Source organism: Streptomyces sp. XH2, from assembly GCF_049725035.1.
Lineage (GTDB): Bacteria > Actinomycetota > Actinomycetes > Streptomycetales > Streptomycetaceae > Streptomyces > Streptomyces roseoverticillatus.
Genome location: NZ_JBMMMZ010000010.1, coordinates 181576 through 239246, shown reverse-complemented (window position 1 = coordinate 239246; position 57671 = coordinate 181576). Strand labels below are relative to the sequence as shown.

The window sequence follows — 57671 nt, the reverse complement described above, 5'->3', positions numbered from 1 at the left end:
GTCCGCCGGCTCCGAGCGGCTCGGCCAGAGCTACACCCTCGACAAGAAGGACAAGGACGGCAACCCGCTGCCGGACCCGAAGTTCTTCCAGCCGCGCCCGTCGGCCGCCGGCCCGAACGCCGAGAACACGCAGTACAAGCTGATCGTCTCCGGCGCCTCGAACCTCGCCGCCGACAGCAAGACCCTGCTCGACGCCGTCAAGCAGCGGCGGACGGACGTCGCCGAGTTCAACCACGTGGACCCGAAGTCCGTGCCGGTGGACGCGCTGACGGCCTCCGCCTCCGGTCTCGACCCGGACATCTCGCCGGCCTACGCGCGCCTGCAGGCCAAGCGCGTCGCCGAGGCCAACGGCCTGCCTGCCGGCAAGGTCGAGAAGCTGGTCGAGGACCATGTGGACGGCCGCGTCCTCGGCTTCATGGGCGAGGAGCGCGTCAACGTCCTGAAGCTCAACATCGCGCTGCGGGAGCTCGCCGGCGGGAAGTGACACCCGCACGGCAGGCGTGACAGCGGAGGCCGCGGCCCGGTCCCTCGTCAGGAGGGGCCGGGCCGCGGTGCGTCCGCGGCGCCCGCCGCCGGGCAGCGGGGGAGGGGCTGCTTCCGGTGAGCGGCGGCGCGCGTTCCGGCTCCGCCGCGTTGAATGTCCTGGATGTCCATGGCAATTCCGGTGAATGTTCGACCAGCGCAGGGCAGTCTGACAGTGTGGCCACACTGAACCAGCAGCCCCAAGTCACGCCAGCCGCACCGCACATGGTGGTGTGCGGCGACGACGGGCTCGTGCACCGGCTCGCCGCCGAGCTCTCCGGCGTGTACGGCGAGCGCGTCACCGTCGTCCTGCCGCCGGCGCGCGAGGCCAGGCGGCGCCCCGCGCCCATGGTCGGCCGCGCCGCGGCCCTCTTCGGGCGCGTCACCGGGGTCGTCGGCCGCGCCGGCGCCCCCGACCGCAACGGCACCGCGGCGGCCGGCGGCGGACTCGTCCGCGTCGTGGAGGCGACCGAGCCCGACGAGGACGCCTTCACCGAGGCGCAGGTGGCCCGGGCCACGGCCCTCGCCCTCGTCTACGACGACGACGAGACCAACGTCCAGGCGGCCCTCCTCGCCCGCCGCCTCAACCCGCGCGTCCGGCTCGTCATCCGCCTCTACAACCGGCGGCTCGGCCAGCACCTGGAGGAAGTCCTCGACCAGGCCGCCCTGCTGGCCGCCGCCACGCAGGACGCCGAGCCCGTCACCGACGCCACCACCACCGTCCTGTCGGACGCCGACACCGCCGCCCCCGTCCTCGTCACCGCCGCCGTCTCCGGGCACAGCAGGGTCTTCGACGTCGGCGGCAGACTGCTCAGAGCCGCCGAGCGGCCGTCCGCGGCGGAGGCCGCCGCCCGGCCCCAGGAGCTGTGCACCGTCGCCCTCCTCTCCCCGGCCCAGCGGCCCGCCGGCGCCTACGGGCTCGAAGCCGACGGGCCCCTGCTGCTGCCCGGCGCCGTGCCGCCGCCGGGCGCGGAGGGGCGCTCCCGGGTCGTCCTGGAAGCCGTCCCCTTCGACGTGCCCTCCGGGCCGCCCGCCCGGCCCACCGTCCGCGGCCTGCCGCTCGGCTCGTTCTTCTCCCGGCGCCTGCGATGGGCCCTGGCGCTGCTGACCGCCGCCGTGTGCGGGCTGGCCGTCGCGTCCTGGAGCGTCAGCAGCAACAACCCGACGCACGCCGTCTACCTCTCGCTCCTCGACCTCTTCGCGATCAACGAGCCCGCGATCCGCGAGGGCCACGGCCGGCAGATCCTCCAGCTCCTCTCCGGCTTCACCGGCCTGCTGCTGCTCCCCCTGCTCGTGGCCGCCGCCCTGGAAGGGCTCGGGACCTTCCGCTCCGCCTCCGCGCTGCGGCGTCCGCGGCGCGGCCTCTCCGGCCACGTGGTGCTGCTCGGACTCGGCAAGATCGGCACCCGCGTGCTGGCCCGGCTCCGCGAGCTCGGCATCCCCGTCGTCTGCGTCGAGCGCGACCCGCAGGCCCGCGGCGTCGCGCTCGCCCGCGCGCTGCGTGTGCCCACGATCATCGGCGACGTCACCGAGGAAGGCGTGCTGGAGACCGCCAAGATCGGCCAGAGCGGCACGCTCATGGCGCTGACCAGCAGCGACATCACCAACCTGGAGGCCGCGCTGTACGCGCGGGCCGTCAAGCCCGACGTCCGCGTGGTCATGCGGCTCTACGACGACCGCTTCGCCAAGGCCGTCTACCGCACGCTGCGCGACACGTATCCGCAGGCGTGGACCCGCAGCCGCAGCGTGTCGTTCCTCGTCGCCCCGGCCTTCGCCAGCGCGATGGTGGGGCGTCAGATCCTGGGGGCGGTGCCCGTGGAGCGGAGCGTCGTCCTCATCGCGGCCGTCGAGGTCGTCGGCCACGCCGGCCTGGAGGGGCGCGCCGCCGCCGACGCGTTCGCGCCGGGGGCGTGGCGGGTGCTCGGGCTGACGATGGTCCGCCCGGACGCGTCCGGGCGGCAGACCGTCCTGCTGCGGGACCTTCCCGGCGACTACGTGCTGTGCGGCCAGGACCGCGTCCTCGTCGCCGCGACCCGCCAGGGCCTGGCCGACCTCCTGGGCCGCCGCCCGGTTCCGCGTCCTCGTTAATGCACCGGCCGCGCCGACACGCCCTCCGCCGCGGCGGTGCTCGGCCCCTGTGGTGGTGTCCGGCGGTGCCGTACGGCCTGAGGCCGGTCCGGCGCCGCCGGGTCGCGTTCGTGTGGCCGGCCGCCGTTGCGGCGGGGGGAAGGGCCCTGGGCTCCAGTGACTGGCCCTCCGCCGCGGCGGTGCTCAGCCCCCATGGCGATGTTCGGCGGTGCCGTACGGCCTGAGGCCCGTCCGGCGGTGCCGGGGCGCGCTCGTGTGGCCGGCCGCCGTTGCGGCGGGAGAAGGGGCCGGCGCCCCGGCGGCGCGCCCGTCGGCGCGGGACGTGCCGTCTACCACACGTCCCCGGGACGCCAGTCGCACGCCAGCGCGCCGTCCAGGTCCAGCGCCGCGCCGAGCGGGAAGACGTAGATGCAGCCGTCCTCCTCCTCCGTGCGCTGCAAACCCGCCGGTGAGACCACCGACGACGGGCCGCGCCACAGCTGCCAGCCACGGCCCGCGTACAGCGGCACCGCCTCGTCCGCCGCGCCCAGCGCGCCCACCTCGTACCCCCCGTCCCGCAGGATCCGCTCCAGCGCGTCCATGACGGCCGAGGCCACGCCCCGCCGGCGCCGGTCCGCGCGGACGGCGACCGCCTCCACGTAGCCGGCCCGCAGCGCCCGCCCGCCGTGCAGGAGCCGCCGCTGCACGAGCGAGCCGTGGCCTATGAGCTCGCCGTCCTCCCACGCGAGGGCGTGCATGCCGCCGATGGTGTGGTCCCAGTCGTCGTCGGAGAAGTCCCCTTCGAACGCGTCGTCCATGAGGGCGCGGACCGCGGCGAGTTCCGCGCCGGTCAGATCCGAGGTGTGGGCGGTGCGCATGTCGGTCATGCAGGCCATCATGCCGCCGTACAGGGCCTGCGAAGGACACGGCGTGCAGCGTCAGAGCTGCGTCAATACCGCGGCCCGCACCCCCGCGCGCCCCATATGTCCGAAAGTTTGGTCGTAAGGTCGGCCGTACGCGGCAGTGCGGGCACATCGGCACTGCCGGCCGTCACGGACCGGCCGGACACCACCGCGTGGCGTGAAAGACAATAGGGGCCATGGGACGCGGCAAGCTTCGGATCTACCTCGGCGCGGCACCGGGCGTCGGCAAGACGTACGCGATGCTCTCGGAGGCCCACCGCCGCGTGGAGCGCGGCACGGACGCCGTGGTCGGCTTCGTCGAGCACCACAACCGGCCGCGCACCGAGGTGATGCTGCACGGCCTGGAGGAGGTGCCCCGCAGGGAGATCGCCTACCGCGGGACGACCTTCACCGAGATGGACATCGACGCCGTCCTCGCCCGCCGCCCCGCCGTCGTCCTCGTCGACGAGCTCGCCCACACCAACGTGCCGGGCTCGCGCAACACCAAGCGCTGGCAGGACGTCGAGGAGCTGCTCCAGGCGGGCATCGACGTCGTCTCCACGGTCAACATCCAGCACCTGGAGTCGCTCGGCGACGTCGTCGAGTCGATCACCGGCGTCCGGCAGCAGGAGACCGTGCCCGACGAGGTGGTGCGCCGCGCCGACCAGATAGAGCTGGTCGACATGTCGCCGCAGGCGCTGCGCCGCCGCATGGCCCACGGGAACATCTACAAGCCCGACAAGGTCGACGCGGCCCTCTCCAACTACTTCCGGCCCGGCAACCTGACCGCGCTGCGCGAGCTCGCGCTGCTGTGGACGGCCGACCGCGTCGACGAGTACCTGCGCCAGTACCGCACCGAGCACAGCGTCTCCACCATCTGGCACGCCCGCGAGCGCATCGTCGTGGGCCTCACCGGCGGCCCCGAGGGCCGCACGCTGATCCGCCGCGCGGCGCGCATGGCGGCCAAGGGCTCCGGCAGCGAGATCCTCGCCGTCTACATCGCCCGCAGCGACGGGCTGACCTCGGCGTCGCCGAAGGAGCTGGCCGTCCAGCGCACCCTGGTCGAGGACCTCGGCGGCACCTTCCACCACGTGATCGGGGACGACGTGCCCGCTTCGCTGCTGGAGTTCGCCCGCGGAGTCAACGCCACCCAGATCGTGCTCGGCTCCAGCCGGCGCAAGACCTGGCAGTACATCTTCGGCCCGGGCGTGGGCCAGACCGTGGCCCGCGACTCCGGGCCCGACCTCGACGTGCACATCGTCACCCACGAGGAGGTCGCCAAGGGCCGCGGCCTGCCGGTCTCGCGCGGCGCCCGCCTGGGCCGCGGCCGCATCGCGGCGGGCTGGCTCGTGGGCGTCGTCGGCCCCGCCCTGCTGAGCCTGCTGCTCACGCAGATCGGCCCGGACCTCGGCCTCGCCAACGACATGCTGCTGTTCCTGTGCATGACGGTGGCCGCGGCCCTCCTCGGCGGCCTGCTGCCCGCCCTCGCCTCGGCGGCCTTCGGCTCGCTGCTGCTGAACTACTACTTCGTCGAGCCCCTCCACCAGTGGACGATCACCGACCCGAAGAACATCGTCGCCATCGCGATCTTCGTCTTCGTCGCGGTCTCCGTGGCGTCCACGGTGGACCTGGCCGCACGCCGCACCCACCAGGCGGCCCGGCTGCGCGCCGAGTCGGAGATCCTGTCCTTCCTGGCCGGCAGCGTCCTGCGCGGTGACACCAGCCTGGAGGCGCTGCTGGAGCGGGTCCGGGAGACCTTCGCCATGGAGTCCGTGGCCCTGCTGGAGCGCGCCAGCGAGGTCGACCCGTGGACCTGCGCGGCCAGCGTCGTGACGAACTCGGGCAAGCCCCTGCTGCGGCCCGAGGACGCCGACGTCGACATGCCCGTCGGCGACAACATGGCGCTCGCCCTCTCCGGCCGCGTCCTGCCCGCCGAGGACCGCCGCGTGCTCGCCGCCTTCGCCGCGCAGGCCGCGGTCGTCCTGGACCGGCAGCGGCTGGTCGGCGAGGCCGAGCGGGCCCGCCGCCTGGACGAGGGCAACCGCATCCGCGTGGCCCTGCTCGCCGCCGTCAGCCACGACCTGCGCACCCCGCTCGCCGCGATCAAGGCCGCGGTGACGTCCTTGCGCTCGGACGACGTCGCCTGGTCCGAGGAGGACGAGGCCGAGCTGCTGGCGAGCATCGAGGACGGCGCGGACCGCCTCGACCACCTCGTCGGCAACCTCCTCGACATGTCGCGGCTGCAGACCGGCACCGTCACCCCGCTGATCCGCGAGATCGACCTGGACGAGGTCGTGCCCATGGCCCTGGGCGGCGTCCCCGAGGGCAGCGTCACGCTCGACATCCCCGAGTCGCTGCCGATGGTCGCCGTCGACCCGGGCCTGCTGGAGCGCAGCGTCGCCAACGTCGTCGAGAACGCCGTCAAGTACAGTCCCGACGGGACGCCGGTCCACGTGGCCGCCAGCGCCCTGGGCGACCGGGTGGAGGTCCGGGTGGCCGACCGCGGCCCCGGCGTCCCCGACAGCGCCAAGGACCGCATCTTCGAGCCCTTCCAGCGCTACGGGGACGCGCCGCGCGGGGCCGGCGTGGGCCTCGGCCTGGCCGTCGCCCGGGGCTTCGCCGAGGCCATGGGCGGCACCCTCGCCGCCGAGGACACGCCCGGCGGCGGCATGACGATGGTGCTCACCCTGCGGGCCGCCGCGGGGGTCGCCCCCGTCCGAGCGGACCTCCCGGCGCAGGCCACCTCGTGAGGCGTTCCCCGCGCACCGACCGACCAGCAGTCCCCGACCCCGGGCCCCGCGGAGGGGCCCGCACGACCAGCAGAGGTGGTTACCGATGAACCGGGTGCTCGTGGTGGATGACGAGCCGCAGATCGTCCGCGCCCTCGTGATCAACCTCAAGGCGCGGAAGTACGAGGTCGACGCCGCGCCCGACGGCGCGACCGCGCTCCAGCTCGCCGCCGCCCGCCACCCCGACGTGGTCATCCTCGACCTCGGCCTGCCCGACATGGACGGCGTCGAGGTGATCAAGGGCCTGCGGGGCTGGACCCGGGTCCCGATCCTGGTCCTCTCCGCCCGCCACACCTCCGACGAGAAGGTCGAGGCGCTGGACGCCGGCGCCGACGACTACGTCACCAAGCCGTTCGGCATGGACGAGCTGCTGGCCCGGCTGCGGGCCGCGGTGCGGCGCGCCGAGCCGACGGGGCCCGCGGCCGCGGGCGACGACGCGATCGTCGAGACGGAGGTCTTCACCGTCGACCTCGCGGCGAAGAAGGTCAACCGCGAGGGGCGGGACGTCCGGCTGACGCCGACGGAGTGGCACCTGCTGGAGGTCCTGGTCCGCAATACGGGACGTCTCGTGAGCCAGAAGCAGCTGCTCCAGGAGGTCTGGGGCCCCTCGTACGGCACGGAGACGAACTACCTGCGGGTGTACATGGCGCAGCTGCGGCGGAAGCTGGAGCGTGACCCGTCGCATCCGAAGCACTTCATTACAGAGCCGGGGATGGGGTACCGGTTCGAGATGTGACGGGCGGTTCCGGGCGGTCGGCCGGGGGTCCGGGGGTTGCCCCCGGGAGTTGCGGCATCACGGAGCCGGGGATGGGGTACCGGTTCGAGATGTAACGCATTGTCCTCAATCGCCGGACGGGCTCAAAAAATTTTGAGCCCGTCCGGCGATTGAGGACAAAGGGGCAGCCCCCTCGTGGGGCAGGAACCCGCCCGGAGGGCTGCCGGTACGCTGGGTTCATGAGTGCCGTACCCCGTTCCGAGAAGCCGACCGGCCGTTTCCGCCGGATGCTCGACCGGCTGTCCACCTCGCAGGAGGAGCTGCACCACGCGGAGCTGCAGCAGGACACGGAGGCCGCGGGCTGCACGCGGATATGCGACTGCGACGACCGCCAGATAGTCAAGGTCACCGGTACGCTGCGGACCGTCACTCTGCGTCCGCGCGCCGGTGTTCCCGCTCTGGAGGCCGAGCTGTTCGACGGCTCGGCCGCGCTCGACGTCGTGTGGCTCGGCCGTCGTTCCATCGTCGGCATAGAGCCCGGCCGTAAGCTGATCGCCTCCGGCCGGATCTCGATGAGCCGCGGCCGCCGGGTGCTGTTCAATCCCAAGTACGAACTCCGACCGCTCGGACAGGAGTAGCGGGTGACGTCTCTCGACAAGCCGATCGTTGACCAGCAGGGGACGGGCGGTGACGCCGACGCGTCGGCAGCCACCAAGGCCGCCCTGTTCGAGGCCTTCGGCGGGGTGCGGGGCATGGTCGAGACGACCGTGCCGGGACTGGTCTTCGTGGCGATCTTCACCGCCCAGCGGGACATCCACACCGCGGCCATCGCCGCGCTGGGCCTCTCGCTGCTGATGGGCGTGGCCCGGCTGCTGCGCAAGGACACCGTCAAGCACGCCTTCAGCGGCGTCTTCGGGGTGGCCATCGGCGCGGTCTTCGCGATGATGACCGGTGACGCCAAGAACTTCCACCTGCCGGGCATGCTCTACACCCTGGGCCTGGCCGTGGCGTACATCGTCACGTCGCTGGCGGGCTATCCGCTGCTCGGGCTGATCCTCGGGCCGGTGTTCAAGGAGAACCTCTCCTGGCGCACCCGCAACCCCGGCCGCAAGGTGGCCTACACCAAGGCGAGCTGGGCCTGGGGCCTGATCCTGCTGGCCAAGTCGGCGATCCTCTTCCCGCTGTACTGGTGGGGCGACGCCACGGAGCTCGGCTGGGTGAAGGTGGCCCTCGGCATTCCGCCGATGCTGCTGTCCGTCTACCTGACCTGGATCTTCCTGGCCAAGGCGCCGCCGCCGATCGACGTGATCGCGGAGATGGAGGAGGCGGAGCGCGCCGAGGAGGCGGAGGGCAGTAAGGCCCTGAGCTGAGCGCCCCCCCCCCCCCACGACCACCGCGGGGCGGCGCGACCGCGCCGCCCGGCGTTCTTCGTGCGTGCGCGTGCCGGCGGGTGCTAGCCGGCGTCCCGCGTGGCCGACAGCAGGTCCTCCAGCTGTTCCTCGCGCGCCGGCGCCGCCACGAACAGGAGTTCGTCGCCGGCCTCCAGCGCGTCCTCGCGGCTGGGCGTGAGCACGCGGTTGCCGCGGATGATCGTGACGAGCGAGGTGTCGTCCGGCCAGTCCACGTCGCCGACCCGCGTGCCGGCCAGCGCCGACTCGGGCGGCAGCGTCAGCTCGACCAGGTTCGCGTCGCCCTGGCTGAAGCGCATCAGCCGCACCAGGTCGCCGACGCTCACGGCCTCCTCGACGAGCGCCGACATCAGGCGCGGCGTGGACACGGCCACGTCGACGCCCCAGGACTCGTTGAACAGCCACTCGTTCTTGGGGTTGTTCACCCGGGCCACGACCCGGGGCACCCCGTACTCGGTCTTGGCCAGCAGGGAGACGACCAGGTTGACCTTGTCGTCACCCGTGGCCGCGATGACCACGTTGCAGCGCTGCAGCGCCGCCTCGTCCAGCGAGGTGATCTCGCACGCGTCGGCCAGCAGCCACTCCGCGAGCGGCACCCGCTCGACCGAGATGGCGGTCGGGGCCTTGTCGACGAGCAGCACCTCGTGGCCGTTCTCCAGCAGCTCGCCCGCGATGGAGCGGCCGACGGCACCGGCACCGGCAATGGCGACCCTCATCAGTGCGCCTCCTCGGGGCCGTGCGCGAACGACGCCTCGACCTTCTCGACCTCGTCGGTGCGCATCATCACGTGCACCAGATCGCCTTCCTGCAACACCGTCGAGGACGTCGGCAGCATCGCCTCACCCAGCCGGGTGAGGAACGCCACCCGCACGCCGGTCTCCTCCTGGAGCTTGCTGATCTTGTGGCCGACCCAGGTGTCGGAGGCCGGCACCTCGGCCAGCTGCACGCCGCCGCTCGGGTCGCGCCACAGCGGCTCCGCGCCGGACGGCAGCAGCCGCCGCAGCATCTGGTCGGCCGTCCACCGGACGGTGGCGACGGTCGGGATGCCGAGCCGCTGGTAGACCTCGGCGCGCCGCGGGTCGTAGATCCGCGCGGCCACGTTCTCGACGCCGAACATCTCGCGGGCCACCCGGGCCGCGATGATGTTGGAGTTGTCGCCGCTGCTGACGGCCGCGAAGGCGCCCGCCTCCTCGATGCCCGCCTCGCGCAGGGTGTCCTGGTCGAAGCCGACACCGGTGACGCGGCGGCCGCCGAAACCGGAGCCCAGGCGGCGGAAGGCCGTCGGGTCCTGGTCGATCACGGCCACCGTGTGACCCTGCTGCTCAAGGGTCTGGGCGAGGGCCGAGCCCACGCGCCCGCAGCCCATGATCACAATGTGCACGACGCTTACCCCACGCTCCGGACTACCGCGCTGACCTGCACCAACAACCTGCTCACGTGTTCCCTTCCGGTGTGCTGCGCCCGCGTGGCCGAATGCTGCCCGCGGTATCGGCGCGGAACCTCCCCCGAGGGGACGTCCGCGCCGGTGCATGGGACCACCGTATCCGCAACGCCCCGCGCGGCTTCGACCCCGTCCTCCGAGTGGCCCCCCGCGCCGCTGCCGGGGTGGTGGTCCGGGCACACCCCACGGGCCCTCCGGGGTGCCGTCCGGCGCCTCACGGACCGCCGGGTGGTGGTGGGGCCACCATCGCGAGGGGCACGCGGGTGGCCTTGACACCTGGGCGCCGGGGGGTGCGCGGCAGCACCGTGGAGAGAGCCACCCAGCTGCCGAGATGGGGGATTGACGATGAGTGGTGCTGCTCTCTACCCGCGGACCGTACGGCCCGCCGTTCCCGCCCCGGCCCGCCCCGAGCCCCAGGGCCCCGGATCCCAGGACGACGTGCTGGCCGAGCTGTGCGCCGCCCTCTTCGCCTCCCTGCCGCGCAGCGACCAGCGGCGCCGGGGCGAGGCCTACGTGCGCGGCCTGCTGGGCACCCAGGGCCGCAAGTCCATCCGCAACATCGCGGCGCTCATCGGCGGCCAGGCCGCCGAACAGAGCCTGCACCACTTCATCTCCAGCTCCACCTGGGACTGGATCCCCGTGCGCCGCGCGCTCGCCCATTACCTCGCCCGGGTCTCGCCCCCGCACGCGTGGGTCGTGCGCCCGATGGTCATCCCGAAGGCCGGCGACAACTCGGTGGGCGTCGACCGGCGCTTCTGCCCCGCCGTCGGCCAGGTGCTCAACGCGCAGGAGGCCGTCGGGGTCTGGGCCGCCTCCGCCGAGCACAGCACCCCCGTCAACTGGCGGCTGCACCTCTCCGACGCCTGGCTGCAGGACGGGCTCCGGCGTAGCCAGGCCTCCATCCCCGACTCGGTCCGCCCGGAGACGCTGGGGGAGTGCACCGTCGAGGCGTACACGGGGATGATGCGGGACTGGGGGCTGCCGCTGCGCCCCCTGGTGCTGGACGCCCGCGACATGGACGCTCCCGCGGCCCTGCTGCGGCTGCGCGCCTGCGGCGTGCCGGCCATGGCCCGCATCAGCCACTCGCTGCGGCTCACCGTTTCCGGCCCGGCCGTGCCGGGCCGCGGCGCGGAGGCGCTGCCGGCCCACCAGATCCTCGGGGCGGCCCGCGACCTGCGGCGCCCGGTGATGTGGCGCGACCACGGCCCCGCGCGGGTCGTCCGGACCGCGCTCACCGCGGCCGTGCGCGTGGGGCTGCCGGCGCTGCGGACGGCGGCCGTGCCGGGGCCGGCGCGGCGCCGGGAGTTACTCCTGCTGGGCGTGGGGGAGAACGGCCGGCGCTGGCCGGCCGAGCTGTGGCTGACGGACATGGTCAACGTCCCGCCCGCCGCCCTCGTCCGGCTGGGCAAGCTCCTGGACCGGGTCGACCGGGACTTCACCGAGATCTCCGACGAGGTCGGCCTCCGGGACTTCGCGGGCCGCTCGTTCAGCGGCTGGCACCGGCACGTCACGCTCGCCTCCGCCGCCCACGCCGTGGCCGCGCTGACCGGCCGCCCGGAGGAGGGCCTGCGGCTCGGCTACGTCTCCTGAGCCTCCGGGGGGCCGCCGCCCTCGCCGGGCGCGGCCCGCTCGCCCAGCCGCAGGCTGTGCCGCACCCGGAAGACCCGCAGGGCCAGCTGCACCTCCAGGGCGCGCTCGGGCTGCTGCCACTGCGGCCCCAGCAGCTCACTGATCCGCTCCAGGCGCCGGGCCACCGTATTGGGGTGCACATGAAGCTTCTTGGCCGCGTTCGTCGGGCTGCCGCCCGCCTCGAAGTACGTCTCCAGCGTGCGCGTCAGGTCCGTGAACCGCTGCTGGTCGTAGTCGATGACCGGTCCGATGGCCGAGTCGACGAACCCCTCGACGTCGTGGTTGTCGGAGAGCAGCACCCCGAGGAAGCCCAGCTCGCGCACCGACGCCGAGCGGCCGATCACCCCGAGCGAGGTCATCGCGTCCAGGCAGCGCAGCGCCTCCTGGAAGGAGTGGTGGACGGAGGCCGGCCCCGCGACCGGGCCGGCCGAGCTCACCGTCACCGGATGGCCGAGCAGCGGGGACAGCTCCGCGGAGACGGCGCGGCCCGCGCCGCCCGCGTCCGATCCGGGCAGCAGCAGCACCGCGCAGCCGTTGTGCATGCTCTTGAGCCCGCTGAGCCGGTGCGCGTACGACGACGCCCAGATCGCCGTCTTGCCGCGGGCGTCGCCCTCGGGGCGCGCCACGACCACGACGTGCGGCTTGCTCAGGTCGATGCCGAGCCGCCGCGCGTGCGCCTCCAGCTGGTGGGGCGGGCGCTGCGGGCTCGCCAGCAGGTCGGCGAGGAAGTCGTCGCGGACCTGCCCCTCGGCGATCGCCGTGCGGCTGCTCTCCACCAGCAGCTGTACGGCCATGACCTGCGCGACCAGCCGCAGCAGCCGCTCGTCCTGCACCGCGCCGGGGCGGTCGGGGCGCAGCAGCAGGGTGCCGAGGTTGCTGCCGGTGCCCGCGGAGATCGGCACGGCCCACAGCCCGTCGTCGAGGGCGACGGGCTCGCGCGCGGCGTGGGCGTCCATGGCGGCGGGCACGAGCAGCGACTCGGGGTCCGCGCCCTCGTCCCGCACGTGCCCGGAGGAGCAGAGGACGGTGCCGTTGGCGGCACACACCTGGACGGCGGCCGCGCCCAGCTCGGCGGCCGACGCCCGGGCCAGGGCGTCCAGATCGCAGTCGCCCAGCACCAGCTGGATCAGCCGGTGCTGGGTGTCGCTGAGCTCCTGCGCGCTGCGCAGCCCCGCCTCGACCCGCGTGGAGTGCTGTTCCAGCTCGGCCACCAGGGCGGTGGTCCGGTCCAGCAGCTCGGCCTTCTCTATGGCCACGCCCGCGAGGTCGCCCAGCGAGCTGAGCAGTGCTATCTCGTCCGTGGTGAACTGCCGGACCTTGCGCTCGGCCACGTACAGGGTGCCGAAGGGGCGCGCCCCGCGGTTCAGCGGGACGGCGAGGACGGCCTGCAGCCCCTCGGCCTTCACCACGTAGTCGATGTCGCCGCTGTGCTGGATGCGCTCGTCGGCGAGGTAGTCCGGCGTCCAGAACGGGGAGGGGTTGGACATGACGGCGGAGCCCAGCCCGCTGCCGCCGGGCAGCCGCAGGCCCACGTTGAACGCGGTCGTGTGGCCGTCGGAGGCGCGGATGGTGACGTACCGCTCCCCCTCGTCGTACATTCCGATGTACGACATGTCGACGGCGAGCAGCAGCCGGGCGCGCCGCAGGATGACCTTCAGCAGCGTGTCGAGGTCGTGCGGGGTGGCCAGGTCGCGCGCGGTGTCGACGAGGGCGGACAGCCCGGCCTCCCGCTGTTGCTGACGCTCCGTCCAGGTCCGTATGGTCAGACCGAGCTGGACCGCGCGGTCGAGCCGGGCGACGGCCGCGGCGCTCGCACCGGAAGCGCGGATCCGTTCGGCGAGGGCATCGTATTCCTGGGCCGGCGCCCCGGCGGCCAATAGCTCCAGCACGGCGAATATGCCGTCCTCGGACATGCCTTGCGACACGATGCCCCCCGGGTCCGGTGCGCTCTGCCGCACGGATAGAGCCGCGGCACGGTATGCGGGGAAGCTATGCACACCGGCAGTGGCGCGTCAACCGCTGCCGATCAAGCGGGGGCAGTGGCGGGCGGCGGGCCCCGCGCGGTGGTGTCCGGACCACCGCCGAAACTCGCGGGTGTGTTACTGGATCACCTTCCTCTTTAGCGTCCCTATAGGTGAAGGTTGATGAACACCCGGCGCGCGGCCGGGAGTTGTCGCCGATTCAGGGGGCTCGGTATGACGGGGGTACGCGACTACAGACTCTCTCTCGAACGCAGCCGCCGGGCGCTCGTGCGCGAGGACCGGCCGGCCGTTTTCACGATGTGCGGCCGCGAGTGGGACCTCTTACCGGAAGTATTTGCTCCGATTTACTCGCCGGCGACGGAAATCACGCTGGACTTCCTGGACCTGACGGAAAAGGCCGCCGAATCCGCCGTCCTCCGCGGGGGGTCACTCCTGGAGATCGGGTGCGGCACCGGCGTCGTGGCGGTGGCGGCCGCCCTGGCGGGCTGCACCCGGGTCCTCGCGACCGACATCAATCCCGCCGCGGTGCTGAACACCGAGCGGAACGCGGCCCGGCACGGAGTGCCGGACAGGGTGTCCGGCCTGCACAGCGACCTCTTCGAAAGCCTCACCGGACAAGAGGGGTTCGACACGGTTTTCTGGCACTCGAATTTCGTCCTGGCGCCGCAGGACTACCGGCCCAGGACCATGCACGAGAGGGCATACGTCGACCCCGGCTACGCCGCGCACCGCCGCTTCCTCCAGGAGGCGCCGGACCGGCTCGCACCGGGCGGCAGGGTCCTGCTGCACTTCAGCACCAGGGGGGACGTGCCCGCCCTGCGCCGGATCGCCGACGCGTGCGGCCGCCGGCTGGACGTGGTCCGCCGCACCGTCGTACGGGAAGGCCGGCACGAGGTCGAGCACATGCTGATGGAAGTGACGCCGGCGGCGGATTCCGTCCGCCGCCCGGAAGTCGTCCGATAACGCCGAAACGGGGGAAACGTGCGTACGTTATTAGTCGACAACTACGACTCCTTCACCTACAACCTGTTCCACTATCTGGCCGAGGTGAACGGCCGCGAACCCGAAGTGGTCGCCAACGACGACCGGTCCTGGCGGATGAAACACCTCGCCGAATTCGGCAACGTCGTCATATCGCCCGGCCCCGGAACCCCGGAGCGGGAAGCGGACTTCGGCATCTGCGCGGAAATCCTGCGCAGCGGCGGGCTGCCGACGCTCGGGGTCTGCCTCGGCCACCAGGGCATCGCCCTGCTGTACGGGGGCGAAGTCGGCCGGGCCCCGGAGCCGTACCACGGCCGGGTCTCGCCCGTCGTCCACGAGGGCACCGGCCTGTTCGAGGGGCTGCCGTCCCCTTTTCCGGCCGTGCGCTACCACTCGCTGGCCGCCCGCGGACTGCCCGCCGGCCTGGAGGTGACGGCCCGGACGCCCGACGGCATCGTGATGGGGCTGCGGCACCGTGTACGCCCCCTGTGGGGCGTGCAGTTCCATCCCGAGTCCATCGGGAGCGAGCACGGGCACCGCATTCTGGACAACTTCCGAAGGCTGAGCGAACGCCACAGGAAGGTGGCCCCCGCGCCCGTGCCGCCCGCACCGCCGCAGAGGAAGAAGGAAGATCCGTCCCGCAGCCTGCGGATCCTGACCGCGGCCCTGCCGACGAGCTGGGACGACGAGGTGGTGTTCGACCGCCTGTTCCGCAGGGGCGCGCACCCGTACTGGCTGGACAGCAGCAGCCGGGACGAGCGGACGGGCAGGTTCTCCATCATGGGGGACGCCTCCGGCCCGCTCGCCCGCACCGCCACCGCCGACGTCCACAGCAGCACGGTGACGGTCCGATCGCGCCGCACCACCGAGGTCGTCACAGGACGGTTCCTCGACTGGCTCGACCGCGACCTGCGGGCCGCCCGCACCGAAGTGCCGCCGCTGCCCTTCGACTTCGCCCTCGGCTGGGTGGGCTACCTCGGCTACGGCCTGAAGGCCGAGTGCGGCGGCGAGCCCGGCCACCGGTCCGGCGAGCCCGACGCCACCATGGTCTTCGCCGACCGGGCCGTCGTCCTCGACCACGCGACCGGCACCACCCACCTCCTCGCCCTCACCGAGGACGGCAACGAGTCCGCGGCCCGCACCTGGCTCGACACCACCGCCCGCAGGCTCGCCGCGCTCACCGGGCTGCGCCCCTTTCCGGCCCGCCGCCCCGGCACCCTCGGCGCCCTGCGGCTGCGCCACGACCGCGACGCGTACCTCCGGCTGATCGACACGTGCCAGGAACAGATCGCGGCGGGGGAGTCGTACGAGATCTGCCTGACCAACATGGCCGAGGCCGCGGGCACGCTCGACCCCTGGGACGGCTACCGCTACCTGCGCCGCACCAGCCCCGCCCCCTTCGGCGCCCTGCTCTCCTTCGGCGGGCTGTCGGTGCTGAGCACCTCGCCCGAACGGTTCCTGCGCATCGACCGCGAGGGCCGGGCGGAGTCCCGCCCGATCAAGGGCACGCGCCCGCGCGGCGCGACGCCCCAGGAGGACGCCCGGCTCGCCGAGGACCTCGCGACCGACGAGAAGGACCGCGCGGAGAACCTGATGATCGTGGACCTGGTCCGCAACGACCTGGGCCGCTGCGCGCGGATCGGCTCGGTCGAGGCGAAGGACGTCTTCCGCGTGGAGAGCTACGCGAAGGCCCACCAGCTGGTCAGCACGGTGCGGGCGACGCTGCGCGAGGACCGCTCCGCGGTCGACTGCGTGAGGGCGGCCTTCCCGCCGGGCTCGATGACGGGGGCGCCCAAGGTCCGCACGATGCAGATCATCGACGCCCTCGAAGAGGGCCCCCGGGGCGTGTACTCGGGAGCGATCGGCTACTTCTCCCTCACGGGAGCAGCGGACTTGAGCGTGGTGATCCGCACCGCCGTGGTCACGCCGGACCGGGTCCGCTACGGGGTGGGGGGCGCGATCATCGCCCTCTCCGACCCGGAGGAGGAGTACGAGGAAACGGCGGTGAAGGCGGCACCGCTCACCGCGCTGACGGGCAAGGAATTCCCGGACCGCAGGCCGGCGCGGGACGCGGTGGGAATCTGACGAGGACCGCCTGCCGGCGGTCAGTGGAGGACGAGACGGGAGGGGCCGGGGCCGCGACACCCCCGGCCCCGCACCCTCACGCACCCGGACCGCCCCGCAGCCGCTCCGCCACCGCCCCCCGCAACGCCCGCCAGGAGGACACCCCGTGCGCCACGCTGTCCGCCTCCAGTTTCTTGGCGACCTCGCCGAACGACAGCCCGCACCGTTCCAGCCGCGCCACCGCCGCCCGGGCCGCCCCGTCCTGCCCGGTCAGGGTGTCGCCCCGCAACCGGCCCCGCTCCACGACGGCCTCCAGCGCGGCCGGGGACATGGCGCTGACGGTGCCCCAGGCGACGAGCGATTCCACGTACGGGACACCGGAGCCGACGGCCCACATGAGCCGCTGCGGCCGGGCCCCGGCCGAGGCCAGGACCCGCCACCGCGCACTCCCGAGCCCTTCCTCGTACCGCTGGTACACGAGCCGGGCGACGGCGAGGGCGGCCGTCCCGCGCAGCTCGGGGGCGCCTTGCGCCCCGCGCAACCGCCCGTCGACCTCGGCGTCGAGCCGGGCGACGGGCAGGCCGGCGACCGAGGGGATGACGGACAGGTCCAGGCCGGCGTCCCGGGCCCGCTCCAGCCCCGCGAACCACACCTCCACGACCTGCTCGTACCGCTGGACGGAGAAGATCCCGGTGACGTGCACGCCGATGCCCCGGGCGAGGCATTCGCCGGCCGCGGCGAGCCCTTCGTCCGTGGCGGGGAGCTTCACCAGGGCATTGGGCCGGCAGGCGGCCCGGTGCAGGGCGACCGCGGAGTCGGCGAGGGCCCCGGCACACCCGCCGGGGTAGCAGACCGGGTCCATGGAGACGTGCCCGTCGAGCCCTTGCGTCGCGGTGAAAACCGGCCGCAGCTCGTCGCACGCGGTCCGCAGGTCGTACGCGCACAGCGCCTGCACGGCCGTCGTCAAAGGGACGGACCGGCAGGCCAGATGGCACAGCTGCTGGGCGTAGGGCGTGCCTCCGGAGACCTCGGCCGCGAGCGCCGCGGGATCGGCCGTGGCCCCCCGCACGCGGCCGGCGGCGACGAGCCGGGTCAGCGTGCCGGAGGTGAGGAGCGACCGGCGGAGGCCGTCGAGCCAGGGGGAGACGCCTTCGGCGAGCAGTTCCCGCAGGACCTCGCCTCCCGACGTCACCGTGCGCTCTCCCATGACAGGGTCGCCCCCTCTCCGGACGGTCCGCGGAAAACACCTAGGGCAGAGGGCACGACAGTAAATCCGAAGGAGGGCCGGGCAGAACAGCCCGCTCGTACTCCGTCAACTTGGCAAGAACGGGGACTTGACAGCCATGTGAGGGAGCCGTGGCCCATCTGACGGAGTGAGCGGAGGGGCGTTGGCGGAACGGGGACGACGCCGGACGATCGAGTTCGCGCGCAGGAGAACACCCCGCCCAGGAAGGGAGCCGCTCCTGGCAAACCCCCGCACCACCTTGCTTGCTTTGCCTCAAGAGCAGTCACTTAAGCGTTTTTGGAGAAACCCATGACCGACGCTCTGCTCGACGTCCAGCACAAGCCCGCCCTCCAGCAGCCGGACTGGGGCGACGCCCCCCAGGTGCGCCGGGTCCGTGAGGAACTCTCCCAGCGGCCGGCACTCGTCCGCGCCGACGACGTGCGGACGCTGCGCCACCACCTCGCCGAGGTGGCGCGCGGCGCGGCCCAGGTGGTCCAGGCGGGTGACTGCGCGGAGGACCCCGCGGAGTGCACCTCGGGCTACGTGGCCCGCAAGGCCGGCCTGCTGGACGTGCTGGCCGGCGTGATGAAGATGGTCGCCCACAAGCCCGTGATCCGGGCGGGCCGCATGGCGGGCCAGTTCGCGAAGCCCCGCTCCAGCGCCACGGAGCGCGTCGCCGAGGGCCTCGAACTGCCCGTCTACCGCGGTCACATGGTGAACAACCCGGAGCCGCACCCGGAGCGCCGACGCCCCGATCCGCAGCGCATGCTGTCCGGCTACCTCGCGGCCGGCGAGGCCATGACCCACCTCGGCTGGCGGGACCCGGCGCGCCGCTCGGGCGTCTGCCCGCCCGTGTGGACGAGCCACGAGGCGCTCCTGCTGGACTACGAACTGCCCATGGTCCGCACCGGCGAGGACGGCCGCCCCCTGCTGACGTCCACGCACTGGCCGTGGATCGGCGAGCGCACGCGGCAGGCGGACGGCGCCCACGTGGCGCTGCTCGCGGCCGTGGCGAACCCGGTCGCGTGCAAGGTCGGCCCGAAGACGACGACGGACGAACTCCTCGCCCTGTGCGAGCTCCTCGACCCGGACCGGGAGCACGGCCGGCTCACGCTGATCGCCCGCATGGGCGCGGACGCGGTGTCCGGGAAGCTGCCGCCGCTCGTGGCGGCGGTCCGCGACGCCGGGCACCCCGTGATCTGGCTCAGCGACCCGATGCACGGCAACACGGTCACCGCGCCGGACGGGCTGAAGACGCGGCTGCTGGACACGGTGATCCGCGAGGTCCACGGCTTCCAGTGCTCGGTGCGGACGGCCGGCGGCATCGCGGGCGGCCTGCACCTGGAGACGACGCCCGAGAACGTCACCGAGTGCGTGCGCAACGAGGCGGGGCTCGCGCACGTGGGCGACAAGTACACGAGCTTCTGCGACCCGCGCCTCAACCCGCAGCAGGCCATCTCCGTAGTCTCCGCCTGGGAGGGCTGATCCGTCATGGCAGTCACTGCAGGAATCCCCCGCATAGAGCCCTACCCCATGCCCACCCCGGACGACCTCCCGGAGAACACCGCCCGCTGGGACGCCGACCCGGCCCGCGCCGTGCTGCTCGTCCACGACATGCAGCGCTACTTCCTCGGGCCCCTGCCGCAGGGCCTGCGCGACGAGCTCGTCGCCAACGCGGCGCTGCTGCGCCGGGCCGCGGCGGCGCTCGGCATCCCCGTGGCCTACACGGCCCAGCCGGGCGGCATGAGCGACGAACAGCGCGGCCTGCTCAAGGACTTCTGGGGGCCGGGCATGCGGGTCGACCCCGCGGACCGGCGCGTCGTCGAGCCGCTCGCGCCGGCGCCGGGGGACTGGGTCTTCACCAAGTGGCGCTACAGCGCCTTCTTCCGCTCCGACCTGCTGGGGCGGATGCGGGCCAACGGCCGCGACCAGCTGATCGTCTGCGGGGTGTACGCGCACGTCGGCGTGCTGATGAGCGCCGTCGACGCGTTCACCAACGACATCCGCCCGTTCCTGGTCGCGGACGCCGTCGCGGACTTCTCGCCCGCGCACCACCGGCTGGCCGTGGAGTACGCGGCGGCGCGGTGCGCGGTCGTCACGACGACGAAGGACATGCTGTGCCGCCTGCAGGGCCCGGCCCGCCGGGCGGAGACGCTCACGGTCGAGGGAGCGGCGCTGTGACCGGGAACACCGGAGCCCGCGGAGAGGAACCGGAGATGACCGATGACCTGCTGGCGCGGATCCTCTCGCCCGAGCCGCCGGCCTTCGCGCTCCTCCACCGCCCCGAGACCACGGGACCGGGCGCGGTGGAGCTGCTCCTGGGGGAGGTGTCGGCACCGAGGACGCTGGGGGAGATCCGGCTGAGGGAGTCCCCGGGCGCACCGGGCGCCGCACCAGGAGTACCAGACGCCGCCCCCGGTACCGACCCGGCCGATGTCCTGGCGATCGTCCCCTACCGCCAGATCGCCGAGCGGGGCTTCCGCGGCGCGGACGACGGCGCGCCGCTGCTCGCCATGACCGTCACCCACCAGGCCGTCCTGCCGCTGGCCGAGGTGCTGGCCCGCATCCCCGAGACGCCGATCGCCCTCTCCGGCGGGCACTTCGACATGGACGACGCCACGTACGCGGACACCGTCCGCCGCGTCGTCGCCGACGAGATCGGCGAGGGCGAGGGCGCGAACTTCGTCATCAAGCGCTCCTTCCGCGCAGGGATCGACGGCTACACGCCCGCCCACGCGCTCACGTTCTTCCGCCGGCTCCTGGAGCGCGAGTCCGGCGCGTACTGGACGTTCGCCGTGCACACCGGCGAGCGCACGTTCGTCGGGGCCACGCCGGAGCGGCACATCAGCGTCCGCGGCGGCACCGCCGTGATGAACCCCATCAGCGGCACCTACCGCTATCCGGCCGCGGGCCCGAGCCTGCCCGAGGTGATGGACTTCCTCGCCGACCGCAAGGAGGCCGACGAGCTGTACATGGTCGTCGACGAGGAGCTGAAGATGATGGCCCGCATCTGCGCGGGCGGCGGGCGCGTGGTCGGCCCGTACCTGAAGGAGATGGCGCGCCTCGCCCACACCGAGTACTTCATCGAGGGCACGACCGACCGCGACCCGCGCGAGATCCTGCGCGAGACGATGTTCGCGCCGACCGTCACCGGCAGCCCGCTGGAGAGCGCCTGCCGGGTCATCGACCGCTACGAGCCCCAGGGCCGCGGCTACTACAGCGGCGTCCTCGCCCTCATCGGCCGCGACGCCGGCGGCGAGCGCACCCTGGACTCCTCCATCCTCATCCGCACCGCGGACATCGACCGCACGGGGCAGGTGCGCATCGGGGTGGGCGCGACCCTCGTGCGCCACTCCGACCCCGCCTCCGAGGTCGCCGAGACCCGTGCCAAGGCCGCCGGGCTGATCTCCGCCCTGGAGTCCGGCGGCGCGGCCCGCTTCGGCGGTCACCCGCGCGTACGGGCCGCCCTGGAGCAGCGCAACGACACCATCGCGGGCTTCTGGCTCGCCCAGGAGGCGGAACGGGCCCACCCCGCGCCCGGGCTGGCCGGGCGGCGCGTCCTGGTCGTGGACGCCGAGGACACCTTCACCTCGATGATCGGCCACCAGCTGCGCGCCATGGGGCTGACGGTGACCGTCCGGCGCTTCGACGAGCCGTACGCCTTCGACGGGCACGACCTCGTCGTGATGGGGCCCGGCCCCGGCGACCCCCGCGACGGCCGCCACCCCAAGATCGCCCACCTGCGGGGCGCCGTCCGCGCGCTCCTGGACGAGCGGCGGCCCTTCCTCGCCGTCTGCCTCAGCCACCAGGTGCTGTCCCTCGCCCTCGGCTTCGAACTCGTCCGCCGGGAGGTCCCCAACCAGGGCGTCCAGCGCGAGATCGACCTGTTCGGCGTACGGGAACGCGTGGGCTTCTACAACACGTTCGCCGCCCGCAGCGGCCGCGACAGCGTGGACGTCGACGGGATCGGCCCGGTCGGCGTCAGCCGCGACCCGTACACCGGGGAGGTGCACGCCCTGCGCGGGCCGCACTTCGCCTCCATGCAGTTCCACGCGGAATCGGTCCTCACGCAAGGGGGGCCGCGCATCGTGGGCAACCTGCTCGCCGCGCTCGCTCCGGAGGTGCCGGTCGCATGAACCTCGCAGGACTGTGCGCACCTCCCGCCGCCGCGGCGGGCGACGGGGCCGCGCGGGGCGGCTACATCCTCGCCGAGGCCCTGGACGCCGACCCCGGCGCCGCGGCCCCCGACGTCGTCCTCGTCGCCGCCGGCGGCGAGGTGCCCGCGGCCCTGGACGCCCGCCGCATCCTGCAGCGCGAGGGCATCGCCACGCGCGTGGTGTCGATGCCCTGCGCCACGTGGTTCCGGCAGCAGAGCCGCGCCTACCGTGACGCCGTCCTGCCGCCCGGCGCGCCCGCCACGGTCTCGGTCGGCGCGGGTGCCGAAGTGGGCCGGTACCAGCTCCTGGGCGAGGCCTGCGGGACCGCCGGTACGGGCGGGACCGCGGAGAACACCGTGCTCGCCCCCTGCGGCTACGGCTTGTCCGGCTCGCTCGACCACGACGGCCTCACTGCGGAACGCGTGGCGGCCACGGCCCGTGCCACCCTGGCCCGCGGCACGGGGGCCGCGCGCGCGGGGGAACGGGGATGGCCGTGAGGCGCGACGGCGGGGGAGCGGGAGCAGGGCCCGGGGCTGCGGAGGCGGGCGGTGGCCGGGTACCGGAGAACCCCGTCGCCGGCACCAGCAGGCACGGCCCCGGAGCGGGGTCCGCGCCCATGAGACCGGCCGGGCCCGGGCCGGCGTGGCAGGCCCGTGGCCCGGACGGAGCCGGCGGCCCGGGGAGCCCGGGCACCGTCGGCGGCCGGCGGGGCCGGGGGACGGGATCCGGCCTTGTCGGACCCGCCGGGATGCCGGCACCGGGCGGGCCGGCGGGCCCCACAGGGCCCGCGGGGCGGCCGTTCACCCCGGCCGCGTCGGCCGCGGCTCCCCATCCGCGGGTCACGGCCGGCGTATCCGTCTGGCTCGACGGCCTCAGCCGGCAGCGGCTCGCGAGCGGCAGGCTCGCGGCCCTGGCCCGTCAAGGCCGCATCACCGGCGTCGTCTCCGACCCGGCCTTCCTCGCCCGCTCACTGGCCGACGGCCCCTGCTACACCGGCCGGCTCGGCGACCTCGCCGAGAGCGGCGTCCCCGCCGAACGGGCCCTGAAGGCCCTCGCGGTCCACGACATCCGGTGGGCCTGCGACATCCTGCGGCCCGTCCACGAAGCGACCGCCGGCGTCGACGGGCTCGTCTGCGTGACCCTCGACCCGCGGCTCGCCCACGACGCCGGGGCCACCCTCGCCGAGGCCCGCGCGCTGTGGCGGGCCGTCGACCGCCGCAACGCCGTGCTCGGCATCCCGGCCACGGCGGCCGGCCTCACGGCCCTCAGCGCGTGCCTGGCCGAGGGCATCAACGTGAGCGCGACGCTCGTCCTGTCCGCGGCGCGCCACCGCCAGGCCTGGGGCGCCTACGTGGAAGGGCTGGAGCGGGCCCGCGCCGCGGGCCGGCACCTCGCCTCCCTCGCGTCGGTCGCCTCGTTCCCCGTCAGCCGCATCGACACCGCCGTCGACGCCCTCCTCGACCGCGAGGGCACCCTGGAGGCCCGGGCCATGCGGGGCGCCGTCGCCGTCGCCGCCGCCCGGCACGTCCACGAGCAGTACGGGCGGATGCTCGGCGAAGCGCGGTGGCACGCGCTGGCGGCCCGCGGCGCCCGCCCCCAGCGGCTGCTGTGGACCGCGACCACCGTGCCGGAACCCGGCGCCTCCGGGCTCCTGCCCACGCGGTACGCCGCGCCGCTGCTGACCCGGGGCACGGTCACGGCGGTGACGGAGGAGACGCTGGACGAACTGGACGAGACAGAGGGGAGAGGGGAGGCGCCCGCCGGCCCCTGCGCGTACGCCACCGCGCGGCGCCTGCTCGGACACCTGCAGTGGTTCGGCATCGACCACGGCGAACTGGCCTCGCGCCTGGAGACCGAGGCGCTCAAGGAGCTGAACGACGCCTGGCATCAGCTCCTGGACAGGGTGACCCTGGTCCTCGACCAGGGGCCCGCGGCCGGCGGCGGGACCGGCGGGGCCGACGGGACCGGCTGGACCGCCTGAGGCGTCCGGGGCGGCTCGGCCGTCCCGGACGCCGACCGGCGCTGCTCGGCCATGATGGCCACCGCCTCGAACGTGGCGTCCACCAGCTCCCGCAGCGCCGTGACCGCCTCCGGATCGGTCATCTCGCCCGCCCCGTCCAGCCGTTGGTGCGCCCTGCGGATGGCCACGGGCGGGTGTTCCACGGTGATCGCCTCGCAGCTGTCCAGCAGGTCCAGCAGCGCCGGCTGGGCGTCGATCCCGCCCCGGCCGCCCGGCGAGGCGCTCAGGACGGCGGCGACCCGCCCGGTGAGCGGGCTCGCTCCGTCCGGGCGGGAGAGCCAGTCGAGGGCGTTCTTCAGCACGCCGGGCACCGCGCCGTTGTAACAGGGCGTACTGATCACCAGGGCGTCGGCGTCCGCGACGAGGGCGCGGGCGACGGCCACGGCCGGGGTCGTCCCCGCGGACTCGACGTCGCCGTTGTAGAACGGCAGCCGGCCGATCGGCAGGAAGACCGCCGAAGCGGCCGGACGGGTCTGCGCGATGACGCGGCGGACGGCCCTGAGCGCCGCCGAGTTCACCGAGGCGGCGCGCAGGCTGCCCGAGATCAGTACCACCTTGGTCATAATCGGTCCCCGCTTCCGTCGGAGGTCCCGGTACGGGGCGGGGGCCGCGGCGATCGGCGCCGGCCCTCCGGCCCTGCCGGACGGTCCGAGGGTAGATCGGCCCTTGCGCACGCGCCCTGGGTGGAGGGCCGCTGTGTCAGGTACCCGGCCGAACGTGACGGAGCGGCCGGCGGGCTGACGGATTGCCGGGCGGGCGGTGGCTACGGGTGCGCTGGGCGACGCAGCATAGGCCGAAGCCGGAACCTCGCGGTGCGGCGGGTCCGGGCCGGTCGGTCAGGGCGCGTGTGCCGGCCGCGGTGGCCCGGTGCTCAGCCCGCAATCGCCGGGCGGTACCGGGCCGTTGCGGCGAAGCGAATCCATCCGCCGCAACGGCGGGCACCACGATGCCGCTGACCGGCGGTGCCGTACGGCGGGAGCTCACCGGCCGTGGCGGCCGTGCCGCCGTGCAGCGGGCCCGTGCCGTACGACCGGACCGTCACGCGGTGAAGCGTCCGCCGCGTGCGGCGCAGCCGGAGCGCCGTGCCGCGACACCCGCACGTACGACCCGTACGAAAAACGAACGCGTATAGCCCGCACAACCCGCACAACCCGCACAACCCGCACAACCCGCACAACCCGTACGACACGTACGAAAGGAAGGAGCGTACGGCCCATGCCGAACACCGCCGTCGTCCACGGCCTTGCCGGGCCGTCCGCACCAGCGGCAGCCGTAGCCGCGCCCGTATCCGTAGCCGCACCCGGAGCCGTACCCCCGTCCCCCGCCGGAGGCGCCACCGCGTCCGCGTGGGACATCACCCCCCTCGACCTCGACGCCTACCTCGCCCGCGTCCGCCTCCCCGGGCGGCGGCCCCTCCCGCCCACCGCCGCGACCCTGCGCACCCTGCAGCGCGCCCACACCGCAGCCGTCAGCTTCGAGAACCTCGACGTCCTGCTCGGCCGGGACATGCCCCTCGACACCGCCGCGCTCCAGCGGAAGATCGTCCACGCCGGCCGCGGCGGCTACTGCTTCGAGCAGAACCTCCTCTTCGCCGCCGTCCTCGAACGCCTCGGCTTCCCCGTCGTCCGCCACCTCGCCCGCGTCCGCCGCGGCAGCGCCCGCGTCCGCCGCCGCTCGCACACGACCCTGGTCGTCGAGGCGGACGGCCGGCCCTGGCTGTGCGACGCCGGCTTCGGCGACGAAGGCCCCCTCGAACCCGTCCCCCTGGCCCCCGGCGCCACCGTGACCACCGGTGACTGGACCTGGCGCCTGGACCTCGAACCGTCGGCCGGCCCCGCCCCCGAGCAGTGGGCCCTGCGCTCCCTGCACCCGGACGGCTGGTTCGACGTCTACGCCTTCCGCCCGGAGCACCACGCCCCCGACGACTTCGAGTCCGCCCACTACTGGACCTCCCACCACCCCCGGTCGCCCTTCACGGACCGGGTGGTCGTCCAGCGCGGCGACGACCACGTCCGCCACACGCTCACCGACCGCACCCTCACCGCCCGCTACGCCGACGGCCGCCTCCTGCGCACCGAACTCGCCCCCGACGAGGTCGTCCACGTCCTGCGCGGCACGTTCGGCATCAGGCTCGGCGCGCGGGACGCGGTCCTGCTGCAGCAGCGCATCGCGGAGCTCCCGTGAACGCCCGCCCCGGCTCCCGCGACAACGCTCTCCACCTCGGCCTCGTCCCCGAGCGGGCCGCCGCCCGGCACGGCGACGTCACCATCACCCTCGACCACGACCTCGACGCCCTGCCCGGCACCGGCCGCCGCCTGACCTACGCCGGGCTCGCCGCCCACGTGGACGACCTCGCCGCCCGGCTGCGGGCGGCCGGCGTGCGCCCCACCGAGCACCTCGCCGTCCACAAGGCCGCCAACTTCGACACGTACCTGCTGGCCTGCGCGGCCGCCCGCATCGGCGCCGTCCCCGTCCTGCTCTCCCCGGAGCTCGACGGGGTCACGGCCGGCGCGCTCCTGCGCCGCCTGGACCGCCCGCACCTGCTCACCGACGACGACAAACTGCGCACCTGCCTCGCGCCCCTCGCCCTGGCGGACGTCGCCGCCACCGTCCTCACCACCGGCCCCGCCCGCCCCGGCTGCACACCCCTCGCGGCACTGGCCGGGGCGCCGCGCCGCGCCCCCGTGCTCCTGCACCCGGACCGCCCCGCCCTGATGACCCACACCTCCGGCACCACCGGCCTCCCCAAACTGGTGGAGCACACGGCGGCGAGCCTGTACGGGCGCTACGCGCCGCAGCGCAGGCTCGCCGCCCTGATCCGTACGCCCGAGACGTACGCGGCCCACCTCAGCCCCGTCCACTCGCGGATGTACCTGGCGCTCGCCGTCGCCCTGCCCAAGGGCATGCCGCTCGTCATCGTCGGCGACCCGGAACCGGCGCACGTGGCGGACCTCTTCGCCCGTACGCGCCCCGGCTTCGTCGAGACCCACCCCAACTCGTTCATGGCGTGGGAGGAACTGGCGGACGACCCGCGCCGGCCCCTCGCCTCCGTCCGGTACTTCAGCTCCACCTTCGACGCCCTCCACCCGCCGACCATGCGCAGGCTGCTGCTCGCCTCCCGCCGCCGGGCGCCCCTGTTCTTCCAGTTCTACGGGCAGAGCGAGTGCGGCCCCCTGACCGGCCGCTGGTACACGCGGCGCACCGCCCACCGCGCCGACGGCCGCTGCCTGGGCCGCCCGCTGCCCGGCGTCCGCGTGCGCCTCGCCGCGCCCGGCGGGCGGCGCGCGACGCGGGAGCGGCCCGGCGCCATCGAGGTGCGGGCCGCGGGCCGGGCCACCGGCTACCACGCCGAACCCGGGCGCTTCGCACGCCAGCTGAACGACGGGTGGTGGCGCACCGGCGACGTCGGCTACCGCACCCGGTCCGGCTGCCTGCACCTCCTCGACCGCGAGGCCGACGTCATCCCGCAGATCGGCTCCACCCTCGACGTCGAGGACCGGCTGATGGACCGGCTGCCCGAACTCGCCGAGGTCGTCCTCGTGCCGGGCCCGTGCCGGGAGCCCGTTCCCGTGGTCTGCACCCGCGGCGACACCCCTCTCGACCACGCCCGCTGGACGGCCGCCGCCGCCGACTGGCCCCAGCTCGCCCGCCCCGTACAACTGCCGCTGTCCGCGCTGCCCCGCACCGCCACGATGAAGGTCCGCCGCCTCGAACTCGCCCGGAGCCTGGGCAGTGCCGGGGCCTGACGCAGGGCCCCCGGTCCTCGTCACCGGCGCCGGCCCCACCGGGCTCCTGGCCGCCTGCGAACTCCTGCGCCGCGGCGTCCCCGTACGCCTCGTCGACCAGGCCACCGACCCCGCGCCGACCCCGCGGGCCCTGTCCCTCTGGCCCCGCGCCCTCGCCATCCTCGACGACCTCGGCATCGGCGACGACGTCCGGGCCGCGTCCGTACGCATCGACGGCTACCGCTACTTCACCGGCGGGCGGCCGCTCGCGTCCTTCGCCTTCCCGGCGTGGTGCGCGGCACGGAACCTGCCGCAGTACGAGACGGAGGCGCTCCTGACGCGTCGGCTGCACGAGCTCGGCGGAACGGTCGAACGCGGCGTGCGGCTCGTGGACCTCGCACCGGAGGACGGCGGAGTCGCGGTGGCGCTGCGCCACGCCGGCGGGCGCACGGAACGGGCCCGCACGCCGTACCTCCTGGGCGCGGACGGGGCGCGGAGCACGGTGCGGGAACGGCTGGGGACGGGCTTCGCGGGGAGCACGTATCCGATGACGTTCGCGGTGCTGGACACGCGGGTGGGCGGCTCCGGTCTGCCGCCGGGAGAGATCCTCTACTACCAGGCGCCGTCCGGGACACTGGTGATCGTGCCGATGCCGGGAGGCGTCTTCCGGATCCTGACGGCGCTCCCCGAGGGCGAGCCGGTGCCGGGCGCCGCGGGCATGCAGGGACTGCTCGACGCGCGCGGGCCGCGGGGCGTGCGCATCACGGAACCGGTTCACCACGCCGTCTTCCGCGTCCACGCGCGGCGTGCGGCCGTGCTGCGGCGCGGCCGCGTCTTCCTGCTCGGCGACGCCGCCCACGTGCACAGCCCCGCCGGCGGCCAGGGCATGAACAACGGCCTCCAGGACGCGCACAACCTCGCCTGGAAACTCGCCGCGGTCCTCCACGGCGACTCCCCGGCCTCCCTGCTGGACGGCTACGAAGCCGAACGCGAAGAAGCCACGCGGCGGATCGTGCGCGACACGGACCTGCAGACGAGGGCGTGGATGGCGGACGGACGGCTCCGCGTCGCGGCCCGCGACGCCGCCTTCCGGCTCCTGGACCGCACGGGCGCGGTCACCCGCTTCTACGCCCCCGTGATGGCCGGCCACCGCCTCGCCTACCGCTCGCAACGCCGTACGCAGGGGCCGGCCCGGCCGTGCGGCGGGGTGCGGGCGGGGGAGCTGTTCCCGCGGGGCCTGGTGGAGGGGGCGGGGTGGGGGCTGCTCCTGGCCGTACGCCCCGGGGCGGGGGAGGCATGGGCGGATGAGGCGACCGCGATGGCCAAGGGGCGGCGCGGGGTCCACCCCGCACGCGTGGCCCTACCGACTGCCGCCCCCGGTTGCCGCCGCCCCGGCTACTACCTCATCCGCCCGGACGGCCACGTAGCCGCCCACGGCCACGCCCGGGACCTGCCCCGCCTCCACGACGAACTGCGCCACGCCACGACGGCACGTCCCGGCGGCGCCGAACGGGCTTGAGCGCGCGCCGCTCCGGCCGCGGGGGCGGCGCCCGATTCCCTTCCGCCGCGGCGGTGCTCAGCCGCGACGGTGTGGTCCGGCGGTGCCGTACCGGCCCAGGTGCGCGGGGCGCCGCCGGTCTCCGCCGCGGTGGTTCCTCGCCGTGGCGGCGGCTTCAAGGCAGGGGAGCTTCCTTGACCTTCGGGGCCGGGGCCGGCCGGCGCTGCCGGACTGGGGCATGGGCGCCTCGCGCCCTTGAATCCGCCGCGGCGGTGCTCAGCCGCGACGGTGTGGCCGGGCGGTGCCCAGCCGGCCCGAGCGCAGCGCGTGGCGCCGTCCCCGTTCCCCGTTCACCTCAGCCCGTACGGGGTGACCGCCCGCGGCCCCCCGCCCCGGGCCGGGGCTCTGCGGACGTACGCCGCCCAAGTGGCGAACGCACACGCGCCGTAGAAGACCAGGAGCCCCCAGAGCGCGGGCAGGGGGCCCAGCGCGGTGGCGCTCAGCGCGGCCGCCGCGCCGCCGAGCCCCGCAATCCGCGTAACCCCCGTGGAGCGGCCCCGCGCCGTGGCGAAGGCCGTCGCCGCGTCCCGTCCGGCCAGGATGGACGCGCCCGCCCGCGCGGCGAACACCGCCGGGACGAGCACCCCGACGGCACCCGCGCCGAGTCCCGCCAGGACGACCACCGCCGTGAACACGGCAGCGAACACCTCCACCGCACCCCGCGCCGCCGCCGCGGCCAGGACCGCCGTTCCCGCCGCCATGCCCACGAGGCTCACGAGGGTGACCCGCGCCCCGCCCCACCGTCCGGCGAGGAGCCCGCCGCAGGGCCGGGCGGCCGCGCCCAGCAGCGTGGCGAGCAGCGCACACGCGAGGGCCGCCGGCACGGAGGAGCCGAAGCCGCCCCGCAGCACCAGTCCGAAGGCGAGCCCGTACCCCGTGAACGATCCGGCCGTGGCCAGGGACAGCAGCGACAGCCCCCACACGTGCGGGTCCCGGGAGGCCCCGCGCGGCCCACGGGCCGCGCTGCCCCGCGCCACCGGCAGGTTGTCCATCCGCAGCGCCGCGCCGCCCGCGGCCAGTGCCACCAACGGCGCGTGCGCCGCGGCGATCCACACGAACGAAGATCCCCCGGCCGTGGCGGCGGCCACCACTCCGGCCGTCTGGACGACGGCCGCACCGAGATCGGCCGCGGCCGTCGCGGCGGCAGCGGCCCGGTCCTGCGCGCGCCGCGGGAAGAACGCGGCCGCCCCGGCCGACGAGGCCGCGGCGACATCCCCCGCACCGGCGGTCGCAGCGACGGCCACCAGCAGCCACAGCGGCGCGCCGGGCTGCTGCAGCACGTACACCGCGGCGAGCACCGGCAGGGCCAGCGCGGCCGTGGTGACGACCGTACGGTCCCGGCCGCCCAGCCGGCCCAGCGCCCGCTCCGCGACCGGCCGCAGCACGGCCCCCGCGACGAGCGGCGTGACGAGCAGCAGGGAGGTACCGCCCGGGCCGGGCGCGGGCCCGTCACCGGCCGGCAGGAACAGCACCAGTACGGCCCACATGCTGCGGACGGACGTCCCGACGTGCCCGCCGAGCGCCGCCAGCAGAAGGTTCCGGCGGGCGACGTGCCGGCCACCCCGCTCCCAGAAGCCGGGGTCCTCCGCGTCCCACCGCTCGGCCTTCGGCCGTAGCGGCGCCGCCGGGTTCGTCATCCCAGTCCGCCCGGCCCGCCCTGCCCGGCCCGCCCGGCCCCGCGCCCGCTCCCGAGGCCGACGCCGGACTCGACGCCGGGCCCGACGCCGGACTCGATCACGCGCTTGATGCGCGACAGCGACGCGGCCACGTCGTCGGCGAGCTTCTCGTTCCACGCGGCGGTGAACCGCCGCCGCCCGTCCTCCCCCAGCTGCTCGAAGATCTTCGCGAGCCCTTCCGTGGGCCGCCCGAGCCGGTAGTGGTGGACGAGCAGACAGCCTTCGGCGGCGGCTTCGAGCTCGTACGTCCACGTGCTGTCCTGCCGCCGGCCGGCACTGTCGCGCACCACCCACTGGAACAGGCGCCACGGCTCGGCGGCCACGACCTCGGACTCGGTGGTCCAGGGCCCGCGGACGACCGGCGCCCAGGGCACGACGTCCGCCCCGCGGTAGTTCTCGCCGCGGAAGACGGCGCCGACCGTGCGCGGTGTGCCGGACACCCAGCGCCCGCCGGTGCATTCGCGGCTCCACTCGCCGCTGCGGGTGAGGTCGCTGACCGTGTCGTAGACGGTGTCCGGCGGGGCGGCGATCAGAACGCGGGCTCGCACCCGGAGGATCGCGGGGGTGCCGGTGGTCGCTGGGGGAGTCATACGGTCCAGGGTGCGCAGCGGGGGAGGACCGCGGCAACGGGCCCGGCGACGATGCGTCAGATCCGCGGTGCGGCAACCGCGGCGCGCGGCAGCACTGCCGGCCAGGCCCGGCGACCCGGACAGATCCGCGGTCCGGACAGACCCGCCGTCCGGACAGGCCCGGGATCCGGACAGGCCCGGGATCCGGATCCCGTCCCCGGCCTCAGACCCTCAGAACAATCCGCCGCCCCCGCAGCTCCCCCCGCTCCATGCGCCGGTGCGCCTCGGCCGCGTCCGCGAGCGGCATCTCCTCGACGGCCCGCGGCCGGAGCCGCCCCGCGCCGAGCAACTGCCCCACGGCACCGGCCGCTCGCGCGAGCTCGGCGACGGTCGCGCGGGAGATCACGAAGCCGACGAGGGCCCCGTCCTTCTGGTACAGCTGCCCCACCGGCAGGACGGGCCGCGCGGTGGTTCCCGCGAACACCACGATCCGGCCGCGCCGGGCGAGCAGCGGCACGGCGACCTCGAAGTCGTGCCCGCCGTGGGTCGCGACGTGCACGTCGACGCCGTGGGGCGCGGCGTCCGCGAGCTGCCCGGCGAGCCCGGGGGACGCGTAGTCGAGGACCTCGGCGGCGCCGAGGGAGCGCACGTACTCCGCGTCGTGCGCCGCGGCCGTGGCCACGACCCGGGCGCCGGCCCAAACGGCCAGCGTCACGAGGGCGCTGCCCACGTTCCCGGCGGCGCCGGCGACGAGCACGGTCTCGCCGGGCCGCAGCCGGCCGTGGGTGAACAGCGCCAGGTACGCCGTGGCGGCGGGGTGGGCGACGGCGACGGCGTCCTCCGCGCGCACTCCGGCGGGCAGCGGGTAGAGCCGCTCGGCGGGCACGACGGCCCGCTCGGCGGCGGGGCCCTGGCGCCCGCCGTGCCCGAGGCTGTTGCACCACACGGGGTCGCCGGGCGCGAACCCGGGCGCACCGGGCCCGGCCTCGGCGACCGTGCCGACCATGTCCCGGCCGATCACGAAGGGGAAGCGCAGCGGGGTCCGGTAGCTCCCGGAGCGGATGAGCGTGTCGACGGGGTTGACGGTCGTGGCGGCGACGTCGACGAGGACGTCGGTGGGGCCCGGGCGCGGCACGGGGAGCCCGCCGACCACGATCTCCTCCGGCGGGCCGAACCGTTCGATGTAGGCGGCGCGCATGTCACCCGTGTCACCCATGCCACCCACTGTGGCACGGCCGGGCGGCGGGACCGCGAAAGCGCCACTGACGGTATGTCACGTCCGTCCCGGGGACCTGACGGACCCGGCGGCCGCGCGTTGACCCGGCCCTTCCGTCAGCGGCGAGATGGAACGGGTGAGACGGCACAGCGTGCGCAGCGGAAGCCCCCTCAGAACAGCGGCAACTCAGAACAGCGGCAGTCCCCTCAGAGCGGCGGAAGTCCCCTCAGAACGGAGGAGCAGACGCATGAACAGCAGTCGTACAGAGGTCGGCATCGTCGGCGTCGGCCCGCGGGGGCTGTCCGTGCTGGAGCGGCTGTGCGCCAACGAGCGCGCCCGGCCCTCGCACTCCGCGGTGACCGTGCACGTCGTCGACCCGTCCGCCCCGGGCGCGGGCACCGTGTGGCGCACCGACCAGTCGCCGCACCTGCTGATGAACACCGTGGCCTCGCAGATCACCGTGTACACGGACGACAGCGCCCGCATCGAGGGCCCGGTCGAGCCGGGGCCCAGCCTGTACGAGTGGGCGCGGGGCGTCGCGGGCCTCCCGGCAGCGGAGAACGCGGACGCCGGCCAAGGGCACGACGCCGCCACCGTCGCCGAAGCACGGGCGCTCGGCCCGGACGACTATCCCACCCGCGCCTTCTACGGCCGCTACCTCCACGACAGCTTCCGGCGCATCGCCTCCCGCGCCCCCGCGCACATGACCATCGAAGTGCACCGCTCGCGCGCGGTGGCCATGGCCGACACCGAGGGCATCACCGGCGGGCCGCAGGGCATCCGCCTGGAGGACGGCACGCGCCTCAACCAGCTCGACGCGATCGTCATGGCGCTCGGCCACGTGCCCGCGCAGCTGTCCGCCCGGGAAGCCCGTACGGCGTCGCTGGCCCGCATCCACCACCTCGACTACGTCACGCCCGTCAACCCCGCCGACCTCGACCTCGCGCACATCGCGCCCGGCACGCCGGTGCTGCTGCGCGGGCTCGGGCTGAACTTCTTCGACTACATGGCGCTGTTCACCGCCGGGCGCGGCGGCGAGTTCACCCGCGAGGGGGACCGCACCGTCTACCGGCCCTCCGGCGCGGAGCCCCGGCTGTACGCCTTCTCCCGGCGCGGCGTGCCCTACCACGCGCGCGGCGAGAACGAGAAGGGCGCGCACGGCCGCCACCTGCCCCGGCTGCTCACCGCCGGCTACATCGCCGGCCTGCGCGAGCGCGCCGCCCGCGGCGGGCCCGTGCGCTTCGGCACCGACCTGTGGCCCCTGATCTCCGGTGAGGTGGAGAGCGTCTACTACGGCACGCTGCTGGAGCGGCTGGGCCGGGCGGGGGAGCGGGAGGAGTTCACCGGGCGGTTCCTGGCCCTGGAGAAGGACGACGACCGCGCGGACCTCCTCGACGCGTTCGGCATCGCTCCCGCCGACCGCTGGGACTGGCAGCGGCTCGCCAGACCGTACGTCGACCGCGTCTTCGCCGATCGCGCCGAGTTCCGCGGCTGGCTCCTGGACTACCTGCGCGCGGACGTCCGGGCCGCGCGCGCCGGCAACGTCAGCGGACCCCTGAAGGCCGCGCTCGACGTCCTGCGCGACCTGCGCAACGAGATCCGGCTCGCCGTCGACCACGGCGGCCTGGAGGGCGACTCCCACCGCGACGACCTCGAAGGCTGGTACACCCCCCTCAACGCCTTCCTCTCCATCGGCCCGCCCGCCTCCCGCATCGAGGAGATGACCGCCCTCATCGAGGCGGGGGTCCTGGAGGTCACCGGGCCCGGCACCGTCGTCCGCCTGGACGTCGCCGGCCCCGGCGGGCCCTCCTTCGTCGCCGACTGCCGCGCCGTGCCGGGGCCGCCGGTCCGGTCCCGCGTGCTCATCGAGGCACGGCTGCCGGAACCGGATCTGCGGCGCACGGCCGATCCCCTGCTGCGGCACCTCCTGAACACCGATCAGATCACCACGTACCGCATCCCGACGGCCACGGGCACCGGCTACGAGACGGGCGGACTGGCCGTCACCGAGCGCCCGTACCACGTCGTCGACGGCCGCGGCCGCCCCCACCCGCGCCGCTTCGCCTACGGGGTGCCCACGGAGTCCGTCCACTGGGTCACGGCGGCGGGCATCCGCCCGGGCGTGGACTCGGTGACCCTGTCCGACTCGGACGCGATAGCCCGGGCGGTCCTCTCCCTCCCCCCGGTAGCCCACGTTCCCCCGTCCCTCCGCCCGACGACTCCGGACACGGACGAACAGGGCGTGATCGTATGACCACCCCCGAGACCACCCCCGGAACACCCGCCCCCTCGAATCCGCCGCCGCGGCGCGCAACCCCCGGGGCGGGGCCCGGCGGTGCCGTAGGAACTGAGGCCGGTTGGGCACCGCCGGAGGCCGCCGCGATGGCTGATCGCGGTGGCGGCGGTGGGTCGGCGGCCGCCGACGGCCCGCCCGGGGCCGCTGTTCAGGGTCAGGGCGAGGTGGCGGGTGCCGACAGCCCGCCCGGGGCCGCCGGGCCGGGTCAGGGGGCGTCCGCCCCCTCGAATCCGCCGCCGCGGCGCGCAACCCCCGGGGCGGGGCCCGGCGGTGCCGTACGTACTCAGCCCGGTTCGGCGCCGCCGGCCGGCGGGGTGGCGGGCGCCGACGGCCCGTCCGGGGCCGCCGCGCCGAACCCGCAGGCACCCCCCGCCCCGGCCGGCAACGCCCCCGTCGCCGATGTCGGGCTGCTCTCCCCCGTCCGGGTCGGCGCGTGCGCCGAGGCGGCCACCGCCGATGCCGCCTGGCTGCAGGCCATGCTCGATGCCGAGGCCGCGCTCGCCCGGGCGCAGGCCCGGGTCGGGGCCGTGCCGAAGGAGGCCGCGGAGGCCATCACCCGCGCCGCCCGCGCGGAGCGGTTCGACGTGCGGGCGCTCGCGCTGGCCGCGCGGGAGACCGCGAACCCCGTCGTAGGCCTCGTACAGGCGCTCACCGAGGCCGTCGCGGCGGAGGACCCGCAGGCCGCCGAGTACGTGCACCGCGGTTCCACCAGCCAGGACATCCTCGACACGGGCGCGATGCTGGTCGCGGACCGCACGCTGCGCACGGTCCGCGCGGACCTGACCCGTACCGCCGAGGCGCTGGCCGCGCTCGCCGCCCGCCACCGGGACACCCTCATGGCGGGCCGCACGCTCGCCCTGCACGCCGTGCCGACGACCTTCGGGCTGAAGGCGGCGGGCTGGCGGCAGCTCGTCCTCGACGCGGAGCAGCGGCTCGCGCACGTGCACACCGGCCTGCCGGTCTCGCTCGGCGGCGCGGCCGGCACGCTCGCCGGCTACCTGGAGTACGCACGGCTCGCCGGCCTCCAGGGCACGGAGGACGGCGGCTACGCGGCGCGTCTAGCCGAAGCCTTCGCCGCCGAGACGGGCCTGGCCCGCCCGCCGCTGCCCTGGCACGCCCTGCGCACCCCGGTCGCGGACCTGGCCGCGGCGCTCGCGTTCACCGCCGGCGCCCTCGGCAAGATCGCGGCGGACGTGCAGTCGCTGGCGCGCACGGAGGTCGGGGAGGTCGCCGAGCCGGGCGCCGGCCGCGCCGGCCGCGGCGCGTCCTCGGCCATGCCGCACAAGCGCAACCCGGTACTGGCCACCCTGATCCGCAGCGCGGCGCTCCAGGTGCCGGTCCTGGCCGCCGGCCTGACGCAGTGCCTGGCGGCGGAGGACGAGCGCTCGGCCGGCGCGTGGCACGCGGAGTGGCAGCTGCTGCGCGAGTGCCTGCGCCTGGCCGGCGGCGCGGCCCGTACCGCCGCCGAGCTCGCGGAGGGCCTGGAGGTGCGCCCGGACCGGATGCGCGAGAACCTCCGTCTGACGGGCGCCCAGGTCGTCTCGGAGCGGCTCGCGGCCGTCCTGGCGCCCCGCGTCGGCAGGGCGGCCGCCAAGCGGCTGCTCACCGCGGCGTCGGCCGAAGCGGCCGCGGATGGCCGGGAACTGCACATGATCCTCGCCGAGCAGCCGTTACTGGACGGTCACTTCACCGCGGCCGAGCTGGCCGCCCTCTGCGACCCCGCCGACTACACCGGCGCCGCGGGCCCGCTGGTCGACCACGCGCTCCCGCTGGTCGACCGCGCACTGTGGTCCTGACAACACTTCACCCGCACTGCCTGCAACCGCCATCCGCCTTCCGTACCCTCGTCCGAGGCCCTGCGGAAGGCGGATGCGTGTTCGGTCATCCGCAGGCGAAGATCGGCCACGCGGCCACGGCCGTGGTTAGGATGATCCGCGTATTCCGCTTCTGGACGGGACGTCAGGGACAACGGCCTCGTCCAGCCGTCCGCATGCCCCCTGCGTCCACGAGGAATTGATGTCACATCACATACCGGACGTAGTGACCTGGTGCCTGGCTGTCGCGCTGATCGCCGTCGCGGTCCTGCTGGTGCGCCAGCGCGGCATCACCGCGGCCCTGCGGCTGCGCGCGGCGACGCTGGAGGAGGGCCAGCGGGCGCGCGACACCGAGCTCGGCCACCTGACCGCCGTCCGGCTCCCCGCCGTGACGGCCTCCATGAACCATCCCGTGCCCCTGCCGGGCCTGCTCGACGAGCAGCTCGCCGGCACCGTCTTCGCGCACGGCCTGCAGTCCGTGATGGACACCTTCACCCAGGCCGTCGACAAGGCGCAGGCCCGCGCCGACCAGTCCGCCAAGGCCGCCCTCAAGGCCTCCATGCGCGCTCTCCAGGGCCTCGCCCACGAGCAGCAGCTGGCCATCTCCGACATGCAGGACCGGCACGACAACCCCGACGTGCTGCGCGACCTGCTGCAGATCGACCACGCCAACTCCCAGTTCGGCCGCCGCGCCCAGGCCATCGCCGTCCTGTGCGGCTCCTGGCCCGGCCGCCAGCGCGCCGCCTCGCCCCTGACCGACGTCGTACGGGGCGCCACGTCCCGCATCCGCGACTACCGGCGCGTGCAGGTCCACAGCCAGGCCGACCTCGCCGTCGTCAGCCGCGCCGTGGAGCCGGTCGTGCTGGCCGTCGCCGAGCTCCTCGACAACGCCGCGCGCCACTCCCAGCCCAACACCACCGTCGAGGTCGGCCTGCAGCCCGTGCACAACGGCGCCTGCATCGTCATCGACGACGCGGGCGTCGGCATGGACGGCCAGGAGATCCAGCGGGCCGGCGCCCTGCTCACCGGTCGCGCCGCCGTCGACGTCTCCCGCCTCGGCGACCCGCCCCAGTTCGGCTTCCCCGTCATCGGCGTGCTCGCCGCCCGCTACGGGTTCAGTGTCTCGGTCGACACGCGCTCGCCGTACGGCGGCGTCCGGGCCGTGCTGTTCCTCCCCAGCACCCTGCTCACCCAGATCGACATCGACGGGCCCGACACCACACCGCTCCGGCCCCGGGCCGAGCAGGAGCGCGGGCGCGAGCAGGGACACGGGCAAGGGCGCGGGCGGGAGACGGACCGCCCGGCGGCGCGTCCCCCGGGCCGGGCGCCGGTGCCGGACTTCCCGGACTTTCCCGACGCACGGAACTTCCCGGCCGCCCCGGACTTCCCGGCCGCTTCCGATTTCCCGGCCGCATCCGACTTCCCCGCGGCGCAGGCCGGCCCGGCCGCGTCCTCCGGCGGCGCCGCCGCGCCCTCCGGCAGCCCTGGCATCTCCGGAACCGCCGGTCCCGTCCCCGGCTCCGTCGGCTCCACCGCGGGCGGCCTGCCCAAGCGCCGCCGCCGGCAGCCCGCCGCCGGCGGCAGCCACCGGGGCCGGCCCGCACCCCTGCCCGCGGAGACGCCCGCCGCGGGCGCCGCCGGCACCGGCACGGGCACCGGCGAGCGCACCGCCGAGGAGACCGCCCGCCGCATGGGCGCCTTCGCCCGCGGCACCCGCGCGGGCCGCACCCCGGCCGCCGGCACCCCGGTCGGCCCGCTGCCCGGGACACCGGCGCACGGCGCGGCGCCGCATGAGGCACCCCCCTACGGGGCGCCGGCGTTCGGGACCCCCGCGCACGAGGCGCCCGCACACCAGACCCCCGCGCCCGACGCCCCCGCGCACGGGAGCGCGCCGCACGGCGAACCCGCCCCCGCCCCCGTAGACGACGAAGGGAACCCCCACGCGTGAACGACCACCTCAACAACGATCTCGGCTGGATGCTGGACGAGGTCGTCAAGATGCCCGAAGCCCGGCACGCGATCCTCCTCTCCTCCGACGGCATGCTCCGCGCCCGCTCCCAGGGCATCGAGCGCGACGAGGCCGAGCGCCAGGCCGCGGCCCTCTCGGGCCTGCAGTCCATCAGCCGCTCCACCTCCGAGTTCTGCAACCAGACGCAGCAGGAGAACCCCTGGCGGCAGACGCTCGTGGAGTTCGCCCACGGCTACGTCTTCCTCATCGCGGCCGGCCCGGGCGCGTACCTCGCGGTGTCCGCGACCGAGCACGTCGACATGGAGGCGGTCACGTACCGCATGCAGAAGCTCGTCGACCGGCTCGGCAAGGAGCTCACCAGCCCGCCCCGCGCGGGCACCTGGCAGGGCTCGGGCGCCCCGGCATGAACCCGCCCGCGCCGAGGCACGAGAGAGGGTTAGTGCGCCCGTACGTCGTCACCGACGGCCGCGCCCACCCGACCCGCAACACCTTCGACCTGGTCACCCTGGTCCTGGCCCAGTACGACCGGCCGCTCACCGGGCTCAGCCCCGAGAAGCGCCGGCTCATGGAACTCTGCCTCGGCGGCCCCCTGTCGGTCGCCGAGATCGCCGGGCACCTGATGCTGCCCGTGAGCGTCACCAAGGTGCTGCTCGGCGACCTGGTCGACAGCGGCCACCTCATCACCCGGGCCCCCATTCCCTCGGCACAACTCCCCGAGGCCCAGATCCTGCAGGAGGTGCTGGATGGACTTCGCGCTCGCCTCTGAGCCCGCAGGTCCCGTCGAGCCCGTTCCCGGCGCCGGCGGCGAGCAGCTGTACCTGCGGCGCACCGTGCAGACCGCGGCGAAGCTCCTCGTCGTCGGTCACTTCGCCGTCGGCAAGACCACGTTCGTCGGCTCGCTGTCGGAGATCCGGCCGCTGCGCACCGAGGAGACCATGACCCAGGCCGGTGCGGGGGTCGACGACCTCGCCGGCATCGAGGGCAAGACCACCACCACGGTCGCCATGGACTTCGGCCGCCTCACCCTCAGCGACAGCCTGGTGCTCTACCTCTTCGGCGCCCCCGGCCAGCAGCGCTTCACCCGCCTCTGGCAGGACATGACGCAGGGCGCGCTCGGCGCGCTCGTCCTCGCCGACACCCGCCGCCTGGAGCAGTCCTTCGACGTGATGGGCCTGCTGGAGGAGCTCGGCCTGCCCTACGGGGTGGCCGTCAACCACTTCGACGGCGCGCCCGTGCACCCGGAGGAGGAGATCCGCGAGGCGCTCGACCTGCTCCCCGAGACCCCCCTGGTCACCTGCGACGCCCGCGACCGGGTCTCGTCCACCCGCGCGCTCATCGCCCTCGTCGAGTACCTGCAGCGGCGCACCGTACGGGAGCACGCGTGAACCACCCCCGCCCCGACGGGGGCGCCGTGCCACCGCCCGGCTGCCCGGCGCACCAGGACTACCAGGACTACCAGGGGTATCAGGAGTACCAGGAGTACCAGGAGCACGCCGACGGGGCCTGGGCCCCTGGGCCCCCCACCCCCATGTACGGGCCCGACTTCGCCGCCGACCCGCACGCCGTCTACGCCCGGCTGCGCACCCTGGGCCCGGCCGCCCCCGTGGAGCTGGCCCCCGGCGCCCGCGCGACCCTCGTCACCGACTACCGGGCCGCGCTCGAAGTGCTCCGCACCCCCGAGATCTTCGGCAAGGACGCCCGCCGCTGGCGCGCCCTGGCCGACGGCCGCGTCGCCCCGGACAACCCCGTCGTGCCGATGATGGCCTACCGCCCCAACTGCCTCTTCTCCGACGGAGAGGCCCACACGCGGCTGCGCCAGGCCGTCACCGACTCCCTCGCGCGCATCGACCCCAACGCCCTGCGCGGCTACGTCGAGCGCAGCGCCGACACCCTCATCGACCGCTTCGCGGGCCTGGGCGAGGCCGATCTGCTCGGCGCGTACGCCAAGGTGCTGCCGCTGCTGGTCTTCCAGCAGCTCTTCGGCTGCCCGCCGGAGCTCGGCGACCGCCTCGTGGAGGGCTTCTCCGGCATCTTCGACGGCGTCGACGCCGAGCGCGCCGACGCCCTCATCACCAGCAGCCTCGTCGAGCTCATCGCCCTCAAGCGCGAGCAGCCCGGCGCCGACATGACGTCCTGGCTGATGGCCCACCACGCCCGCCTGAGCGACGAGGAGCTGATCCACCAGCACGTCGTCCTCATCGGCGCCGGCACCGAGCCCCAGCAGAACCTCATCGCCAACGCCCTGCGGCTGCTGCTCTCCGACGACCGCTTCGCGGGCGACCTCGCGGGCGGCAGCATGCCGGTCGAGGACGCCCTGGACGAGGTGCTCTGGCTCGACCCGCCGATGGCCAACTACGGCGTCCACTACCCCGTGCAGGACGTCGACTTCGGCGGCGTGCCGCTGGCCGCGGGCGAGCCCGTCGTCGTCAGCTTCGCCGCCGCCAACACCGACCCCGCGCTGCTGACCACCCGGCGCACCGGCAACCGCGCCCACCTCGCCTGGAGCGCCGGCCCCCACCACTGCCCGGCCAAGGACGCGGCCCGCCTGATCGCCGCCGTCGCCGTCGAGAAGCTCCTCGACCGGCTGCCGGACCTCGAACTCGCGGTCCCCGCCGAGCGCCTCGTCTGGCGGCCCGGCCCGTTCCACCGCGCCCTGACGGCGCTGCCCGTACGCTTCCCCCCGGCCCCGCCGGCCGGCCCGCGGCCCGCACCCGTGCACGACCTCTCGGCCGTGCGCCGCCCCGGGCCCGGCCCCGTACCGCCGTACGAGCCGCACGAGCCGTCCCGTGCCCAGTCCGCCCCGTCCCCGCAGCAGGCCGACCTCCCTGGAGACAGCCGATGGAACGCAAGCCCAGCACGGACCGCCGGCCCGGTGCCGTCCCGGTTCAGCCCGCCCCCCTCCGGATCGACGCCACCGGCAGCGACATCCACGGGGAGGCCGCCCGGGTCCGCGCCCGCGGCGCGGCGACGCCCGTGGAGCTTCCTGGGGGAGTGGTGGCGTGGGCAGTGACCACCCAGCCGCTGCTGAAGGAGCTCCTGACCGACCCGCGCGTCTCGAAGGACCCCAACCAGCACTGGCCGGCCTGGATCAACGGCGACATCTCGCCCGAGTGGCCCCTGTTCACCTGGGTCGCGGTGCGGAACATGTTCACCGCCTACGGCACCGACCACAAGCGGCTGCGCTCCCTCGTCGCCAAGGCCTTCACCGCCCGCCGCACCGCCGCCCTGCGCCCCCGCATCGAGGCGCTGACCGCGGACCTCCTCGACGGCCTGGCCGCGACCGCCCCCGGCGAGACCGTCGACCTGCGCGAGCGCTACGCGTACCCGATCCCCATCCAGGTCATCTGCGAGCTGTTCGGCGTGACCGACCCGGAGCTCCGCGAGGGCCTGCGGGACTGCGTCGACAGCATCTTCCACACCTCCGCCGACCCCGCCGAGGTCACCGCCACGTACGCCCGGATCTACGAGCTGCTCGGCGCCCTCGTCGCCGCCAAGCGCACCGCCCCCGGCGACGACATGACCAGCGTGCTGATCTCCGCCCGCGAGGAGGACGGCTCCCGCCTCAGCGAGCAGGAGCTCCTCGACACCCTGCTGCTGGTGATCAGCGCCGGGCACGAGACCACCGTCAACCTCCTCGACAACGCCGTCCACGCCCTGCTCACCCACCCGGACCAGCTCGCCCTGGTCCGCTCGGGCGCGGCGAGCTGGGACGACGTGATCGAGGAGACCCTGCGCCACCGGTCCCCCGTCGCGAGCCTGCCGCTGCGCTACGCCACCGAGGACATCGAAACCAGTGCGGGCATCACCCTGCGCAAGGGCGACGCGATCCTCGCCGCGTACGCCGCCGCCGGCCGCGACCCTGAGCTGCACGGCGCGGACCCGGACCGCTTCGACGTCACCCGGGCCGTCAAGGACCACCTCGCCTTCGGGCACGGCGTCCACTTCTGCCTCGGCGCGCCCCTCGCCCGGCTGGAGGCGGCCGTCGCCCTGCCCGCCCTCTTCGACCGCTTCCCGAGGATGCGGCTCGCGGTCGGGGAGGGGGAGCTGCAGCCGGTCGAGTCGTTCATCTCGAACGGGCACCGGGCGCTGCCGGCCCTGCTGCACTGAGGGGAGCCTTCCCGCCGGGAGGGAGGGTGCGGTGTATGCCACATTTCCCTCCCGGCGGGGAGGGGGATGGGCCTGTTCCATACGGAGCCCTTACGATCCTCTGTTGTGTCCAAACTGACCGACCTGCCGAAACGGATCCTCATCGGCCGGGCGCTGCACAGCAGCAAGCTGGGAGAAACCCTTCTCCCCAAGCGCATCGCCCTGCCCGTCTTCGCCTCCGACCCGCTCTCCTCCGTGGCGTACGCGCCGGGCGAAGTGCTCCTCGTGCTCTCCGCGGCAGGCGTGTCGGCCTACCACTTCAGCCCCTGGATCGCCGTCGCGGTCGTCGTGCTGATGTTCACGGTGGTCGCCTCGTACCGCCAGAACGTCCACGCCTACCCCAGCGGCGGCGGCGACTACGAGGTCGCCAACGTCAACCTCGGCCCGAAGGCCGGCCTGACCGTCGCGAGCGCCCTGCTCGTCGACTACGTCCTGACCGTCGCGGTCTCCATCGCCTCCGGCATCGAGAACCTCGGCTCCGCCATCCCCTTCGTCATCGAGCACAAGACGGCCTGCGCCATCGGCGTGATCGTGCTGCTCACCCTGATGAACCTGCGCGGCGTCAAGGAGTCCGGCAAGCTCTTCGCGATCCCCACGTACGTCTTCGTGGGCGGCGTCTTCGTCATGATCGGCTGGGGCGCCGTCCGCGGCCTCTTCATGGGCGACACCATGAAGGCCCCCACCGCCGACTTCACGATCCACGCCGAGCACCAGGGCCTCGCGGGCGTCGCCCTCGTCTTCCTGCTGCTGCGCGCCTTCTCCTCCGGCTGCGCCGCCCTCACCGGCGTCGAGGCCATCAGCAACGGCGTGCCGGCCTTCCGCAAGCCGAAGAGCAAGAACGCCGCCACGACGCTGGCCCTGATGGGCGGCCTGGCCGTGACGATGTTCTGCGGCATCATCGGCCTGGCCATGGCGACCAACGTCCGGATGGCCGAGAACCCGGCCACCGACCTGCTGAAGAACGGCTCGCCGGTGGGCGAGGGCTACACCCAGAACCCGGTGATCTCCCAGGTCGCCGAGGCGGTCTTCGGCAGCGGCTCGTTCTTCTTCGTCGTGCTCGCCGCCGCCACCGCGCTGGTCCTCTTCCTCGCCGCCAACACCGCGTACAACGGCTTCCCGCTGCTCGGCTCGATCCTCGCCCAGGACCGCTACCTGCCGCGCCAGCTGCACACGCGCGGCGACCGGCTGGCGTTCTCGAACGGCATCGTGCTGCTGGCGGGCGCGGCGGCCGTCCTCACCTACCTCTACGGCGCGGACTCGACGAAGCTGATCCAGCTCTACATCGTCGGCGTCTTCGTCTCCTTCACCCTCAGCCAGACCGGCATGGTCCGGCACTGGAACCGCCACCTGTCCACCGAGACCGACCCGGCCAAGCGCCGCCACATGATCCGCTCCCGCGCGATCAACACCTTCGGCGCCTTCCTCACGGGTCTGGTCCTGGTCGTCGTCCTGCTGACGAAGTTCACCCACGGCGCGTGGGTCGCCCTGCTCGGCATGGTGATCTTCTACGCGACGATGACGGCGATCCGGAAGCACTACGACCGGGTGGCCGAGGAGATCGCCGCCGACGAGGGCCCGGGCGACGAGACCGTCCGCCCGTCCCGCGTCCACTCGATCGTCCTCGTCTCCAAGATCCACAAGCCGACGCTGCGGGCCGTCGCCTACGCCAAGCTCATGCGCTCCGACACCCTCGAAGCGCTCAGCATCAGCGTCGACGCGGCCGAGACCAAGCTGCTGCGCGACGAGTGGCAGCGCCGCGGCCTCGACGTCCCGCTGAAGATCCTCGACTCGCCGTACCGAGAGATCACCCGGCCGGTCATCGACTACGTCAAGAGCCTCCGCAAGGAGAGCCCGCGCGACGTCGTCAGCGTCTACATCCCCGAGTACGTGGTCGGCCACTGGTACGAGCACCTGCTGCACAACCAGAGCGCGCTGCGCCTGAAGGGCCGCCTGCTCTTCACGCCGGGCGTCATGGTCACCTCGGTGCCGTGGCAGCTCGACTCGTCGGAGGCGGCGAAGCTGCGGGCGCGCAAGCGGGCGGAGTGGAACGCGCCGGGGTCGGTGCGCCGCGGCCCGGTGAGCCAGCCGAAGAAGGAAAAGGCGTCGGCGAAGAAGTAGCACCGCTGACCCGGTGAATTCGCAGGTGGGGTGGGACGGCCCGTAGACTGGACGGCTGTCCCGCCCCACTTTTCTCTTTACCTCTCTGGAGCCGACCACCATGCAGAACGCCCCGCAGGAATCGCTGGTCGGCGAGGAGTACGAGGTCGAGGTCGGCCCGGTGGCCCACGGCGGCCACTGCGTCGCCCGTACGGAGTCGGGCCGGGTCCTCTTCGTCCGCCACGCACTGCCGGGCGAGCGCGTCATCGCAAAGATCACGGAGGGCGAGTCGACGTCCCGCTTCCTGCGCGCGGACGCGGTGCAGGTGCTGGAGGCGTCGAAGGACCGCGTGCCGGCCCCGTGCCCCTTCTCGGGGCCGGGCAAGTGCGGCGGCTGCGACTGGCAGCACGCGAAGCCGGGCGCGCAGCGCCGCCTCAAGGGTGAGGTGATCGCGGAGCAGCTGATGCGCCTCGCGGGCCTGACGCCGGAGGAGGCCGGCTGGGACGGCACGGTGATGCCGGCCGAAGGCGACAAGCTCCCGGCGGGTGAGGTCCCGGCCTGGCGCACGCGGGTCCAGTACGCGATCGACGCCGAGGGTCACGCGGGCCTGCGCAAGCACCGCTCGCACGAGGTCCAGGTGATCGACCACTGCATGATCGCCGCGCCGGGCGTGAGCGAGCTGGGCATCGAGAAGCGCGAGTGGCCGCAGATCGCGACGGTGGAGGCCATCGCCGCTTCGGGCTCCGCCGACCGCCAGGTCATCCTCACCCCCAAGCCGGGCGGCCGCCTCCCGATCGTGGAACTGGACAAGCCGGTCTCGGTCCTGCGCATCGGCGAGAAGGACAAGCAGGTCCACCGCGTCCACGGCCGCCCCTTCGTCCGCGAACGCGCCGACGAGCGCACCTACCGCGTCGGCGAGGGCGGCTTCTGGCAGGTCCACCCGCAGGCCGCCGACACCCTGGTCAAGGCCGTCATGCAGGGCCTCATGCCCCGCAAGGGCGACATGGCCCTCGACCTCTACTGCGGCGTCGGCCTCTTCGCCGGCGCCCTCGGCGAGCGCATCGGCGAGAAGGGCGCGGTCCTCGGCATCGAATCCGGCAAGCGCGCCGTGGAGGACGCCCGCCACAACCTCCAGGACCTCGACCGCGTCCGCATCGAACAGGGCAAGGTCGAACAGGTCCTCCCGCGCACGGGCATCAAGGAGGCCGACATCATCGTCCTCGACCCGCCCCGCGCCGGCGCCGGCAAGCAGACGGTCCGCCACCTGGCGTCGCTGGGAGCCCGCCGCATCGCCTACGTGGCCTGCGACCCGGCTGCCCTGGCCCGCGACCTGAAGTACTTCGCGGAGGAGGGCTACAAGCCGGCGACGCTGCGCGCGTTCGACCTCTTCCCGATGACGCACCATGTGGAGTGCGTGGCGATCCTTAAGCCTGCCGCAAAGGACCTCTGACCTGCGGTTTTACCTGGTGTGCATTATGTGCGCTATGGGGGCGTTAGGGGCGAAATTCTGACGCTGAAATGACGCTCTCCTGACGCTCGTCGGGAGGGTGGCCAGAGGGCACAAAACCGCCCGTCGACCGGGCTTTGAGTCCGGTCGGCGGGCGGTTGTGTTGGGCAGGGCGAAGGGCCTGCCCAGGGTGCACGACGCTGTTCCCGAAGTCCTTTGACGTGCGCTCACGCCTCCGGAAACAATCCTGTCCTCGCGGATCGTTGTGACCCGCGAGGGCAAGGGGGACGGGTGTCGAGTCTGAGGTTGTTCAACGTCGCGGGTGGCAGCGCGGCAGAGGTGGTATCGGCCACGGCGGTGCGTGAGCGGCATCTGCAGGAGCTGGTCGAGAGGAACATGGAGGCGCTGTTGGGCGTGCGCTTCCTGCCGTTACCTTGAGGTTGCTCAATGGGGAAGGCCCAGACCTGGGACGATGCGATGTGGACAGTGTCCTCGACGCCGCGAAACGAGAGGCTGTTCCAGGGACAGAGATTGCGTGCCCGGATGCTGCCGTATCGGCTCGCCGTCGTCGACCACGATGTCAGACGTGTAGCCGTGGCGAGGGCAACGCATGCCATACAACTCGGATCAAGGCGCCCGCCGGCCCGCGTAGAACGCTTCAATTGCCGGAGCGATTACGTCGGGGTTCTGATCGCCGGAAAAATCGGGAGCGGGGCCGTGACAGGCATCCAGGACGTGAAGAGCCAGGTGCACGGTGTGCTGGGTGGGCTCGGACTCCTCGTCGCGGCGCCCGTCGTAGGTACCGAAGCCGATGGCGGCTGCGGTCGTGAGCCAAATAGCCGACGGTGATGGTCGTCCGGCGCGCCCCTGGGGGACTGCCGATGAGCAGGGTGAACCAGGCCGCGAGGCCCCATATGACCATGGCTGACTCTGCCCCGCTGGGCCGCAGGGCACTGGCATGGCCGACGATCAGCTGCCTTCGACCCAGGCAGAGTGCGCAGCCAGTGCCGGTGCTGCGGTTGTTGCTGAGGACCGGCAGGCCGCGTGCCTGGTTGCTCAGGTGCCCCATTCCACCCGTACCGGCTCGCGGGCCACGGCGAGGGCACCGTCGAAGTCAGCGAGGCGTTCGGCGAGGGTGGTGGTGGCGATGCGGGGAGGGAGGGCCGCCGAGAACTTCAGGCCGCGGACGGCGCGCGGGTCGACGGTGGGCAGGGTGAGGGAGTCGGGGAGTTCGGCACGGGCCGTCTTCCAGTCGGTGGGGGAGAGATCCTGGCGGAGCCTGATATGGGTGTCGGTCGGGCGCTGCACCGGGTCGGCGAGGTTGCCGAGGGAGGCGGCGAGAGTGGCGTTGGCGCGATAGCCGGCCCAGGTCCACCAGCGGGCGGCGTCCGCGTCGTGGACCAGCAGAGTGCCTGCTGGGTGTACTTCGTGGGGTGCGCGGTCCATGCGGAGTTCGGCGAGGGCCGCGGTGGCGCGGCGGGTGAGGCGGACGTCGGGGTCGGTGCCGAGGAGGACGTCACGCATGGCACGAGTGAGGACGTACGACAGGCCACGGGCTTCGCTGCCCTGCCATTTGGCGATGCCGCCGTCCTCAACGGGCTCGACGAAGGCACGGCGTCGGGCCCAGTCAATGAAGGTGATCTGCCAGCTGCGGCCGGCCAGCAGCAGACGGCGCGGGCCCTGGCGTTCCTCCGTGAGGACGGTGGGATCGGTGGTGCCGATCTCGGTGCGGCCGGCGAGCACGGTGAACTCGGGAGGTGCGGTGAAGGAGGCGGTCAGCTCCATGAAGTGCCGGCGGCCGAAGTGCTTCTCGGCCTCGGGGCCGATGAACAGCATGCCGCCGTCGTTGTCGAGGAAGCCGCCTGCGACCAGGTGGGACAGGATGGGCGCGGCGGACCGGTCGAAGGGTGTGAGGCCGTTCCACTGCTCGGGCCACAGACGGTCTCCGATGCGGTGTTCCTGCAGGGTGACGGCGAGGAGTTGCTGTGCGACGAGGTGGCGGGGTGAGGGTGGCGGGGTGGCGGGTTCCACCCAGCCGCGGGACCACAGGGTGAGCAGGCCGGCGGCTTGGAGCAGGGTGTCGGGCCGGGTGGCGAGGAACAGGCAGTTGCGGGAGGTTCCGGTGCGGCGTCCGGTGCGGCCGATGCGCTGCAGGAAGGAGGCCACGGTGCTGGGTGAGTCGATCTGGATGACGCGGTCGAGGTCACCGACGTCGATGCCGAGTTCGAGAGTGGAGGTGGAGACGATGACGCAGTCGCGCGCTTCGGCGAATGCTTGCTCGGAGCGTGCGCGTTCATCAGTGGAGAGGGAGGCGTGGGAGAGGAACACGGTGACGTCACGGGCGCGTAGTGCCGCACCGAGTTCTTCCACCTGCTTGCGGGAGTCGCAGAAGACGAGCCGTTTCTCGCCCCGGTGCAGGGCGGAGATCACCTTGGCGGCGTTGGCGAGTGATCCGACGTAGTCGATCTCCACCTCTCCTGCGGGACGCGGGGGTTCGGTGCCGCTGGTGGTGCCGTTAGCGGCGGGCAGAGTAACGCCGGGGGCGACGACCCGGCCGAGGCGGTCGGCAGGGCGCGCGCCCTGGAGCCACGTGAGCAGGGCGTCAGGGTTGCCGACCGTGGCGGACAGGCCGATGCGCTGGATGCGATGGCCGGCCAATCGCTCCAGACGCTCGAGTACGGCGAGCAGGTGCCAGCCACGGTCATCCCCGGCGAAGGCGTGCACCTCATCGACGACGACGGCACGCACCCGGCCCAGCATGTGCGCGTGGTCGGTCTTGACGCTGATGAGCATCGCTTCAAGGGACTCGGGTGTGGTGAGCAGGAAATCGGGGGAGTCGATGCGGATGCGACGGCGTACGGACTCGGGGGTGTCGCCGTGCCAGAGAGCAGCTCGGCGCCCCAGCCACTGGGCGTAGCTGTCGACCCGGTGCACCAGGTTGTTCAAGAGCGCCTTGAGCGGGGCCAGATAGAGGACGGAAGTTCCGGTCCAGCGTTTCTCTCGCATGGCGGACAGCAGCGGGAAGGTTGCGGCCTCCGTCTTCCCGCCCGCTGTCGGCGCGAGAAGGACCGCGTCCTCGCCGTCCATCAGTGGATGCACGGCGGCCTTCTGCAGAGGGCGCAGATCGGGCCACCCGAGCGTGTTGACGATGTGGTGCAGGACTACCGGGTCGAGGCGTTCCACCGGGTCGGCGTCGCACCGTTGCTCCTGCACGTCTGTGACTCCTGCGCTGGTCGTCAGAGTTCGGGACTTCGGAAAATGGATCTTCAGAGTTCGAGTTCGAGGTCGTCCGCCGAGGCGGCCGGTGCGGGCGCGGCGAAGTTCCGTTCGGTGGAGGTGAGGTCACCGCTGCCCACGGTCAGCTTGTAGTGAGTGCGCGGGTCGAAGTCGGGGAACTGGTCGATTCGGTCGAGTACGTCTCCTACCAGCTTCTTCAGGTACAGCCGCGGTGCCACTCCGACCTTTCCGCCGAGGGCTCCGCCCACGGCCCGCGCCAGGTCGGTGAGGTACGCGTCGTCGGCGAGCTGCCTGATCCGGTCGGGGGACTGGGAGCCTTCGGCATACAGGTCACGGATGGTGGCGCCCAGGCCGGTCAGTGATGCCTCGGTGAATCCGGGCAGCCGGATCTGGACGGCCCGGGGGTTGTCGAAGCGGGGGTCGGTGGTGAAGTCGGTGGCGAGACGCTGGGCGAGCGGCGCGAGTCGCTGTACTCCCTGCTGTCCGTCGTAGAAGGCGGGCGTGCCGGTGATGACGAGGTACAGGCCGGGGAAGCGGCCGGAGTGGACCTCGTCGATGAGCTGCCGCAGCGCGTTGAGGGCCTTGTCACGGGCGTCGGAGCGGACCCGTTGCAGGGTTTCCACCTCGTCCAGGACGAGGACGAGTCCGGCGTGCCCGGCGTCCCGGAGCACGGTGAGCAGGCCCTGCAGGAAGCCGAATGCGCCGAAGTGGTCGAGGTCGCCTCGGACGCCTGCGCCGCGCCGGGCGGCCGCGGCGACGTGCGGCTGGCCGCCGAGCCAGGACATCACCGCAGCGGCGGTGGCCTCGTCGCCTGAGTCCAGGGACTGCTTGTATCCGCGCAGGGCGGTGGCGAACGCGGGGGCTTGCCGGGACACCTCGGCCAGGCGGGCGGTGAGCAATCTGTCCACGGCCTCCGGCAGCTCGCTCTCGCCCGCGCCGTCGGCGAGCGCGTCCTCCTCCAGCGCATAGAACCAGGCGTCGGCGACCGGGCGCAGGGCGCTGGGCGGGAAGCTCGCGGTGGTCAGGCGCTCGGTGAGCCGCCGGTAGACAGTCTCCAGCTTGTGCAGTGGGGTCTCGGTCTCCGACACCTGCACCTCGGCCACGGCGAAGGTGCGCCTTTTGGCGCGCTCGCCGAGCCAGCGGGTGAAGAAGGTCTTGCCGGAGCCGTACTCGCCGCGCACGGCCTTGAACACCGAGCCGCCGGCGGCGACGGTGTCCAGTTCCTCGTCGACTGCCTGCTCGAAGCGCCCGAGTCCGGTGGCGAGCAGGTCGAGACCGCTCTCGGGGACAGCTCCGCGCCGCAGGGCGTCCACCACGGCCCGTCGTCGCACGGCGCCGACCGGGGCGGCGGTCCCGGATGCTGAAGATCCAAACGCGTTCACCCAAACAGTCTCCCATTCGGCCGCCGCATACGAATCGCAGCGCGAGGACGAACAGGGTCGGCTGCAGCACGCGAGCCACGGCGACGAGTCCGGTCGAGTACGGCTCCGGCCAGGCCACGCCTGACATGGCATCACCTAGGCTTTTCCTCGGCGTGGAACACCCGAGGGGGGACCTTGAGTATCGATTCGAGCACTGCGCGGCCGACCACTCGCCGACCGGCTTCACCGGGGCCGGAGTTCGGGCAGGCCCTGATCCCCGGAACAGAGACAGGTACCGAGGGCATGCGTCAGCGGCTGATGATCCTGCAGGGCAGGCTGGAACGCTGCGCCACGGTGCTGCACGCTCACAAGGAGATCGCCACCCGCGCCCCCCGGACCGATGCCCTTGCTCTCGGCCTGGTTCAGGATGATCAACGCCTCCTGCGCGACGTGCAGCAGTGTGACGACGAAGCTGGCGAAATCGATGACGCGCTCATCGAATTCTTCCAGGAGCTCATGGCGGCTGACCTGAAGTCGGTCCGGCGCCGGAAGGAAGCCGAGCGCCTTTCCGGCCGGATCGGGGTCTCGCCCCCGTACTCGCCCGGTTGGAACTCGACGGACGAGATCTCGGAGACCTTCGCTCACGCCTCGTCGCCGCTGCTGAGGGCGGAGGGTGGGAGCCTCTTCAAGCCGACCGCCTTGTTCGTCAAGCGCTACGCCGATCACGCGACGTTTACCCGCACCATGCGCAAGGACGTCACCTTGTGGTTGGCGGCGCTCTGGGAGGTGGTCATGGAGGCCCTCGACGGCCCCCTTCTCCAGGAGCCCACGTTGATGGACTTGGAGGGGATCGACGAGCTGCACCACAGCCAGTTCGAGCAGCTGATCGCCGACCTCCTAGACCGCGACGGATACCGCATCATCCGCTCGGGTGGGGGTGCCGGCGACATGGGCGCCGATGTCCTCGCGGCCGACCCCCTCGGGCGGTTCGTGATGGTGCAGGCGAAGCACTTCACCGGCGGTGGTGGTTCGGTGGGCCAGCCCGTCGTGCAGCACTTGTACGGTGGGGCCATGGCCACGCACCCCTCGACGTTGCCCGTCGTCGTGACGAATGGAAGGCTCACTGGCGGGGCGAAGGGGTGGGCGGCGGAGCACTTCCGGGCGCGGCTGATCGGCCGCGAGGAGTTGCGGCGGTGGGCGGAGAACGGGGAAGGCTTGGAGTCGGTCCTCAAAGGCACCGGGCCCGCATAGAGATTGCACCCGTCTCAACATGCGGGTGCCCCGCTCCCGATGGCCTCCTGTGTCAAGAAAGCAACGCTCCGATGAGGAGGCCGGCACCGGTGGTGACGACCGATGCGAGGCCCAGGGTCTGCCGGACACCCATGTGAAGACCGGACGGCCGGTGCGCTGACCGGGCGGGGTGGCGAACCGCTCCGCCCGTCGCAGCCGCGGAACTCCGGTTCACAGCCCGAACTGCTCGATCAGCTGGGCCCGGTGCAGGCGCAGGGTGCGGTTGTCGGGGAGGATCTCCAGGATCTGGGCGCCGTCGTAGTTGAGTAGCTGGGCCAGGGTCGCGGCGAAGCCAGGGGCACGGGTGGCGGGGTGGCCGGCGCGCTCGGCGAGGGCGGTCATCGGCAGGGTGCCCACTTCGACGAGCGCGGCCAGAGCCTTCGGGAGGACCGTCTTGTCGCGTGGCTTACGGGCGAGCAGGTCCAGCTGTGCCTGGTACAGCTCGGTGGCCATGAGGCGCTCCACCAGAGCGGCGGCTGGGCCCTTCGTTTGATCGGAGGCAGGCACGGCCACAGGTTCCACTGCAGGCTCCTGCGGCACGGGAGGTGCCACCTCGTCCTCGCCGAAGAGACTGATGGCTCCCGCGGTTGCCGGTGGGGCTACCTTCTTGGTCTGCTTGCGGTTTGGGCGTGCTGGGGCGGCGTCGGGCGTCGGGCCGGCACCGGCTCCGACCTTCGTCCCGGTCTCTGCTCCGGCAGCGGCCTCGTTGTCCTCCTTCCACCAAACGGGCGCTGGGTCGCCCAGTTCCCGCCACCCCGTGGGCGGCTCAGCGCCGAACGGCAGCAGGGCGAGAAGCGGGATGGTGAACTCGGCGAGGGTCGCCCCGCCGTGGTATCCGGCCTTCAGCGCGGTGTACCGGGTGTCATGGTCCCGCAGCGCGACGATCTGTGCCCCGGGCTCCGGCCAGACAACCCGCGGGCCGGACAGCTCGATCTCGGCCGGCGTGACGGGTCCGCCGGGGGTGCGGTGACGGGCTGAGCCGATGGTGGCACCGGTCACGTCGAGTTTGCTGCTGCGTCGCTCGATCACGTGGCCGTGGTCGGAGGTGAGGAGCACCGTCATGTCATTGGCGCGGGCGGCCCGCAGCAGCGGTTCCAGGCCGCCGATCTCCTTCGCTTCCCAGGCGCCGTCGCCGAGCTTCTGCTCCTTGGCGAGCCGGTCGTCCACGGTGTTGAGGACGACCGCGACATGGCTGTGCCCGTCGGCGAGCGCCTCGGTGAGAGGGGTGGAGAAGGGCGAACCGGTGTCGGGGCTGCGCAGGTCGTCCTTGTGGAAGACGGCTGCCGGGGCCCCGTTCCAGCAGGGGTGCTGGGGGAAGAGCCGCTTCTCATCGCTCTGGTCGCCCTTCATGAGGGTGCCTGCGAACAGCGAGGTGCGGGAGACGGCGGTCAGGGTGGGCAGCGCAGCGGCCACGGCACGCCGGGCCGGTGCACCGGCCGCGTCCTGCAGCGGATCGAACTCGGACCAGTGTCCGTGCAGTTCCTCACCCAGTTCGGCTGCGATCGCTGCGCTCATCCCGTCGACGAGGAGGAGCAGGACGCGTCGGCCGGGGCAGGCCACGACGGGCGCGACGACTCGGTCCAGGAAGCTTTCCACGGTGAGCATGGCCCGGGGGTCGGTGCCGTCCGCGGTCCACACTGCGAGCCGCTCGGAGAACGCGCGGTCCAGCTCACGGCGCTTGGCCTGCACCTGCGCGCCGATCTGGCTGTAGGCGTCGGCGAGTGCTTTGTCCGCGTCACCACCCGCGTCCAGGTGTTCCAATGCCCTGTCCACCCAGCCGAGTTCACGGATCTGGCGGGCGGTACCGTCGGCCACCGAGGCGATGTCGGAGTCAGGCTGGGACGCGAGCCACCGCCGCAGCCGCCCTGCCATGCGTACCCGTTCGATACGGGCGCGGGTGGCTCCGTCGGAGGCCAGGGCGTGCTCGGCCAGCGTGGTGACGGCGGCCGTGATCGTTTCGGTACTGCCCTCGGCGAGGGCGCGTCCCGCGGCGGTGAAGCGGGCGTCGAGCCCGGCCGCTAGCAGTGGACTGGCCGCGGCGGCGGTCTGCGCCCCGAACTGGGCGACGAGCTGTGCGGCCCTGCTCAGGACCGGGTCGGCGAGCCGGTGCTCGCCCCGGTCGACGAGGCCGCGGACGTATGCCTCGCCGTTGCGCCCGAAGGAAGTCAGGAGTCTGTCGAGTTCGTCGCCCTGGGCGGGCGGCTGGTCGCCGAGCCACCGCTCGGCGCGACCGCGTGCCCGGTACAGGTCGTGGTCGGCCTCCGCGTGCCCCCACAGGGCCGCGCAGACGACCGCGTAGGCGACCGCGTCCGCCCCGTGCTCGGCGTGCACCAGGGCGGTGACGATCCTGCCGGTGGAGCCTCCCTGCTCGGGTTCGGCGAGGAAGCGGGCCAGGCCGGCCCGTTCCGGTCCGCGCAGGTCACGCAGGAGGTCGGGGCCGCCGGAGGTGAGGGTCCACCGGAACAGTGCGACCGGGTCGATGCGGTCTCCGTCGTCGTGTGCGGCCGGCTCGCCCAACGCGTCCGTGTTGTGGCGGTCGAGCCTCAGCCGTCGCCTGGCCAGCCGCGTGAGGGCCTCGTCGCGGGAGAGCAGTCCCTTGCCGAGCGAGGGCCAGCCGCGGGTTGCCGCTGCGTCGAGGAGCGCTTCGGCCACCCAGGTCTCGCTGCGCAGCCGCCCGTCGAGACCGCGCGCGTCGAACGCCTCCTGTACGACCTCCCAGTTGTCGACGGACCGTATCCTTCCGCCGTAGACGCGGGCGAGCAGTCCCGGGTCGAGGTCGGTGTCCTCGCGGTCGGTGAGGACGACCAGGACCTTGGGGTCGGGAGGAGCCGCCGCATCGAGATGGCCCAGGATCTGCTCGTGCACGGCCAGCACCGACGGCGCGACGGCCACCCGCGCCTGCAGCCCGCCCGCCGTCCGCTGCACGGCGGGTCCGTCCCAGTTGGGAGCGGCCCGCAGCAGTAGTACGCGAACCGCACCGTCGCCGAGCCGGCTGCGGGCTGCGAGGTACTGGCGGACGGTTCCCGCGGACAGCCGGGCGGGGCCGGCGGTCGCGGAAGCAGTGGTGACGGTGTCGGACATCAGTCGACGACCTTCCAGATGACCTCGACGGTGGCATTCGGCTGCTCCGCCGCCAGCGCCGCGATCTCCGCCTGCAGTTCGGCGGCGGCCTGTGCGGCGGTGGTCCGCCCGCCGCCGGAGCGGGCCGCGGTCCGCGACGATGCGCGCGGGCCCGGACGCTGCGTCGACTCCGGCAGCACCAGCGGGTGGGCGGAACCGCCGTTCAAGTCCACGCTGTCGGAGCTTGGCGGCGGGGTGGGCGACGGCTGGGGGCGCTCGTCTGTGGTTTGGCGAGACCTCAGCAAAGACAGCACCTCCCGGCTGCTGGCGTTCAACACGCCAGGCAGGTCGGGGTAGTCACCCGGGTCGCCGGTGGCGGCATCCCGCACCCGCTCAAGGACGACTGAGCCGTCCACGCCGAGGGTGTCGGCCAGGCCCAGCTGGTCCCAGCTGGTGCTCTGCAGCGCGCCGGCAACCTTCCCGGCGCTCTTCAACGACATGCCGCACCGGTGGGCGGTGAAATCGCCGAGGTCGAAGCGGGCGAGCCGCTCCACGACGGTCTTCGCCTCGATGCCCGCTTCCGTCACCTCCTTGACCAGCTCCTGCGCCCGCCGAGCGAGGACGAGCCGGGGTGAACCGTCATTCAGCTGGAGGAAGTCGCGATGCTTCTCCAGCTCCCCGACGAGCCGTCCGGCGTCCTGGGCGAGCGCGGCGGCGGCCCGCTTGATCTGCCCGGCGAACTGGTTGACGATCCGCCCGCGCCGCAGCTGCGGCGCCCGTTCGCCGAGCACGGTCTCGAAGCGCTTGCGCGCCTCCGCCCAGTCGCTCTCGTCGGGCAGTTGCTGCTCGCGCAGGGCGTAGTCCGGCTTCAGCTCGTGCGGTGCCGGCGCGGGTTCGACGGGCACGCCGCCGCGCACCCACACCCGGTCGGTCATCTCCGCGTACGCAGCGGCGAGCAGCCGGCGCAGGGGCTCGGGCAGTCCGCGCGGCTCGGGAAGATCGCTCCAGTCGGAGAGCTTGACCAGGGTCGGCTCGGCGGTGCTGTTCCGGCGCGCCTGGGTGCTGAAGTGGTCGGGCCAGGCGGTGGACTGCCGGTAGTACGCCTCCCGCATGGCGCCGAGCCCGAGACCGCCCGCGATCCGCGCCATGGTCTTGCGGTCCTTGGAGTCGACCTCGACCTGTCCGTCGCGGTCCTCGGCGGCCTTGCGCACGTACTCGAAGACGGCCCTGACCTCGGCAGACTTGACAGGTTTGCCCGTGCCGTCGGGGTCCAGGTCGGGGTGGGCGGGGTACTGGTGGGCGAGCAGTTTGCCGGCCAAGTCGCGGGCGGCGGCATCCAGGGCTGCGCCGAGCGGAAGCCGCAGCTCGGGGACATCCTGCTGGGCGACCAGATGGGTATCGAAGCTGAGGTCGACGACCCCTTCCTGCTTCTGCGCGAGCCCGTACGCCTGCCGCAGTGCCTGGGTGACGCGCTCGGTAAGGATGGCCAGCTGAGACTGAAGCATGCCCTTGGCGCGTGCCTTGTCGTCGGCGTTGAGACTGCGCGCGAAGTCGGAGTCGAAGCGGACCTCGTCGGCGAGGGCCTTATCGATGACGACGAGGCGCTCGAAGTCGCCGCGGGAGGCATCGGTCAGATGGGTGGGCAGCCAGGCCAGGGTGCGGGAGTCGCCGCCGGGCTTCTCCCGCAGAGCGCGAAGGCGCTGCAGGTCGTCCATCGGACCGAACTCGCCCTCGTCGTACGGGAAGTCGACAACGAGCCGCCAAGCGTCGTCCTGGCTGGGCCGCAGGGTTGCCTCGGGCAGCGAGTCGACCTCGGCGACGTTACCGAAGACCACCTCAACCTGCCGTTCGGTCCCCTTCCACACCAGGCTGAGCACGTCGTACGCATCGAAGCCGCCAGGCCCGTCGCTGACGCCGAGTGCTTCCTTGAGCAGGCCGCGCATCTTGGCACGCCGGTTGCCCTGGTTGTTGTGGACCTGGGCGTTCGCGAGGACGGCGTCCAGGTCGACACCGGTGAGCTCCAGGCGCACCACCGCGCCCGGCCCGGTGCCGATGACCTTTATTTCAGGGAAGGTCGCCGCCCATTCCTTGGCCTTCTGCTCGAGCCGACCGACCTCGGTTCCCGCGATGCGGGTGGTGATGGAGCCGTGGTTGAGGGCGTGCAGCCGCGCCAGGGTGAGATCGGCGAGCGCGGGCACGCTGGGCGCGAGTGCGGAGAGCAGCAGGGTCTGAAGCAGCCGGCTGTCGCCGGTGAAGTCGCGGCAACGGGCTGCGAGCTGGGGGTCGTCGAGGCTATCGGGACGGCGC

The 57671-nt window shown here is 73.7% G+C and carries 42 protein-coding genes (2 of these 42 only partly in view); 29 read left to right on the top strand and 13 right to left on the bottom strand.

Annotation, left to right across the window (positions count from 1 at the left end; all coding sequences use genetic code 11):
* Together kdpC and ACOTKD_RS21740 are read left to right on the top strand one after the other, a co-directional pair.
* Positions 1–484: the 3' portion of a potassium-transporting ATPase subunit KdpC gene (gene kdpC, locus ACOTKD_RS21745; protein WP_424890660.1), read on the top strand. 167 nt of this gene lie to the left of the window's left edge; 484 of the gene's 651 nt are visible here — the last part of the coding sequence; its start codon lies beyond the left edge, outside the window; it ends in the stop codon at positions 482–484.
* Between the two features lie 263 nt (positions 485–747).
* Positions 748–2610 (top strand): NAD-binding protein, encoded by a 1863-nt coding sequence (locus ACOTKD_RS21740; RefSeq protein ID WP_424890773.1) that lies wholly within the window; start codon positions 748–750, stop codon positions 2608–2610.
* Between the two features lie 329 nt (positions 2611–2939).
* Here ACOTKD_RS21740 and ACOTKD_RS21735 read toward each other — a convergent pair whose 3' ends face one another.
* Positions 2940–3485 carry a GNAT family N-acetyltransferase gene (locus tag ACOTKD_RS21735; RefSeq protein WP_424890659.1) on the bottom strand — a complete coding sequence of 182 codons (546 nt, stop codon included), beginning with the start codon at positions 3483–3485 and terminating at the stop codon, positions 2940–2942.
* A 203-nt stretch (positions 3486–3688) separates the two neighbouring features.
* Here ACOTKD_RS21735 and ACOTKD_RS21730 point away from each other — a divergent pair, with 203 nt between their 5' ends.
* The 4 genes from ACOTKD_RS21730 to ACOTKD_RS21715 all read left to right on the top strand — a co-directional run bounded on the left by ACOTKD_RS21730 (position 3689) and on the right by ACOTKD_RS21715 (position 8365).
* Positions 3689–6241: an ATP-binding protein gene (locus ACOTKD_RS21730; protein WP_424890658.1), complete on the top strand. Its 2553-nt coding sequence runs from the start codon at positions 3689–3691 to the stop codon at positions 6239–6241.
* An 85-nt stretch (positions 6242–6326) separates the two neighbouring features.
* The gene (locus ACOTKD_RS21725) at positions 6327–7016 is read left to right on the top strand and encodes a response regulator (RefSeq protein WP_030366096.1); all 690 of its coding nucleotides are present in this window, start codon (positions 6327–6329) and stop codon (positions 7014–7016) included.
* A 218-nt stretch (positions 7017–7234) separates the two neighbouring features.
* Positions 7235–7633, top strand: coding sequence for an OB-fold nucleic acid binding domain-containing protein (locus ACOTKD_RS21720; protein WP_424890657.1), 399 nt, complete (start codon positions 7235–7237; stop codon positions 7631–7633).
* Between the two features lie 3 nt (positions 7634–7636).
* Positions 7637–8365, top strand: coding sequence for a DUF3159 domain-containing protein (locus ACOTKD_RS21715; protein WP_424890656.1), 729 nt, complete (start codon positions 7637–7639; stop codon positions 8363–8365).
* An 83-nt stretch (positions 8366–8448) separates the two neighbouring features.
* Here the strand turns inward: ACOTKD_RS21715 and ACOTKD_RS21710 are convergent, their stop codons facing one another.
* Both ACOTKD_RS21710 and ACOTKD_RS21705 read right to left on the bottom strand, forming a co-directional pair.
* Positions 8449–9120 (bottom strand): potassium channel family protein, encoded by a 672-nt coding sequence (locus tag ACOTKD_RS21710; protein WP_424890655.1) that lies wholly within the window; start codon positions 9118–9120, stop codon positions 8449–8451.
* Positions 9120–9785 (bottom strand): potassium channel family protein, encoded by a 666-nt coding sequence (locus tag ACOTKD_RS21705; protein ID WP_424890654.1) that lies wholly within the window; start codon positions 9783–9785, stop codon positions 9120–9122. Before ACOTKD_RS21705 ends, ACOTKD_RS21710 begins: the two co-directional genes overlap by 1 nt.
* A gap of 405 nt (positions 9786–10190) precedes the next feature.
* Between ACOTKD_RS21705 and ACOTKD_RS21700 the strand changes: the two genes are divergently transcribed.
* Positions 10191–11435, top strand: a complete 1245-nt coding sequence (locus ACOTKD_RS21700) for an IS701 family transposase (RefSeq protein ID WP_424890653.1) — start codon at positions 10191–10193, stop codon at positions 11433–11435.
* Here the strand turns inward: ACOTKD_RS21700 and ACOTKD_RS21695 are convergent.
* The gene (locus ACOTKD_RS21695; RefSeq protein ID WP_424890652.1) at positions 11423–13387 is read right to left on the bottom strand and encodes a helix-turn-helix domain-containing protein; all 1965 of its coding nucleotides are present in this window, start codon (positions 13385–13387) and stop codon (positions 11423–11425) included. The two genes, ACOTKD_RS21700 and ACOTKD_RS21695, sit on opposite strands and share 13 nt — an antisense overlap.
* Before the next feature lie 282 nt (positions 13388–13669).
* Between ACOTKD_RS21695 and ACOTKD_RS21690 the strand changes: the two genes are divergently transcribed.
* Complete coding sequence (locus tag ACOTKD_RS21690; RefSeq protein ID WP_424890651.1) at positions 13670–14419, top strand: 50S ribosomal protein L11 methyltransferase; 750 nt, start codon at positions 13670–13672, stop codon at positions 14417–14419.
* A gap of 18 nt (positions 14420–14437) precedes the next feature.
* Positions 14438–16522 (top strand): aminodeoxychorismate synthase component I, encoded by a 2085-nt coding sequence (gene pabB, locus ACOTKD_RS21685; protein WP_424890650.1) that lies wholly within the window; start codon positions 14438–14440, stop codon positions 16520–16522.
* A gap of 76 nt (positions 16523–16598) precedes the next feature.
* Here pabB and ACOTKD_RS21680 read toward each other — a convergent pair whose 3' ends face one another.
* The gene (locus ACOTKD_RS21680; protein WP_424890649.1) at positions 16599–17708 is read right to left on the bottom strand and encodes a transaldolase family protein; all 1110 of its coding nucleotides are present in this window, start codon (positions 17706–17708) and stop codon (positions 16599–16601) included.
* A gap of 327 nt (positions 17709–18035) precedes the next feature.
* Here ACOTKD_RS21680 and ACOTKD_RS21675 point away from each other — a divergent pair, with 327 nt between their 5' ends.
* The 5 genes from ACOTKD_RS21675 to tal all read left to right on the top strand — a co-directional run bounded on the left by ACOTKD_RS21675 (position 18036) and on the right by tal (position 23864).
* Entirely contained in the window at positions 18036–19211 is a 1176-nt protein-coding gene (locus ACOTKD_RS21675) for a 3-deoxy-7-phosphoheptulonate synthase (protein WP_424890648.1), read from the top strand.
* A 6-nt stretch (positions 19212–19217) separates the two neighbouring features.
* A complete protein-coding gene (locus ACOTKD_RS21670) occupies positions 19218–19907 on the top strand; it encodes an isochorismatase family protein (protein ID WP_424890647.1) in 690 nt (229 codons plus the stop codon).
* Between the two features lie 35 nt (positions 19908–19942).
* A complete protein-coding gene (locus tag ACOTKD_RS21665) occupies positions 19943–21862 on the top strand; it encodes a chorismate-binding protein (protein ID WP_424890646.1) in 1920 nt (639 codons plus the stop codon).
* Positions 21859–22380, top strand: a complete 522-nt coding sequence (locus ACOTKD_RS21660; RefSeq protein WP_424890645.1) for a transketolase-like TK C-terminal-containing protein — start codon at positions 21859–21861, stop codon at positions 22378–22380. Before ACOTKD_RS21665 ends, ACOTKD_RS21660 begins: the two co-directional genes overlap by 4 nt.
* A 251-nt stretch (positions 22381–22631) precedes the next feature.
* Positions 22632–23864 carry a transaldolase gene (gene tal / locus ACOTKD_RS21655; protein WP_424890644.1) on the top strand — a complete coding sequence of 411 codons (1233 nt, stop codon included), beginning with the start codon at positions 22632–22634 and terminating at the stop codon, positions 23862–23864.
* On the opposite strand, the gene ACOTKD_RS21650 is transcribed toward tal, so the two are convergent.
* Positions 23771–24466, bottom strand: a complete 696-nt coding sequence (locus ACOTKD_RS21650; RefSeq protein ID WP_424890643.1) for an NADPH-dependent FMN reductase — start codon at positions 24464–24466, stop codon at positions 23771–23773. The two genes, tal and ACOTKD_RS21650, sit on opposite strands and share 94 nt — an antisense overlap.
* Positions 24467–25118: 652 nt before the next feature.
* Here ACOTKD_RS21650 and ACOTKD_RS21645 point away from each other — a divergent pair.
* Genes ACOTKD_RS21645 through ACOTKD_RS21635 form a run of 3 tightly spaced genes read left to right on the top strand, consistent with a single transcriptional unit; the run spans position 25119 to position 29147 of the window.
* Complete coding sequence (locus ACOTKD_RS21645; RefSeq protein ID WP_424890642.1) at positions 25119–26087, top strand: arylamine N-acetyltransferase family protein; 969 nt, start codon at positions 25119–25121, stop codon at positions 26085–26087.
* The gene (locus ACOTKD_RS21640) at positions 26084–27649 is read left to right on the top strand and encodes a class I adenylate-forming enzyme family protein (RefSeq protein ID WP_424890641.1); all 1566 of its coding nucleotides are present in this window, start codon (positions 26084–26086) and stop codon (positions 27647–27649) included. The genes ACOTKD_RS21645 and ACOTKD_RS21640 overlap by 4 nt, the downstream gene beginning before the upstream one ends.
* Complete coding sequence (locus tag ACOTKD_RS21635; protein WP_424890640.1) at positions 27636–29147, top strand: FAD-dependent monooxygenase; 1512 nt, start codon at positions 27636–27638, stop codon at positions 29145–29147. Before ACOTKD_RS21640 ends, ACOTKD_RS21635 begins: the two co-directional genes overlap by 14 nt.
* A gap of 329 nt (positions 29148–29476) precedes the next feature.
* On the opposite strand, the gene ACOTKD_RS21630 is transcribed toward ACOTKD_RS21635, so the two are convergent.
* From ACOTKD_RS21630 to ACOTKD_RS21620, 3 genes are all read right to left on the bottom strand, one after another.
* Positions 29477–30823 (bottom strand): MFS transporter, encoded by a 1347-nt coding sequence (locus ACOTKD_RS21630; RefSeq protein WP_424890639.1) that lies wholly within the window; start codon positions 30821–30823, stop codon positions 29477–29479.
* Positions 30820–31452, bottom strand: a complete 633-nt coding sequence (locus tag ACOTKD_RS21625; RefSeq protein ID WP_424890638.1) for an SRPBCC family protein — start codon at positions 31450–31452, stop codon at positions 30820–30822. Before ACOTKD_RS21625 ends, ACOTKD_RS21630 begins: the two co-directional genes overlap by 4 nt.
* 202 nt (positions 31453–31654) lie before the next feature.
* Complete coding sequence (locus tag ACOTKD_RS21620; RefSeq protein WP_424890772.1) at positions 31655–32629, bottom strand: NADPH:quinone reductase; 975 nt, start codon at positions 32627–32629, stop codon at positions 31655–31657.
* Between the two features lie 265 nt (positions 32630–32894).
* On the opposite strand from ACOTKD_RS21620, the gene ACOTKD_RS21615 reads away from it, so the two are divergent.
* The 11 genes from ACOTKD_RS21615 to ACOTKD_RS21565 all read left to right on the top strand — a co-directional run bounded on the left by ACOTKD_RS21615 (position 32895) and on the right by ACOTKD_RS21565 (position 46854).
* Positions 32895–34901, top strand: coding sequence for an FAD/NAD(P)-binding protein (locus ACOTKD_RS21615; RefSeq protein ID WP_424890637.1), 2007 nt, complete (start codon positions 32895–32897; stop codon positions 34899–34901).
* A gap of 128 nt (positions 34902–35029) precedes the next feature.
* The gene (pcaB, locus tag ACOTKD_RS21610) at positions 35030–36739 is read left to right on the top strand and encodes a 3-carboxy-cis,cis-muconate cycloisomerase (protein ID WP_424890636.1); all 1710 of its coding nucleotides are present in this window, start codon (positions 35030–35032) and stop codon (positions 36737–36739) included.
* A gap of 220 nt (positions 36740–36959) precedes the next feature.
* Positions 36960–38705 (top strand): ATP-binding protein, encoded by a 1746-nt coding sequence (locus ACOTKD_RS21605; protein ID WP_424890635.1) that lies wholly within the window; start codon positions 36960–36962, stop codon positions 38703–38705.
* Positions 38706–38734: 29 nt separating this feature from the next.
* Positions 38735–39133, top strand: coding sequence for a roadblock/LC7 domain-containing protein (locus ACOTKD_RS21600; RefSeq protein ID WP_424890771.1), 399 nt, complete (start codon positions 38735–38737; stop codon positions 39131–39133).
* On the top strand, positions 39130–39492 hold the full coding sequence (locus ACOTKD_RS21595; RefSeq protein ID WP_424890634.1) for a DUF742 domain-containing protein: 363 nt from the start codon (positions 39130–39132) through the stop codon (positions 39490–39492). The genes ACOTKD_RS21600 and ACOTKD_RS21595 overlap by 4 nt, the downstream gene beginning before the upstream one ends.
* Positions 39470–40111 carry a GTP-binding protein gene (locus tag ACOTKD_RS21590; protein ID WP_424890633.1) on the top strand — a complete coding sequence of 214 codons (642 nt, stop codon included), beginning with the start codon at positions 39470–39472 and terminating at the stop codon, positions 40109–40111. The genes ACOTKD_RS21595 and ACOTKD_RS21590 overlap by 23 nt, the downstream gene beginning before the upstream one ends.
* A gap of 143 nt (positions 40112–40254) precedes the next feature.
* A complete protein-coding gene (locus ACOTKD_RS21585) occupies positions 40255–41736 on the top strand; it encodes a cytochrome P450 (protein ID WP_424890770.1) in 1482 nt (493 codons plus the stop codon).
* Positions 41733–42833, top strand: a complete 1101-nt coding sequence (locus ACOTKD_RS21580) for a cytochrome P450 family protein (RefSeq protein ID WP_424890632.1) — start codon at positions 41733–41735, stop codon at positions 42831–42833. Before ACOTKD_RS21585 ends, ACOTKD_RS21580 begins: the two co-directional genes overlap by 4 nt.
* Positions 42834–42938: 105 nt before the next feature.
* Positions 42939–44990, top strand: a complete 2052-nt coding sequence (locus ACOTKD_RS21575) for an APC family permease (RefSeq protein WP_424890631.1) — start codon at positions 42939–42941, stop codon at positions 44988–44990.
* 100 nt (positions 44991–45090) lie between these two features.
* Positions 45091–46419 (top strand): class I SAM-dependent RNA methyltransferase, encoded by a 1329-nt coding sequence (locus tag ACOTKD_RS21570; RefSeq protein WP_424890630.1) that lies wholly within the window; start codon positions 45091–45093, stop codon positions 46417–46419.
* A gap of 303 nt (positions 46420–46722) precedes the next feature.
* The gene (locus ACOTKD_RS21565) at positions 46723–46854 is read left to right on the top strand and encodes a hypothetical protein (protein WP_424890629.1); all 132 of its coding nucleotides are present in this window, start codon (positions 46723–46725) and stop codon (positions 46852–46854) included.
* A gap of 618 nt (positions 46855–47472) precedes the next feature.
* On the opposite strand, the gene ACOTKD_RS21560 is transcribed toward ACOTKD_RS21565, so the two are convergent.
* Both ACOTKD_RS21560 and brxD read right to left on the bottom strand, forming a co-directional pair.
* Positions 47473–49629 carry a DEAD/DEAH box helicase gene (locus ACOTKD_RS21560; protein ID WP_424890628.1) on the bottom strand — a complete coding sequence of 719 codons (2157 nt, stop codon included), beginning with the start codon at positions 49627–49629 and terminating at the stop codon, positions 47473–47475.
* Between the two features lie 53 nt (positions 49630–49682).
* Entirely contained in the window at positions 49683–51035 is a 1353-nt protein-coding gene (gene brxD, locus ACOTKD_RS21555; protein WP_424890627.1) for a BREX system ATP-binding protein BrxD, read from the bottom strand.
* Positions 51036–51317: 282 nt separating this feature from the next.
* On the opposite strand from brxD, the gene ACOTKD_RS21550 reads away from it, so the two are divergent.
* Entirely contained in the window at positions 51318–52265 is a 948-nt protein-coding gene (locus ACOTKD_RS21550) for a restriction endonuclease (RefSeq protein WP_424890626.1), read from the top strand.
* A 210-nt stretch (positions 52266–52475) separates the two neighbouring features.
* Here the strand turns inward: ACOTKD_RS21550 and pglZ are convergent, their stop codons facing one another.
* Together pglZ and pglY are read right to left on the bottom strand one after the other, a co-directional pair.
* The gene (gene pglZ, locus ACOTKD_RS21545; protein ID WP_424890625.1) at positions 52476–55385 is read right to left on the bottom strand and encodes a BREX-2 system phosphatase PglZ; all 2910 of its coding nucleotides are present in this window, start codon (positions 55383–55385) and stop codon (positions 52476–52478) included.
* Positions 55385–57671, bottom strand: the 3' portion of a protein-coding gene (pglY, locus tag ACOTKD_RS21540) for a BREX-2 system ATPase PglY (RefSeq protein ID WP_424890624.1). It continues 1613 nt past the right edge of the window; only the last 2287 of its 3900 coding nucleotides appear in the window; its start codon lies off the right edge, out of view — the gene reads right to left on this strand; its stop codon occupies positions 55385–55387. Before pglY ends, pglZ begins: the two co-directional genes overlap by 1 nt.

Coding starts and splice junctions, on each gene's coding strand:
- tal (WP_424890644.1), top strand. CDS start 22,632: ATGCCGGCACCGGGCGGGCCGGCGGGCCCCACAGGGCCCGCGGGGCGG.
- ACOTKD_RS21570 (WP_424890630.1), top strand. CDS start 45,091: ATGCAGAACGCCCCGCAGGAATCGCTGGTCGGCGAGGAGTACGAGGTC.
- ACOTKD_RS21700 (WP_424890653.1), top strand. CDS start 10,191: ATGAGTGGTGCTGCTCTCTACCCGCGGACCGTACGGCCCGCCGTTCCC.
- ACOTKD_RS21725 (WP_030366096.1), top strand. CDS start 6,327: ATGAACCGGGTGCTCGTGGTGGATGACGAGCCGCAGATCGTCCGCGCC.
- ACOTKD_RS21660 (WP_424890645.1), top strand. CDS start 21,859: ATGAACCTCGCAGGACTGTGCGCACCTCCCGCCGCCGCGGCGGGCGAC.
- ACOTKD_RS21585 (WP_424890770.1), top strand. CDS start 40,255: ATGTACGGGCCCGACTTCGCCGCCGACCCGCACGCCGTCTACGCCCGG.
- ACOTKD_RS21740 (WP_424890773.1), top strand. CDS start 748: ATGGTGGTGTGCGGCGACGACGGGCTCGTGCACCGGCTCGCCGCCGAG.
- ACOTKD_RS21600 (WP_424890771.1), top strand. CDS start 38,735: ATGCTGGACGAGGTCGTCAAGATGCCCGAAGCCCGGCACGCGATCCTC.
- ACOTKD_RS21710 (WP_424890655.1), bottom strand. CDS start 9,120: ATGAGGGTCGCCATTGCCGGTGCCGGTGCCGTCGGCCGCTCCATCGCG.
- ACOTKD_RS21605 (WP_424890635.1), top strand. CDS start 36,960: ATGTCACATCACATACCGGACGTAGTGACCTGGTGCCTGGCTGTCGCG.
- ACOTKD_RS21670 (WP_424890647.1), top strand. CDS start 19,218: ATGGCAGTCACTGCAGGAATCCCCCGCATAGAGCCCTACCCCATGCCC.
- ACOTKD_RS21720 (WP_424890657.1), top strand. CDS start 7,235: ATGAGTGCCGTACCCCGTTCCGAGAAGCCGACCGGCCGTTTCCGCCGG.
- ACOTKD_RS21595 (WP_424890634.1), top strand. CDS start 39,130: ATGAACCCGCCCGCGCCGAGGCACGAGAGAGGGTTAGTGCGCCCGTAC.
- pcaB (WP_424890636.1), top strand. CDS start 35,030: ATGGCTGATCGCGGTGGCGGCGGTGGGTCGGCGGCCGCCGACGGCCCG.
- ACOTKD_RS21665 (WP_424890646.1), top strand. CDS start 19,943: ATGACCGATGACCTGCTGGCGCGGATCCTCTCGCCCGAGCCGCCGGCC.
- ACOTKD_RS21625 (WP_424890638.1), bottom strand. CDS start 31,452: ATGACTCCCCCAGCGACCACCGGCACCCCCGCGATCCTCCGGGTGCGA.
- ACOTKD_RS21675 (WP_424890648.1), top strand. CDS start 18,036: ATGACCGACGCTCTGCTCGACGTCCAGCACAAGCCCGCCCTCCAGCAG.
- ACOTKD_RS21630 (WP_424890639.1), bottom strand. CDS start 30,823: ATGACGAACCCGGCGGCGCCGCTACGGCCGAAGGCCGAGCGGTGGGAC.
- ACOTKD_RS21735 (WP_424890659.1), bottom strand. CDS start 3,485: ATGGCCTGCATGACCGACATGCGCACCGCCCACACCTCGGATCTGACC.
- ACOTKD_RS21615 (WP_424890637.1), top strand. CDS start 32,895: ATGAACAGCAGTCGTACAGAGGTCGGCATCGTCGGCGTCGGCCCGCGG.
- ACOTKD_RS21730 (WP_424890658.1), top strand. CDS start 3,689: ATGGGACGCGGCAAGCTTCGGATCTACCTCGGCGCGGCACCGGGCGTC.
- ACOTKD_RS21590 (WP_424890633.1), top strand. CDS start 39,470: ATGGACTTCGCGCTCGCCTCTGAGCCCGCAGGTCCCGTCGAGCCCGTT.
- ACOTKD_RS21690 (WP_424890651.1), top strand. CDS start 13,670: ATGACGGGGGTACGCGACTACAGACTCTCTCTCGAACGCAGCCGCCGG.
- ACOTKD_RS21650 (WP_424890643.1), bottom strand. CDS start 24,466: ATGACCAAGGTGGTACTGATCTCGGGCAGCCTGCGCGCCGCCTCGGTG.
- ACOTKD_RS21680 (WP_424890649.1), bottom strand. CDS start 17,708: ATGGGAGAGCGCACGGTGACGTCGGGAGGCGAGGTCCTGCGGGAACTG.
- ACOTKD_RS21550 (WP_424890626.1), top strand. CDS start 51,318: ATGCGTCAGCGGCTGATGATCCTGCAGGGCAGGCTGGAACGCTGCGCC.
- ACOTKD_RS21695 (WP_424890652.1), bottom strand. CDS start 13,387: ATGTCCGAGGACGGCATATTCGCCGTGCTGGAGCTATTGGCCGCCGGG.
- ACOTKD_RS21645 (WP_424890642.1), top strand. CDS start 25,119: ATGCCGAACACCGCCGTCGTCCACGGCCTTGCCGGGCCGTCCGCACCA.
- pglZ (WP_424890625.1), bottom strand. CDS start 55,385: ATGTCCGACACCGTCACCACTGCTTCCGCGACCGCCGGCCCCGCCCGG.
- ACOTKD_RS21620 (WP_424890772.1), bottom strand. CDS start 32,629: ATGCGCGCCGCCTACATCGAACGGTTCGGCCCGCCGGAGGAGATCGTG.